We start from the raw sequence: 55,255 nt of genomic DNA, 5'->3' as shown, positions 1-55,255 counted from the left end.
AGAGTGCCGGGGAGACCATGAATGACATCGTGAATGCCGTTACCCGCGTGACGGACATCATGGGTGAAATCGCCTCTGCGTCCGATGAGCAGAGTCGTGGTATCGACCAGGTTGCCCTGGCGGTATCGGAAATGGACCGCGTGACACAGCAAAACGCCGCGCTGGTGCAGGAGTCCGCTGCGGCGGCCGCTGCGCTGGAAGACCAGGCGAGCCGTCTGAAGATGGCCGTCTCGGCGTTTCGTCTCGCTTCACTCGCTGGAAATACGGTCACTGCGCAAGCTACGTACCGCGCGCCAGCCGCCGACACGGCGGTCACCCGCACGCGTGCTGCAACGACCGGACAAGATGAAAACTGGGAAACATTTTGACTGACAATTAAACCGCGGCTGCTTGCCGCTTGATGGGAGCGTGGATGTTAAATCGTATTCGTATCTCTACCACACTGTTTTTGATACTGATCCTTTGCGGTGTGTTGCAGGTTGGCAGTAACGGGTTGTCTTTTTGGGCGTTTCGCGATGGCTATCAGAATTTGCAGGACGTTGAGGCGAGTAATCAGCAGCGCTCCGCACTGGCACAAACGCGTGCCGTGCTGTTGCAGGCAAGCACTGCGCTGAACAAGGCAGGAACCTTAACCGCGCTCAGCTATCCGCCGGATGACATTAAGGCGCTGATGGCAACGGCGCGCGACAGCCTAAAGCAGGCAGACGCACAGTTTAAGGCCTTCACGGCGCAGGCGGCCGACGGCGAGAAAGAGAAAGCGCTGAAGGCGGCCATGAAAAAGAACTTTGAGCAGTGGTACAGCGATCTGGACCACCAGGCGACCTGGCTTGAGAACAACCAGCTTTCGGACTTCATGACCGCTCCGGTCCAGGCGTCTCAGGCGGCGTTTGACGGCAGCTTTGACGCATGGCAGCAGGATATCAATCAGTCTGTTCTGCGCGCCGGTGAAGCAAGCCGCACCAGCTATCACATGTCGGGCGTTATCTTTGCCGTCGTTGTGATTCTGGCGGGGCTGCTGACCGGCGGGGCGCTGCTCTGGGCGCGCAGAATGATTGTGCAGCCGCTGGCGATTATCAGCAGCCACTTCGACAGTATTGCGAAGGGGGATCTGGCGCGTCCGGTGGCGGTGTTTGGCAAAAACGAAATTTCGGCGATCTTTGCCAGCCTGAAGGCCATGCAGGGGTCGCTGCGGGAAACGGTATCCGACGTGCGTCAGGGCAGTTACGCCATGCATACGGGGATCTCAGAGATTGCGGCGGGGAATAACGATCTCTCGTCCCGCACCGAGCAGCAGGCGGCATCGCTGGCGCAGACGGCGGCCAGTATGGAACAACTGACCGCGACGGTAAGCCAGAACGCCGATAACGCGCGCCAGGCGTCTGACCTGTCAAAACAGGCGGCGCTGACGGCGAAGAGAGGGGGCGATCAGGCCTCTCACGTGGCCAGCACCATGCAGGAGATTGCCGCCAGCTCGCAGAAGATCGGCGACATCATCAGCGTGATTGACGGTATTGCGTTTCAGACCAACATCCTGGCGTTGAACGCCGCCGTGGAAGCGGCGCGCGCCGGCGAGCAGGGACGTGGGTTTGCGGTGGTGGCTGGTGAAGTGCGAAACCTGGCGAGCCGCAGCGCCAACGCGGCGAAAGAGATTAAGTCCCTCATTGAAGAGTCGGTCTCTCGCGTCCAGCAGGGGTCTGCCCTGGTGGATACGGCGGCGCATACCATGCACGAGATCGTCACCTCCGTGACGCGGGTTAACGACATCATGGGCGAAATTGCCTCGGCGTCGGACGAACAGCGTCGCGGGATAGAGCAGGTGGCTCAGGCCGTCAGCCAGATGGATCAGGTGACGCAACAGAATGCCTCGTTAGTTGAGGAAGCGGCAGCGGCAACCGATCAGCTGGCCAGCCAGGCGGATCGTCTCACCGGGCTGGTCGCGGTATTTAATGTGAAAGAGCACGTTGAAGCAGTAACAGAAGTCGGGCGGTCACAGGCCGTGCCAGTTGTATCCTGAATGTAATTAAGAAGGCGCTATGACATCACCAATGCCCCCTGGGCAAACGTCATTATTGTTGCAGATGACACAGCGCCTCGCGCTGTCCGACGCGCATTTTCGTCGGATATGTCAGTTAATCTACCAGCGTGCGGGGATCGTGCTTGCGGATCATAAGCGGGACATGGTCTACAACCGACTGGTGCGGCGCTTGCGTACGCTGGGGCTGGATGATTTTGGCCGCTATCTGAGCATGCTCGAAGCGAACCAGAACAGCGCGGAGTGGCAGGCTTTTATTAACTCACTCACGACCAACCTGACGGCCTTTTTCCGCGAAGCTCACCACTTTCCGGTTCTGGCCGAGCATGCGCGCCGTCGCACCGGGGAGTATCGCGTTTGGAGTGCGGCCGCCTCAACGGGCGAAGAGCCGTACTCGCTGGCGATCACCCTTGCAGACACGCTGGGGATGGCGCCGGGACGCTGGAAAGTCTACGCCAGCGATATCGACACCGAGGTGCTGGAGAAAGCGCGCAACGGCGTGTATCGCCAGGACGAGCTGAAAACGCTGTCGCCGCAGCAGCTACAGCGTTACTTCATGCGCGGCACGGGCCCGCATGAAGGCCTGGTTCGCGTACGCCAGGAGCTGGCGAACTGCGTCGAATTCGCGCCCGTTAACCTGCTCGATAAGCAGTACAACGTGCCGGGGCCTTTCGACGCCATTTTTTGCCGTAACGTCATGATCTATTTTGATAAAACGACGCAACAGGACATTCTGCGTCGGTTTGTTCCGTTGCTCAAGCCTGACGGTTTACTGTTTGCCGGGCACTCGGAAAACTTCAGCAACCTCGCGCGTGAGTTTAGCCTGCGTGGGCAAACGGTATATGCGCTGAGTAAGGAAAAAGCATGAGTAAAATCAGGGTATTGTCTGTCGATGATTCAGCGCTGATGCGTCAGATCATGACTGAAATCATCAATAGCCACAGCGACATGGAGATGGTGGCCACTGCGCCGGATCCGCTGGTAGCGCGGGATTTAATTAAAAAATATAACCCCGACGTGCTAACGCTGGATGTCGAGATGCCGCGCATGGATGGCATAGATTTCCTTGAGAAATTGATGCGCCTGCGTCCCATGCCGGTGGTGATGGTCTCCTCCCTGACCGGGAAAGGTTCGGAAATCACTCTGCGCGCGCTGGAGCTGGGGGCGGTGGATTTTGTCACCAAACCGCAGCTCGGCATTCGCGAGGGGATGCTGGCGTACAGCGAGATGATCGCCGAGAAAATTCGCACCGCCTCGCGCGCGAAGCTCGCGGCCCACAAGCCGATGGCCGCGCCGGCAACCCTGAAGGCCGGACCGTTACTCAGCTCGGAAAAACTGCTGGTTATTGGGGCGTCAACCGGAGGAACAGAGGCAATTCGCCATGTACTCCAGCCATTGCCGCTTTCAAGTCCGGGTATTCTGATCACGCAGCATATGCCGCCTGGCTTTACCCGCTCCTTCGCCGAACGTCTGAACAAGCTGTGCCAGATCAGCGTGAAAGAGGCAGAAGACGGCGAGCGCGTGCTGCCGGGACATGCGTATATCGCGCCGGGGGACAAGCATATGGAGCTGGCGCGCAGCGGCGCTAACTATCAAATCAAAATTCATGACGGACCGCCGGTTAACCGGCACCGTCCGTCGGTGGATGTGCTGTTTCATTCGGTGGCGAAACATGCGGGGCGCAACGCCGTTGGGGTGATCCTGACGGGGATGGGCAACGACGGTGCCGCCGGAATGCTTGCAATGCACCAGGCTGGCGCCTGGACGATTGCGCAGAATGAAGCAAGTTGTGTGGTGTTCGGCATGCCGCGCGAGGCCATCAATATGGGTGGCGTGAGCGAAGTGGTCGATCTTAGCCAGGTAAGCCAGCAGATGCTGGCGAAAATCAGTGCCGGACAGGCAATACGTATTTGACTCAGGAGTATTATTTTATGGCGGATAAAGAGCTTAAGTTTTTGGTTGTGGATGACTTTTCCACCATGCGTCGCATTGTGCGCAACCTGCTGAAAGAGCTGGGCTTCAACAACGTTGAAGAAGCAGAAGACGGCGTGGATGCGCTGAACAAACTGCAGGCTGGCGGGTTTGGTTTTGTCATCTCCGACTGGAACATGCCGAATATGGATGGTCTGGAGCTACTGAAAACCATTCGTGCGGACGCGGGCATGGCGTCTATGCCGGTGCTGATGGTCACTGCAGAAGCGAAAAAAGAGAACATCATTGCCGCTGCACAGGCGGGCGCAAGCGGCTACGTGGTGAAGCCATTCACCGCAGCGACCCTGGAAGAGAAGCTCGGTAAGATCTTCGAGAAACTCGGCATGTGAGGTGTTGGTGATGATGCAACCTGCAATGAAACCCGTTGAAGAACACTCGCCGAGCGACATCATCGTCCGCATCGGCAGCCTGACGCGCATGCTGCGTGACAGCCTGCGTGAACTGGGGCTGGATCAGGCCATTGCCGAAGCGGCGGAAGCGATCCCGGACGCCCGCGACCGTCTGGACTACGTTGTGCAGATGACCGCTCAGGCAGCTGAGCGTGCGCTGAATAGCGTTGAAGCCTCACAGCCGCATCAGGATGCGATGGAAAAGGGCGCGAAAGCCCTGACCCAACGCTGGGATGAGTGGTTTGAGAACCCCATCGAGCTGGCGGATGCCCGCGAACTGGTGACCGACACCCGTCAGTTCCTGGGGGATGTGCCGGGCCACACCAGCTTCACCAACGCCCAGCTGCTGGACATTATGATGGCGCAGGATTTCCAGGATCTGACCGGTCAGGTGATCAAGCGCATGATGGATGTGATTCAGGAGATTGAGCGCCAGCTGCTGATGGTGCTGCTGGAGAACATCCCGGAACCGGCTGCCCGTCCAAAACGCGAGAACGAAAGCCTGCTCAATGGCCCACAGCTCGACGCCAGCAAGGCGGGCGTCGTGGCAAGCCAGGATCAGGTGGACGACCTGCTGGACAGCCTCGGCTTCTGATTATCCATTCCGCCTCAGGGGGGTTACGCCGCCTGAGGCGGTTTACGACAAAATCACCGAAAAGAGCCCGAATAAACGGGCTTTTCCCGCCATTGGATTTCCGCTGCGCTGGCATGATACCCGTGACGTAATGGGCTGAGCATGCACTGTGGCAGAAGAGAACGACGACAAAACGGAAGCCCCCACACCCCACCGACTAGAAAAGGCGCGTGAGGAAGGGCAGATCCCCCGATCCCGAGAATTGACCTCCCTGCTGATCCTGATCGTTGGGGTGTGCATTATCTGGTGGGGCGGGGAGTCGCTCGCCCGCAAGCTGGCGGGGATGCTCTCCACCGGCTTACGTTTTGACCACAGCATGGTCAACGACCCGAATCTGATCCTCAGCCAGATTATTCAACTGATAAAAGGGGCCATGGTTGCGCTACTGCCCCTGATTACCGGCGTGGTGCTGGTGGCGCTGGTCTCCCCGGTGATGCTGGGCGGGCTGGTCTTTAGCGGAAAATCGCTGCAACCTAAATTTTCAAAACTGAACCCGCTGCCGGGCATTGCGAAAATGTTCTCTGCGCAGACCGGGGCCGAGCTGCTCAAGGCTATTCTCAAATCGGTGCTGATGGGCAGTTCCGCAGGGTTTTTCCTCTGGTACCACTGGCCCGAAATGATGCGCCTTATCAGCGAGTCGCCCCTCACCGCGATGAGCAATGCGCTGAACCTGGTTGGGCTTTGCGCGCTGCTGGTGGTGCTCAGCATTATTCCGATGGTGGGTTTTGACGTTATCTTCCAGCTCTATTCCCACTTCAAGAAACTGCGAATGTCACGTCAGGACATCCGCGACGAATATAAGCAGATGGAAGGTGACCCGCACGTGAAGGGGCGCATCCGGCAGATGCAGCGTGCCGCTGCCCGTCGCCGCATGATGGAAGATGTGCCGAAGGCGGACGTCATCGTTACCAACCCGACGCACTATTCCGTGGCGCTGCGCTATGACGAAAACAAAATGAGCGCGCCGAAAGTGGTGGCAAAAGGGGCGGGGCTGATTGCATTGCGCATCAGGGAAATTGGTACCGAAAACCGCGTGCCGATCCTGGAAGCGCCTCCGCTGGCGCGAGCCCTTTACCGCCACGCGGATATCGGACAACAGATCCCAGGTCAACTCTACGCCGCGGTGGCGGAAGTGCTGGCCTGGGTATGGCAGTTGAAGCGCTGGCGTCTGGCCGGCGGTCAACGGCCTGTCAAACCTGAGAACCTTCCGGTGCCTGCCGCGCTGGATTTTATGAACGAGAAGGACACTGATGGCTAATCTGGTGGCAATGTTGCGCCTGCCCGGCAACCTGAAATCGACCCAATGGCAGATCCTCGCCGGGCCGATCCTTATCCTGTTAATTCTGTCGATGATGGTACTGCCGCTCCCGGCGTTCATCCTCGATCTGCTTTTCACCTTCAATATTGCGCTGTCCATTATGGTGCTGCTGGTGGCGATGTTCACCCAGCGCACGCTGGAGTTCGCCGCGTTCCCGACCATTCTGCTGTTTACCACCTTGCTGCGGCTGGCGCTGAACGTGGCCTCCACGCGTATCATCCTGATGGAGGGCCACACCGGCGCGGCAGCGGCGGGTAAGGTGGTCGAGGCCTTCGGCCACTTCCTGGTGGGCGGGAACTTCGCTATCGGTATCGTGGTGTTCGTTATCCTCGTGATCATCAACTTTATGGTTATCACCAAAGGTGCAGGGCGTATTGCGGAAGTGGGCGCGCGCTTTGTGCTGGACGGGATGCCGGGCAAGCAGATGGCGATCGACGCCGATCTGAACGCCGGGCTTATCGCCGAAGATGAAGCGAAAAAGCGCCGCGCGGAAGTGACCCAGGAAGCGGACTTCTACGGCTCCATGGACGGTGCGAGTAAGTTTGTGCGCGGGGATGCCATCGCGGGCATCCTGATCATGGTGATTAACGTGGTCGGCGGCCTGCTGGTGGGGGTACTGCAGCACGGGATGGACATGGGCCACGCGGCGGAAAGCTATACGCTGCTGACCATTGGTGACGGTCTGGTCGCACAGATCCCGGCGCTGGTTATCTCCACTGCGGCAGGCGTTATCGTGACCCGCGTCAGTACCGATCAGGACGTTGGCGAGCAGATGGTGGGCCAGCTCTTCAGTAACCCGCGCGTGATGCTGCTGGCGGCTGCGGTGCTCGGGCTGCTCGGCCTGGTGCCGGGGATGCCAAACCTCGTGTTCCTGCTGTTTACGGCGGGGCTGCTGGGGCTGGCCTGGTGGATGCGTGGTCGTGAGACCAGGCCGGCTGCGGATCCGGTTCCGGTGAAAATGCCGGAGAACACCCAGGCCGTAGAAGCGACCTGGAACGACGTTCAACTGGAAGACTCCCTGGGAATGGAAGTGGGGTATCGCCTGATCCCGATGGTGGATTTCCAGCAGGATGGCGAGCTGCTCGGCCGCATCCGCAGCATCCGTAAAAAATTCGCCCAGGACATGGGCTTCCTGCCGCCGGTGGTGCATATCAAGGACAATATGGACCTGCCGCCTGCGCGCTATCGTATTCTGATGAAGGGTGTTGAAATTGGCAGCGGCGATGCTTACCCGGGACGCTGGCTGGCGATTAACCCTGGCACTGCAGCAGGCACGCTGCCGGGCGAGCAGACCGTCGATCCGGCCTTTGGCCTGGCGGCAATCTGGATTGAAAGCGCGCTGAAAGAGCAGGCGCAAATTCAGGGTTATACGGTTGTCGAAGCCAGTACCGTGGTGGCAACCCACCTTAATCATCTGATTGGGCAATTCTCGGCAGAGCTGTTTGGCCGTCAGGAAGCGCAGCAGCTTCTCGATCGCGTGACGCAGGAGATGCCGAAGCTGACGGAAGACCTGGTGCCGGGCGTGCTGACGTTAACTACGCTGCACAAGGTGCTGCAAAACCTGCTTGAGGAAAAAGTGCCGATCCGCGATATGCGTACCATCCTGGAAACCCTTGCCGAGCATGCGCCGCTGCAGAGCGATCCGCACGAGCTGACGGCGGTGGTGCGCGTGGCGCTGGGGCGTGCGATCACCCAGCAGTGGTTCCCGGGGACCGGCGAAGTCCAGGTGATTGGCCTCGATACGCCGCTTGAACGCCTGCTGCTGCAGGCCCTGCAGGGCGGCGGCGGCCTCGAGCCTGGCCTGGCGGATCGCCTGCTGGAGCAAACTCAGGAGGCGCTGGCGCGTCAGGAAATGCTGGGCGCGCCGCCGGTGCTGCTGGTCAACCACGCGCTGCGTCCGCTGCTGTCGCGCTTCCTGCGCCGCAGCCTGAATCAGCTTGTTGTGCTGTCGAATCTGGAGCTGTCGGATAACCGCCATATCCGCATGACGGCAACGATTGGAGGAAAATAATGAAATGGCTATGGATTTTGCTCTTCCCGCTGGCGGCTCAGGCTGCCGGGGAAGGGACCTGGCAGGCAAGCAGCATGGGCGTGACCCTCAGCAACCGGGGTGTCGCCATGTCTTCTAATCCGCTGTCGCCATCTGAAACGGTTTCTGGTCAGATGGGAATGGTGGTGTGGAACTACAGGCTGATTGGCCCAACGCCAGCCGGACTGCGGGTGCGCCTCTGCTCACAGACCCGCTGCACGGAAATCGACGGCGAAAATGGCACAACGCAGGCGTTCAACGGCGTGCCGGCCATTGAACCTTTACGTTTTATCTGGGAAGTGCCGGGCGGAGGACGTTTGATCCCGGCGCTGAAGGTGCAGAGCAATTCTGTCATCGTCAACTACCGCTAGCTGCCTGCCTTTCCACCAGCCATCAGTCAATTCTGATGGCTGTCTCGCAAAATTGACCTCACCTTTTGATGCAACAGAAACGCTGTTTTATAAATTAGTGACACGCGTGACGCGACTCTTTGCATTTTTGCCATTTACCCTGCCCGTGATGGCAGAAACAGAAAGGTATCAGGACGTCGTTGCATTTACTGTAGCCGTGTAAAAACTCCCCGATGAGCCTTACTTGCAGGGAGTCTCCCAAATTTGCTTAGGGTTGACGGCAATGAAAACACGTAAAATTGGACTCGCAAATTATCTTGCTTACGGGGCAGGCGATTTTCTCGGGGCTGGTACGACCGCCCTGACGGCGGCCTGGCTTTTGTATTTTTATACCACCTTCTGTGGACTCACACCGATTGAAGCAACCTTCATCTTTGCCGCTGCGAGGGTGCTGGATGCTGTTGTCAGCCCGTTAATGGGCTTTTTGACGGATAACTTCGGTACGACCTGGGCTGGAAAGCGCTTTGGTCGCCGTAAGTTCTTTATCCTGCTAGGCATTCCGTGCGTGTTCAGCTACTCGTTGATGTGGGTAGGGGACATGAATTTCTGGTACTACCTGCTGACCTATCTGGTGTTTGATATTGTCTACACCATGATTCTGGTGCCTTACGAGACGCTGGTGCCGGAAATGACCGACGACTTCAAACAGAAAACCAAGTTCTCCGGGGCGCGTATTTCTATGGCGCAGATGTCAGCGATTCTGGCCTCCTTCCTGCCGGGGATCCTGCTCACCCACTTCGGTAAAGACAATGCCGTCTCATTCTTTTACGCAAGCCTGGTTTTCTCCGTGCTGTGCGCCCTGATGCTGACCTTTGTCTGGTTCTTTACCTGGGAGCGCCCGCGTGAGGAGTGGTCTGAAGCGGCGCTGCGTGCCGAAGAAGAGAAGAAGAAACTGACGCTGGGGCAAAGCATCAATCGTCTGTTTGTCGAATTAAGCTCTACGCTGCGCATCAAGATTTTCCGCCAGCATCTTGGCATGTACCTCGGCGGCTACATCGCACAGGACGTATTTAACGCAGTCTTCACCTACTACGTGGTGTTTGTGCTGATGCAGGAAGCGTCAATGGCGTCCAACCTGCTGGGCACGATGGCTATCTTCCAGTTCCTCGCCGTGATCGGGATGATCCCGCTGTGTATTCGCTTCGGACCTGCGCCGTCCTACCGCATGGTGGTGGTGCTGTTTGGCCTGGCGTCTCTCTCTTACGCCATGCTCTATTACGCCGGTCTGAGCGACGTCTACGCTCTGCTGTTGCTGATCTCTGCGGTGGCTGGGCTGGGGCGCGGTGGTATTAACTACGTGCCATGGAATACCTATACCTACATTGCTGACGTGGATGAAGCGATCACCGGCCAGCGCCGGGAAGGGATTTTCGCCGGCATCATGACCCTGACCCGTAAGGCGTCACAGGCCGGTGCGGTGATGCTGGTAGGCATCGTGATGCAAATGTCCGGCTTTGTCAGCGGTCAGAAGGTACAGCCTGCGGAAGTGAGCCACACCATTCTGCTGATCCTGAGCGTGGGCACCATCCTGGTGCTGTTCTGCGGTTTCCTCGTTTCCCTGCGCTTCAGGCTTAATTTACAGACCCACCGCACGCTGCGCGAGGAGACCGCGAAAATGCGTGAGTGTGGTCATGCGATGCCGGAGTCAGCGACGCCACACGCCCGCGCCACCGTCGAGATGCTGGCCGGTATGCCTTATGAGTCACTGTGGGGCAATAACAACATCGGTTATCTGAATCGCAATAAGCCAGCTGCATCTTCGCTGAAGGATCGCGCGGTACTCAATTCGACATACAACAGAGGTTAAGATGATGAAAGTTTGGCCTGTCAAACATAGCCCGCTATTGCGTCAGCCAGAGCGCTTTATCGCCCGGGACGAGCTGAAATCGCTGATTCAAAAAGTGACGCACAACCTGGTCAATATCCACGATAAAACGGGTGAATTTTTGCTGCGGCTGGACGACGGGCGCGTGATCGACACCAAAGGCTGGGCCGGATGGGAGTGGACGCACGGCGTCGGCCTGTATGGCATCTGGCAGTATTACTGCCAGACAGGCGACGAAGGGATGCGCAACATTATCGACAGCTGGTTTGCCGACCGCTTTGCGGAAGGCGCCACCACCAAAAACGTCAATACGATGTCGCCGTTCCTGACGCTGGCCTATCGCTACGAAGAGAGCAAAAACCCGGCCTGGCTGCCGTGGCTGGAAAGCTGGGCGGAGTGGGCGATGACTGAAATGCCACGCACCGAACACGGCGGTATGCAGCACATCACGCTGGCGGAAGAGAATCATCAACAGATGTGGGACGACACGCTGATGATGACGGTGCTGCCGCTGGCGAAAATCGGCAGGCTGCTGAATAAGCCGGAGTACGTAGAGGAGGCGATCTATCAGTTCCTGCTCCACGTGCAGAACCTGATGGACCGGGAGACGGGGCTGTGGTTCCACGGCTGGAGCTACGACGGCAATCATAACTTTGCCCGGGCCCGCTGGGCGCGCGGCAACAGCTGGCTCACCATCGTGATCCCCGACTTCCTCGAACTGGTTGATCTGCCTGAAAACAACGCCGTGCGCCGTTATCTGGTGCAGGTGCTGAAGGCGCAGGTCGCCGCGCTGGCAAAATGTCAGGACGAAAGCGGGTTGTGGCATACGCTGCTGGACGATCCGAACTCGTACCTGGAGGCATCCGCCACGGCAGGGTTTGCCTACGGGATCCTGAAAGCGGTGCGGAAGCGCTATGTTGAGCCTGAATATGCTGACGTTGCTGAAAAAGCGATTCGCGGTATCGTGAAAAATATCTCGCCGGAAGGGGAGTTGCTGCAAACGTCGTTCGGTACGGGCATGGGCAGCGATCTTGATTTTTATCGCCAGATCCCGCTGACGTCGATGCCGTATGGCCAGGCGATGGCGATTCTCTGTCTGACAGAGTATTTGCGGAAATACTTCTGATAATAAAAAACCCGGCGTTTGCCGGGTTTCTTTTTTACATACGTTCTACGGTTTCGATACCCAAGGTATCCAGACCCAGCTTCAGGGTCTTCGCCGTCAGCTGAGCCAGCTTCAGGCGGCTGTTACGCACCGATTCATTTTCTGCAGACAGAATAGGGCAGTGCTCGTAGAAGCCGGAGAAAAGACCCGCCAGATCGTACAGGTAAGCACACATCACGTGCGGCGTGCCGTCACGCGCGACAACCGTCAGCGTCTCTTCGAACTGCAGCAGACGCGCCGCCAGCTGTGCTTCACGATCTTCCGTGATGGTCACTGTCGCATTCGCCAGCACGCTTTCATCAATGTTCGCCTTGCGGAACACGGAGAGCACGCGGGTATAGGCGTACTGCATGTACGGCGCTGTGTTGCCTTCAAACGCCAGCATGTTGTCCCAGTCGAAGATGTAGTCGGTGGTGCGGTTCTTGGAAAGATCCGCGTATTTCACCGCACCGATACCCACGGCGTTGGCCAGTTTTTCCAGTTCGTCAGCAGGCATGTCCGGGTTCTTCTCTGCCACCAGGCGACGGGCGCGCTCCAGCGCTTCGTCCAGCAGATCGGAAAGCTTCACGGTACCGCCCGCGCGGGTTTTGAACGGCTTGCCGTCTTTACCCAGCATCATGCCGAACATGTGGTGTTCCAGCGGCACGCAGTCCGGCACGTAACCGGCTTTACGCACGATAGTCCACGCCTGCATCAGGTGCTGGTGCTGACGGGAGTCGATGTAATACAGCACGCGGTCGGCGTGCAGGGTTTCGTAACGGTATTTCGCACACGCGATGTCCGTGGTGGTGTAGAGATAGCCGCCATCCTTTTTCTGGATAATCACGCCCATCGGTTCGCCTTCCTTGTTTTTGTACTCATCAAGGAACACTACCGTTGCGCCTTCGCTCTCCACCGCCAGGTTTTTGGCCTTCAGGTCCGCCACAATGCCTGGCAGCATCGGGTTGTACAGGCTTTCACCCATCACGTCGTCGCGAGTCAGGGTCACGTTCAGACGGTTATAGGTAAGCTGGTTCTGGGACATGGTGATGTCAACCAGCTTGCGCCACATCTCAAGGAAGTATTGATCCCCGCCCTGCAGCTTCACCACGTAGCTGCGTGCGCGCTCGGCAAAGGCTTCGTCTTCGTCATAGTGCTTTTTGGCTTCGCGGTAGAACCCTTCCAGGTCCGCCAGCGCCATTTCACCCGCGTTTTCCTGCTGCTGTTTTTCCAGGTAAGCAATCAGCATGCCGAACTGGGTGCCCCAGTCGCCCACGTGGTTCGCGCGGATCACCTTGTGACCGAGGAACTCAAGGGTGCGTACCGCGGCGTCACCGATGATGGTGGAGCGCAGGTGGCCTACGTGCATCTCCTTCGCCACGTTCGGGGCAGAGTAGTCGACCACCACTGTCTGCGCTTCCGGCTGGGAAACGCCCAGACGGTCAGACTTCAGCGCCGCGTCAACGTGGCTCGCCAGGAACGCAGGCTCAAGGAAAATATTGATAAAGCCCGGACCAGCAATTTCAGTTTTGCTGGCAATGCCGGAAAGATCCAGATGCGTCAGTACCTGCTCAGCGAGCTGTCGCGGCGGCATGCCCAGTTTTTTAGCCACTGCCATCACGCCATTAGCCTGATAGTCGCCAAACTGTACTTTTGCTGACTGACGAACCTGCGGTTCGCAATCCGCAGGTGCGCCTGCGGCAATCAGTGCCTGACTGACTTTTTCGGAGAGAAGAGCCTGAATATTCACCTGGATACCTTACGTTTTTGATGCGGGCTTACAACCGCCCGCGCCAGTTAAAGAATTTAGGGCGGGAGTATACTGCAAATGCCTTCTGGCGTCAGCATTGCGGGGCCCGAAGATTGCTCAGAATCCAGGCTAAGAAAGCGTGCATAACCATGCAGTCATAAAAAGCCGGATTCTGCGGTTGGTCAAAACGGGGCAACGGAGTAAATTAGCGGCTTTGCGACACGAAAAGAGACTGACTTATGGCGAACTGGCAATCCATTGACGAACTGCATGATATTTCCGCAGATTTACCGCGCTTCACAAAGGCGTTCACAGAACTTGCCACCCGTCTTGGTCTGGATATCGTGCCGCTTGCGGCGGATCACATTTCCTTGCGCTGCCACCAGAATGCCACCGCCGAGCGCTGGCGTCGCGGGTTTGAACAGTGCGGCGAGTTGCTCTCTGAGAACATCATCAATGGACGCCCCATTTGTCTGTTCAAACTGCATGAGCCGGTGAACGTGGCGCACTGGCAGTTCACCGTGGTTGAACTGCCGTGGCCGGGCGAGAAACGCTATCCGCACGAAGGCTGGGAGCATATCGAAATCGTCCTGCCGGGTGAGCCGGAAACGTTGAACGCGCGCGCCCTGGCCCTGCTGTCAGACGACGGGTTAAGCAAGCCGGGGATTTTTGTGAAGACGAGTTCACCCAAAGGCGAGCGCGAGCGTCTGCCTAACCCGACGCTGGCCGTGACGGACGGGCAGGTGACCGTGAAATTTCATCCCTGGACCATTGAGCAGATCGTTGCCAGCGAAGCCTGAGAGTTGTGATTCGTCGCTGAGACACGAAACGAGAGGCGTGCCATGATGGCGCGTTAAGCTGATTTTAAGGAGAAGCAGATGGCGCTGCTGGAGATTTGTTGTTACAGCGTGGCGTGTGCCGTAACGGCGCAACAGATGGGAGCTGACCGTATTGAGCTATGCGCCGCCCCGAAAGAAGGGGGGTTAACGCCTTCATACGGCGTGTTGAAGTCTGCCCGCCAGGCCGTCACCATCCCGGTCCACCCGATTATTCGGCCTCGCGGCGGCGATTTTTGTTACACGGCGGGCGAGTTCAGTGCCATGCTTGAAGATATCGCGCTGGTTCGTGACCTGGGCTTCCCGGGGCTGGTTACCGGCCTGCTTGATGAAGATGGTCACGTCGACCTGCCGCGGATGCGTAAGGTGATGGACGCCGCGAAAGGAATGGCCGTCACCTTTCATCGTGCGTTTGATATGTGCAAAGATCCCCTGCAAGCATTTGATACGCTTGCCGAACTTGGCGTGGCGCGCGTTCTGACATCGGGACAGCAGTCTTCGGCGGAAAAAGGTCTGCAATTAATTACGGAACTAAAAGCACATTCCGGTGTTCCAATAATAATGGCGGGTGCGGGAGTCCGTGCCAGCAATCTGGAACGGTTTTTAAACGCCGGGGTGGAAGAGCTTCACAGCTCTGCGGGGAAATGGATACCTTCACCCATGCGTTATCGCAATACAGGGCTGTCAATGTCGACGGATGCTGAAGCGGATGAATATTCTCGCTACGGCGTAGAGGGAGAGTCGGTTGCGGAAATGAAGTCGCTGATTGAGCGTCATCACGTGTAGCAACGTACCGATTTTTACCGCGCATCATGTCGCCCAATATGATGCTTGCTTGTACCAGGCCCCTGCAATTTCAACAGGGGCCTTTTTTTATCCCCTCACCCCACAGGGGAGAGGGGAAAACTACGGCTTGGTCGCAATCAATACCGCACGCATTGGTGCAGGATAGCCTTCAACGGTTTTGCTGTGGTCGGCCGGGTCGAGGAACTGCTCCAGCGATTCGGTGATCATCCAGTCGGTGCGGCGCTGCTCTTCGATAGACGTTACGCAAACATCGGCAATGCGCACATCCACAAATCCGCATTTCTCCAGCCAGTTTTTCAGCGCCAGCGCGGACGGGATGAAGTAAACGTTGCGCATCTGTGCGTAGCGATCGCCCGGCACCAGAACCGCATGCTCATCGCCTTCAATTACCAGCGTTTCCAGCACCAGCTCGCCGCCGCTGACCAGCTGATCTTTGAGCTGCCACAGGTGTTCAAGCGGGGAACGACGATGATACAGCACGCCCATTGAGAAGACGGTATCGAACGCTTTCAGGGCAGGGAGCTGCTCTATGCCCAGCGGCAGCAGGTGCGCGCGCTGGTCGTTGCCGAGCAGTTTTCGCACCGCCTCAAACTGGCACAGGAAGAGCTGCATCGGGTCGATGCCGACCGCCAGATGGGCTCCCGCGCCAATCATGCGCCACATGTGGTAACCGCTGCCGCAGCCTACGTCCAGAATGGTGCGCCCGGTCAGGTCGGAAAGGTGCGGCAGTACGCGATCCCACTTCCAGTCTGAGCGCCACTCGGTATTGATGTTCACGCCGTACAGCGAGAACGGCCCTTTGCGCCACGGCATTAAATTACGCATCAGCGTTTCGATGCGGTTGATCTGCCCGGCAGGGAGCGGCTCTGCGCTTTCCGCCGTCACGCTGTGCAGTAAATCCAGACGATGCGGCGTCAGCTCCGGCAGATACTCCACGGCATTTGACCACTGCTTTAACAGGCCGTGCTGCTGATCGCGCTGCCAGGCGGCAATCTGCGCCGGCAGGGTCTCCAGCCAGTGGGAAAGATGGTTTTTAGCAATCAGCTGATAAAAGTTGCTGAATTCAATCATGCGGCATCCCCGGCTTTTAGCGCCACCAGAGAGCCAAAGTTAAAGCACTGGAACCACAGTTCGCTGTGCTCAAAACCGGCTTTGTGCAGGCGCGCTTTATGGGTTTCCACGGAGTCCGTCAGCATCACGTTTTCCAGCATGCTGCGCTTCTGGCTGATCTCCAGCTCGCTGTAGCCGTTCGCCCGTTTGAAATCGTGGTGCATGTTGAACAGCAGCTCGCCTACTTTGGCATCCTCAAAGCTGAATTTCTCAGAAAGCACCAGCGCGCCGCCGGGATTCAGCCCCTGGTAAATTTTGTCCAGCAGCAGCTGGCGGTCTTCAGGCACCAGGAACTGCAGGGTAAAGTTCAGCACTACCATCGAGGCGTTGTTAATCTCGATCTCGCGGATATCGCCTTCCACCACGTCCACCGGAACGGGCGCTTTGTACGCGTCAATATGGCGACGGCAGCGTTCCACCATGGCCGGGGAGTTATCGACGGCAATGATTCGGCAGCCATCGTGATGAATGTTACGACGTACCGACAGCGTTGCCGCGCCGAGCGAGCAGCCCAGGTCATAGACCTGCGTACCGGGTTGAACGAAGCGCTCAGCCAGCATACCGATCATAGAGATAATATTGGAATAACCGGGAACAGAGCGCTGGATCATATCCGGGAAGACTTCGGCTACCCGTTCATCGAAGGTCCAGTCGCCCAGGCTGGCGATAGGCGCGGAAAAAAGCGTGTCGCGATCTGACATAACGTAAAAATCCGGGAAAAATAAAGTGGCGTATTGTGCGCTAATGGAGGGAGAAAACCAACTCCCACGGCATATACCACAGGTTAGCCAGCACCATCAGCAAAAGCGAACACCAGGTCGCACTCATGCCGGAACGACGCCAGCGGAATAAACGGTGGTGAAAGCCGTAATAATGCATTAACCGGCCGGCAATAAGCATCAGGCCACAAATATGCACCATCCAGGTTTCCGCGCCATTCATCTCCATAAACAGCAGCAGGATGAGAGCAACGGGAATGTATTCCACCGCATTACCGTGAATGCGAATAGCGCTTTGCAGTTCGGAGAAACCGCCGTCGCCGTAAGAGACGCGGTACTGCATCCTGAGGCGCACAACATCAAACGAAAATTTAATCAGCAGTAATGCACCTAACACCGCATACAGCGCGCTGACCATACTAACTCCCTGTTTTTTGGCAGATGGCACTTCACTATGATAGGGGGTGATATCAGAAAAGAGAAGATTGTTGTGGGATGGAAGGGGTGCTGCCCACGGACGGCACCGCGGCCTGCAAGGCCTGCCACAGAGCATCGACCAGTTCGGGCGCCTGAGCAATATCCGGCGTGTGCAAAAAGAGGTACGGCGTGGTGGTGTGCTCCCAGCTCGCGAGTTTTTGCAGCCAGACGGCGAACATCGCCTGATTTTGCTGCATATTGTCGCTGCCGATGAACCTGACCATCGGGTTCTGTGCGGTCACGATGGCGTGGACCGGCACTTTCGGTTTTTTACGCTGAGCATCAACGATGGCCTCGTTATGCGGTACCGCGCTGTGCACCGGACGACTGTCGAGGATCACCCGGTTAACGGAACGATCCAGCAGGCCCCGGTTGAGCGTTTTTTCGGCTTCGCCTTTAGCAAAGAAGTCCTGATGTCGGACTTCCACACCGTAGGTGAATTCGCGGGGCAGGGCATCCAGGAACTGCCACAGGGCGGGCAGATCGCGCGGGCCAAACGTGGCGGGAAGCTGGAGCCAGTATTGTCCAATTCGGTTCGCCAGCGGCGACATGCGCGTGAAAAATTCTTCCGTTAAGTCCCCGCAGTTGCGCAGCGCGGCCTGGTGGGAAATGGTCGCCGGAAACTTAAAGCAGAAACGGAAGTCGTCCGTTGTTTGCTCCCGCCAGCGTTCGACTATCTCGGCTTTGGGCAGCGCATACAGCGTGGTGTTACCCTCGACGCAGTTAAAGTGTCGGGCATACTCTTCAAGGCTGGTAATGCCCAGGCGCACCCATTTCGGGTGCGACCACTGGGGCAGGCCCACGTACATCATAGCGCGCTTAAAATCTCATCCGTGCTGCGCACGCGTCCGATGCGCGGGAAGATATGGGTCATGCTGCCCTGATGCTGTTCGGCGGAAGCCGCGCTGCAGGCATCTTCAGCAATCACCAGATTAAAGCCCAGCTCCCAGGCGTTACGGGCTGTCGATTCCACGCCGATGTTGGTGGATATGCCGCACAGAATAATGGTGTCGATACCGCGGCGGCGAAGCTGCAGCTCAAGGTCGGTCCCGTAGAACGCGCCCCACTGGCGTTTAGTCACTTCGATATCGCTGTCGCGTTTGCCCAGCGACACCGGGTACGTCCACCAGTTTTCCGGCAGGGCATGTGCGGGTGCCTGGGCATCAACGGGCTGTTTTAACGCCTCGGCGAAATCAGCGGACCAGCCGACGCGCACCATGACCACAGGGGCACCGCTGGCGCGGCACTTCTCGGCCAGGCGAGCGGCGCGGCTGACGACTTCGTCCGCTGCGTGTGGGCCACCGGCGAAGGGCAGGATCCCTTCCTGTAAATCAATCACAACAAGCGCGGTTTTGCGGGCATCAAGTGTTAACATCGTCACTCCAGGTAAATTAATCACTTCCGTAACACCTTACGACGTGATGACCTGTTATCGGTCGGATAATTTTGTTAATTTTTGTGAGAATGCGCAATAAGAGTGCAGCAAACGACCGTCTGGCGGTGGTTCGCTCTTATCGTCCGGCGGAATTTCCAGTATAATAGCCGCCTTTTTTCATCCAGTTGTGACATACAGAAAGCTGCGACATAGTAGCCTGCATACCAGGCGACATTTAGCCTGCGGCTAATTAAGGGATATCTCATGCGTACAGAATATTGCGGGCAGCTGCGTCAGTCCCACGTCGGACAGCAGGTCACCCTGTGTGGTTGGGTCAACCGTCGTCGTGATCTTGGTAGCCTTATCTTCATCGATATGCGCGACCGTGAAGGTATCGTTCAGGTGTTCTTCGACCCGGATCGCGCAGATGCGCTGAAGCTGGCCTCTGAGCTGCGTAATGAGTTCTGCATTCAGGTCACCGGCACCGTGCGTGCGCGTGACGAGAAAAACGTTAACGCAGACATGGCGACGGGCGCTATCGAAGTGCTGGCGTCCGACCTGGTTATTATCAACCGCGCCGAAGCGCTGCCGCTGGACTCCAACCACGTCAACACTGAAGAAGCGCGTCTGAAATACCGCTACCTGGATCTGCGTCGTCCGGAAATGGCTCAGCGCCTGAAAACCCGTGCGAAAATCACCAGCCTGGTGCGTCGCTTTATGGATGACCACGGTTTCCTCGATATTGAAACCCCGATGCTGACCAAAGCGACGCCGGAAGGCGCGCGCGATTACCTGGTGCCATCCCGCGTTCATAAAGGCAAATTCTACGCGCTGCCGCAGTCACCGCAGCTGTTCAAACAGCTGCTGATGATGTCCGGCTTCGACCGCTATTATCAAATCGTTAAGTGCTTCCGCGACGAAGACCTGCGCGCTGATCGTCAGCCAGAATTTACCCAGATCGATGTGGAAACCTCCTTCATGACCGCCGAACAGGTGCGTGAAGTGATGGAAGCCCTGGTGCGTAGCCTGTGGAACGACGTGAAGGGCGTTGAGCTGGGCGATTTCCCGATCATGACCTTCGCCGAAGCGGAACGTCGCTACGGCTCCGACAAACCAGACCTGCGTAACCCGATGGAGCTGGTGGACGTAGCAGACCTGGTGAAATCCGTTGAGTTCGCGGTATTCGCGGGACCGGCTAACGATCCGAAAGGCCGCGTGGCTGCCCTGCGCGTACCGGGCGGCGCGGCGCTGAGCCGTAAGCAGATTGATGACTACGGCAACTTTATTAAGATCTACGGCGCGAAAGGTCTGGCCTATATTAAAGTGACCGAGCGTGCGAAAGGTCTGGAAGGGATCACCAGCCCGGTGGCGAAATTCCTGAACGCGGACATCGTGGAAGCGATCCTTGAGCGCACCGGTGCGCAGGACGGCGACATGATCTTCTTCGGCGCAGACAACAAGAAAGTCGTTGCGGATGCGATGGGCGCGCTGCGTCTGAAGCTCGGCAAAGACCTGAACCTGACCGACGAAAGCAAATGGGCGCCACTGTGGGTTATCGACTTCCCGATGTTTGAAGACGACGGTGAAGGCGGCCTGACCGCGATGCACCACCCGTTCACCTCGCCAAAAGAGATGACGGCGGCAGAGCTGAAAGCGGCGCCGGAAGAGGCAGTGGCAAACGCTTATGACATGGTTATCAACGGCTATGAAGTGGGCGGCGGCTCCGTGCGTATTCACAGCGGTGAAATGCAGCAGACCGTGTTCGGCATTCTGGGTATTAACGAGCAGGAACAGCGTGAGAAGTTTGGCTTCCTGCTGGACGCCCTGAAGTACGGCACACCGCCGCACGCGGGTCTGGCCTTCGGTCTCGACCGTCTGACCATGCTGCTGACCGGCACCGATAACATTCGTGACGTTATCGCCTTCCCGAAAACCACTGCCGCAGCGTGTCTGATGACCGAAGCGCCAAGCTTTGCCAACCCGGCAGCGCTGGCCGAGCTGGGCATTGAAGTGGTGAAGAAGGAAGAGAAAAACTGATATGGCATATAAGCTTCCCGTTTCTGTCCTGGTGGTCATTTATGCAGAAGACACGAAGCGGGTGCTGATGTTGCAGCGGCGCGACGATCCTGATTTCTGGCAGTCGGTTACCGGCAGTCTGGAAGAGGGGGAGACCGCGCCGCAGGCCGCCGCGCGTGAAGTAAAGGAAGAGGTCACCATTGACGTTGCTCATGAGCAACTGACCCTGAAGGACTGTCAGCGCACGGTGGAGTTTGAAATTTTTAGCCATTTACGTCATCGCTATGCGCCGGGCATTGAGCGCAACACAGAGTCGTGGTTCTGTCTCGCGCTCCCCCATGAGCGGGAGATCGTGTTTACCGAACACCTGAACTACCGCTGGGTGAACGCGGCGGATGCCGCCGCACTGACCAAGTCGTGGAGCAACCGGCAGGCGATTGAAGAATTTGTAATTAACGCGGCCTGAGAAGGCGCGATTTTTGGAGAACTTTTTATGGCAGGTCATAGTAAGTGGGCCAACACCAAACACCGCAAAGCGGCACAGGATGCCAAGCGCGGTAAGATCTTTACCAAAATCATTCGCGAGCTGGTGACAGCAGCGCGTCTGGGCGGCGGCGACCCGGCTTCTAACCCACGCCTGCGCGCGGCGGTAGATAAAGCGCTGTCTAACAACATGACGCGTGACACCCTGAACCGTGCTATCGCACGCGGCGTGGGCGGTGATGAAGACGCGAACATGGAAACCATCATTTATGAAGGTTACGGCCCTGGCGGTACTGCGGTGATGGTTGAATGCCTGTCTGACAACCGTAACCGTACCGTTGCGGAAGTGCGCCACGCGTTCACCAAAACCGGTGGCAACCTGGGCACTGATGGCTCCGTAGCTTACCTGTTCAGCAAAAAAGGCGTCATCTCTTTCGAGAAAGGCGACGAAGATGCGATCATGGAAGCGGCGCTGGAAGCGGGTGCGGAAGACGTGGTGACCTACGATGATGGTGCCATTGACGTCTACACCGCGTGGGAAGAGATGGGTGCCGTGCGCGATGCGCTGGAAGCGGCGGGCCTGAAAGCGGACAACGCTGAAGTCTCCATGATCCCGTCCACCAAAGCGGATATGGATGCAGAAACCGCACCGAAACTGCTGCGTCTGATCGACATGCTCGAAGACTGCGACGATGTGCAGGAAGTGTACCACAACGGTGAAATCTCTGATGAGGTTGCAGCGACTCTCTGATGAGAGCCTGTAAACCGTTTACGGGAGACGCGTGATGTCGATTATCCTCGGGATTGACCCCGGCTCACGCGTCACCGGGTATGGCGTTATCCGTCAGGTTGGACGCCAGCTAACCTACCTCGGCAGTGGATGCATTCGCACCAAAGTGGACGATCTCCCGTCGCGCCTCAAGCTTATTTATGCGGGCGTATCGGAGATCATCACCCAGTTTCAGCCAGACTATTTCGCCATTGAGCAGGTCTTTATGGCGAAGAACGCGGATTCGGCGCTGAAGCTCGGTCAGGCGCGTGGGGTGGCGATTGTTGCCGCTGTGAACCAGGATCTGCCGGTGTTCGAATACGCCGCGCGTCAGGTTAAGCAGACGGTGGTGGGCATCGGTAGCGCGGAGAAGAGCCAGGTGCAGCACATGGTGCGCACCCTGCTGAAGCTTCCCGCGAACCCGCAGGCCGACGCCGCCGATGCGCTGGCGATTGCAATTACCCACTGCCACGTCAGCCAGAACGCGATGCAAATGAGCGAGTCGCGGCTCAATCTGGCGCGAGGCAGGTTACGATAATCAGAAATCAGGCTGGATAAACATCCAGCCTTTTTTTATTATGTCGGCAGTTAATTTCTCCCAGAACGCAGGAGCGTCACGTGATAGGCAGACTCAGAGGCATCATCATTGAAAAACAACCCCCGTTAGTGCTGCTGGAAGTGGGTGGCGTGGGCTATGAAGTCCATATGCCGATGACCTGCTTCTACGAGCTGCCGGACGCGGGCAAAGAGGCGATTGTCTTTACCCAGTTTGTGGTGCGTGAAGATGCCCAGCTGCTGTACGGCTTTAACAACAAGCAGGAACGCACCCTGTTTCGCGAGCTGATTAAAACCAACGGTGTGGGGCCTAAGCTGGCGCTGGCGATTTTGTCCGGCATGTCCGCTCCGCAGTTTGTGAATGCCGTTGAGCGTGAAGATCCCGCGGCGCTGGTTAAGCTTCCGGGCATTGGTAAGAAAACCGCAGAGCGTCTGATTGTTGAGATGAAAGACCGCTTTAAAGGTCTGCACGGCGATCTGTTCACTCCGGCTGCCGATTTGGTTCTGACTGCTCCGGGTGCGCCTGCCTCTGATGATGACGCCGAGCAGGAAGCGGTTGCCGCGCTGGTGGCGCTGGGCTATAAACCTCAGGAGGCCAGCCGGATGGTGAGTAAAATTGCCAAACCGGACGCCAGCAGTGAAACTCTGATTCGTGAAGCGCTGCGCGCTGCATTGTGAGGTAAAGGATGATTGAAGCAGACCGCCTGGTATCGGCAGGCACCCTTCAGGCAGAAGACGTGGTGGATCGTGCGATCCGTCCGAAGCTGCTTGATGAGTACATCGGCCAGCCGCAGGTACGTTCCCAGATGGAGATTTTCATCCAGGCGGCAAAGCTGCGCGGCGATGCGCTCGATCACCTGCTGATTTTTGGCCCGCCGGGATTAGGGAAAACTACCCTGGCGAATATCGTCGCCAATGAAATGGGCGTCAACCTGCGTACCACCTCCGGCCCGGTGCTGGAGAAAGCGGGCGATCTGGCGGCGATGCTGACCAACCTTGAACCGCATGATGTGCTGTTTATCGATGAGATCCACCGCCTGTCACCGGTGGTGGAGGAAGTGCTCTATCCGGCGATGGAAGATTACCAGCTGGATATCATGATCGGCGAAGGCCCGGCCGCGCGCTCCATCAAAATCGATCTACCGCCGTTTACCCTGATTGGCGCCACGACGCGCGCCGGGTCGTTGACCTCTCCGCTGCGCGACCGCTTTGGCATCGTTCAGCGTCTGGAATTTTATCAGGTGCCCGATCTTCAGCACATTGTGGGGCGCAGCGCGCGCTACATGGGGCTGGATATGAGCGAAGAGGGGGCATATGAAGTGGCGAAGCGTTCCCGCGGTACGCCGCGTATTGCCAACCGCCTGCTGCGCCGCGTGCGTGACTTTGCTGAAGTGAAGCACGATGGTTCGATTTCCGCCGAGATCGCCGCTCAGGCGCTGGATATGCTGAACGTCGATGCTGAAGGCTTTGACTATATGGACCGCAAACTGCTGCTGGCGGTGCTGGACAAGTTCTTCGGTGGCCCGGTCGGGCTGGATAACCTGGCGGCGGCAATTGGCGAAGAGCGTGAGACGATCGAAGATGTGCTGGAGCCGTATCTGATCCAGCAGGGCTTCTTACAGCGTACCCCACGTGGTCGTATGGCGACGGTGCGGGCGTGGAATCATTTCGGTATTACGCCGCCCGCGATGCCGTAAGTAGCGATAAATTGTAGCCCCGGTAAGCGAAGCGCCACCGGGGACATGCTCACTACTGCGCGGTCTTTTTCATCATACTGAAAACAAACAACACCGCCGCACTCAAGACCACCGACGGTCCGGCCGGCGTGTCATAAAACGCCGAAAAGGTTAACCCGCCCGTGACGGCGATCATCCCGATAACCACCGCGATACCGGCCATCTGCTCTGGCGTACGTGCAAACCGACGCGCCGTGGCGGCAGGGATGATCAGCAGCGATGTAATAATCAGCGCGCCGACAAACTTCATCGCCACGCCAATCGTTAACGCCGTCACCAGCATCAGCAGCAGCTTCACGCGCTGCAGCTTCACGCCGTCGACAAACGCCAGATCCGGGCTGACGGTCATTGCCAGTAAATTCCGCCACTGCCACAGCAGAATGCCCAGCACCACGACCACGCCGATCGCGATAGCAATGAGATCTTCGGGCGTTACGGCCAGCAGATCGCCGAACAGGTAGGCCATCAGGTCAACGCGGATATTTGACATCAGGCTAACAACGACCAGACCCAGCGACAGCGCGCTGTGCGCCATGATGCCAAGCAGCGTATCAATCGCGAGGTGAGGGCGCTTCTCCAGCCAGACCAGACCGGCTGCCAGCAGCAGCGTGACCACAATTACCGCGTAAAAGGGATTCACATCCAGCAGCAAACCAAAGGCAACGCCCAGCAGTGACGCATGCGCCAGGGTATCACCGAAGTAAGACATTCTGCGCCACACCACAAACGAGCCGAGTGGGCCTGCGGCGCAGGCAAGCATAACCCCGGCCAGCCAGCCGGGCAGTAACAGTTCAATCATGAGTGTCCATTTCCCCGACGCAGAACGATTCGTCCCTGCAAATCATGGCGGTGATTATGATGATGGCGATAAATGCCAAGCTGTTCAGCGCCGCGAGGGCCGAACATGGAGATAAATTCCGGGTGCATTGAGACCACTTCAGGCGTGCCGGAACAGCAAATGTGATGGTTGAGACACAGCACTTCGTCGGTTTTCGCCATCACCAGATGCAGGTCATGGGAGACCATCAGCACGGCGCAGTTCAGTTCGCGGCGCAGCTGGTCGATCAAATCATAAAGCGCGACCTGACCATTGACGTCCACGCCCTGGGTTGGCTCATCCAGCACCAGCAGCTGCGGGCTGCTCAGCAGCGCACGGGCCAGCAAAACGCGCTGCGTCTCACCGCCGGACAGCTTCTGCAACGGCGCGTCGATAAGGTGGCCCGCCTGCACGCGCTTCAGCGCCGGGAGAATATCGGCTTTTCGCGTGCCCGGACGCAGACGCAGAAAACGATTTACCGTCAGCGGCAGGGTGGCGTCCAGATGTAATTTTTGCGGCACATAGCCGATCCGCAATTTTTCCTCGCGCGTGATTACACCTTCATCCGGTGTAACCAGACCCAGCACCACGCGCACCAGAGTGGATTTACCTGCGCCATTGGGGCCGAGCAGCGTCAGAATTTTTCCGGGCTTGAGATCCAGCGATACGTCAGAGAGGACGCGGCGCTGGCCAAAGGAGACCGAAATATTGTCGAGAGAAACCAGAGTCGTCATGTCAATTTAAGCTTGAAGAAGTCAACGAATGTTATAATATCACATTCCACGCATTCACTACGATGATTAGTCGCATTATGTTACATAAAAATACGCTTCTTTTCGCAGCATTATCCGCTGCCCTTTGGGGAACAACCGCACAAGATGTTAACGCCGCCGTTGTTGCTTCGCTTAAACCGCTTGGATTCATCGCGTCGGCCATTGCCGATGGGGTAACGGAAACACAGGTTCTGCTCCCTGACGGGGCCTCAGAGCATGACTATTCTCTGCGCCCGTCTGATGTAAAACGCTTACAAAACGCAGACTTAGTTGTCTGGATTGGTCCGGAGATGGAAGCATTCATGCAGAAAACCGCCAAACAGATTGCTGATGAAAAACAGGTCGCGATTGCCGGGCTTTCCGGCGTGAAACCGTTGCTCATGAAAGGGGCGGATGATGACGGTGACGAACATGACCATCACGCTGAAGAGGGTGAAAAAGGTGATGGAGATCACCATCACGGCGAGTACAACATGCATCTCTGGCTATCCCCAGAGATAGCGCGGCTTTCAGCGGTTGCAATCCATGACAAATTAGTGGAACTTATGCCGCAAAGTCGAGCCAAACTAGACGCCAACCTGAAGGATTTTGAGGCACAATTAGCCGCAACCGATAAGCAGGTAGGTAATGAGCTCGCACCGTTGAAAGGAAAAGGGTATTTCGTTTTTCATGACGCCTACGGCTACTACGAAAAACACTACGGCCTGACCCCGCTTGGGCACTTTACCGTCAACCCTGAAATTCAACCTGGTGCGCAGCGTTTACATGAAATCAGAACACAGTTGGTTGAGCAGAAAGCGACATGCGTTTTTGCTGAGCCACAGTTCAGGCCAGCGGTCGTAGAAGCCGTGGCCAGGGGAACATCCGTGCGCATGGGAACCCTTGACCCGCTAGGTACGAATATCCAGTTGAGCAAAGCGAGCTATTCGCAGTTCCTCAGCCAACTGGCGAACCAGTATGCGAGCTGCCTGAAAGGAGATTAACGAGGAAGTGAATACGTGCAACAGATAGCCCGCTCTGTCGCCCTGGCATTTAACAATCTGCCTCGACCCCACCGCGTTATGCTGGGGTCGCTTACAGTTCTCACCTTAGCGGTCGCCGTCTGGCGGCCCTATGTTTACCACCCGAGTTCTGCCCCTATCATTAAAACCATCGAGCTTGAAAAGAGCGAGATCCGCTCTTTGCTGCCTGAAGCCAGCGAGCCTATCGACCAGGCTGCTCAGGAAGATGAAGCTATCCCTCAGGATGAACTGGACGATAAAACCGAGAACGAAGCGGGGATCCACGAATACGTTGTCTCTACCGGTGACACGCTGAGCAGCGTGCTCAACCAGTACGGTATCGACATGGGCAATATCAGCCAGCTGGCCGCTGCGGATAAAGACCTGCGTAACCTGAAAATCGGGCAACAGCTCTCCTGGACATTAACGGCGGATGGCGATCTTCAGCGTTTGACCTGGGAAATGTCCCGCCGCGAAACCCGCACCTATGACCGCACTGCAAACGGTTTCAAAATGACCAGTGAAATGCAGAAAGGCGACTGGGTTAACAGCGTGATGAAAGGTACCGTGGGCGGAAGCTTTGTTTCCAGCGCCCGTGATGCGGGCCTGACCAGCGGTGAAATCAGCGCGGTGATCAAAGCCATGCAGTGGCAGATGGATTTCCGTAAGCTGAAGAAAGGCGATGAGTTTTCCGTCCTGATGTCCCGCGAAATGCTGGACGGCAAGCGCGAGCAGAGCCAGCTGCTGGGGGTGCGTCTGCGCTCCGAGGGAAAAGATTACTACGCCATTCGCGCTGAAGACGGCAAGTTCTATGACCGTAGCGGTACGGGCCTTGCGAAAGGCTTCCTGCGTTTCCCGACGGCGAAACAGTTCCGCGTCTCCTCTAACTTTAACCCGCGTCGTCTGAACCCGGTTACCGGGCGCGTTGCGCCTCACCGCGGGGTAGACTTCGCGATGCCGCAGGGCACGCCGGTGCTGTCCGTTGGCGATGGCGAAGTGGTGATGGCAAAACGCAGCGGTGCAGCGGGCTATTACGTGGCTATCCGTCACGGTCGTACCTATACCACCCGCTATATGCACCTGCGTAAGCTGCTGGTCAAACCGGGGCAGAAAGTGAAACGCGGTGACCGTATCGCGCTCTCCGGCAACACCGGACGCTCTACTGGCCCGCATCTGCACTATGAAGTGTGGATCAACCAGCAGGCCGTGAACCCACTGACGGCCAAACTGCCGCGCACCGAAGGCCTGACAGGTAAAGATCGTTCCGATTACCTGGCGCAGGCGAGAGAGGTGATACCGCAGCTGAGCTTAAACTAAGCTCTCTGTTTTGTGAAAAAAGCCGGTGTCAGCATGCGCCGGCTTTTTCTTTTGTGCGTGGGCGACTGCCTCGCTACACTATCTGAATAATTTTTTGCGTCACCAGACCCTGGAACCAGCATGGAAACAAAAAAAAATAATATTGAATACATTCCTGAGTTTGAAAAATCCTTTCGACACCCGCGCAACTGGGGCGCCTGGCTGGGGGTTTACACCTTTGCGGGCATCGCTATGCTGCCTGCCACGCTGCGCGATCCCGTACTGGGAAAAATTGGCCGTCTGGCCGGACGCTTAGGTAAAAGCGCGCGTCGTCGTGCGCAGATCAACCTCTATTACTGTTTTCCTGAAAAAAGCGATGCCGAGCGCGAGGCCATCATCGACGCGATGTATACCACCGCACCGCAGGCCATGGCGATGATGGCGGAGCTGGCGCTGAAAGGACCGGAAAATATCATCGACCGCGTTGACTGGAAAGGGCTGGAAATCATCGACGAAATGCGTCGCAATGATGAGAAGGTCATTTTCCTCGTTCCGCACGGCTGGGGCGTGGATATCCCGGCAATGCTGATGGCTTCCCAGGGGCAGAAAATGGCGGCGATGTTCCATAACCAGGGCAATAAAATCTACGATTTTGTCTGGAATACGGTACGTCGTCGTTTTGGCGGACGTTTGCATGCGCGTAACGACGGCATCAAGCCGTTTATTCAGTCGGTACGTCAGGGGTACTGGGGCTACTATCTGCCGGACCAGGACCACGGACCCGAGCACAGCGAGTTTGTCGACTTCTTTGCGACCTATAAAGCCACGCTCCCCGCGATTGGGCGTCTGATGAAGGTCTGCCGTGCCCGCGTGATCCCGCTCTTTCCGGTTTACGACGGTAAAACGCATCGTCTGAGCATTGAAGTCCGTCCGCCGATGGACGACCTGCTGACCGCGGACGATCGCACCATCGCGCGCCGCATGAACGAAGAGGTGGAGCTGCTGGTGGGGCCGCATACCGAACAGTACACGTGGATACTGAAGCTGCTGAAAACGCGGAAGCCGGGAGAGACGGAGCCCTATAAGCGTAAAGAGCTTTACCCGAAGAATTAGAAAACCTTCACCTTGCCCCTCTCCCCTTAGGGGAGAGGGGAGCGGATCTTACTCTACGGTCAGTACGCGCGTGGTATTGGTTGAGCCGATGGTGCTCATCACGTCACCCTGCGTCACGATGACGATATCACCAGACACCAGGTAACCTTTATCGCGCAGCAGGTTTACGGCATCGTGCGCCGCGGCTACGCCGTCATTGGTGCTGTCGAAGTGTACCGGGGTAACACCGCGGTACAGCGCCGTCAGGTTCAGCGTACGCTCGTGGCGTGACATGGCGAAAATCGGCAGGCCGGAGCTGATGCGAGAGGTCATCAGCGCGGTGCGGCCAGATTCGGTCATGGTGATGATCGCCGTAACGCCTTTCAGATGGTTGGCCGCATACATGGCGGACATCGCAATCGCTTCTTCCACATTGTCGAACTGGATATCCAGGCGGTGCTTGGAGACGTTAATGCTTGGGATCTTCTCCGCGCCCAGGCAGACGCGCGCCATTGCGGCCACGGTTTCTGCCGGATACTGGCCCGCCGCAGTTTCCGCTGACAGCATCACTGCATCGGTACCGTCCAGCACGGCGTTAGCGACGTCCATGACTTCCGCACGGGTTGGCATTGGGTTGGTGATCATGGATTCCATCATCTGGGTGGCAGTGATCACCGCGCGGTTCAGCTGACGTGCGCGACGAATCAGCGCTTTCTGGATACCGACCAGTTCAGGGTCGCCGATTTCCACGCCCAGATCGCCACGGGCAACCATCACCACGTCAGAGGCGAGGATCACATCGTCCATCGCATCCTGATCGCACACGGCTTCCGCGCGTTCAACCTTAGCGACGATTTTGGCATCACAGCCTGCGTCACGGGCCAGACGGCGCGCATAGTTCAGATCTTCGCCACAGCGTGGGAAGGAGACTGCCAGGTAGTCAACACCGATCTGGGCCGCCGTTACGATATCCGCTTTGTCTTTGTCGGTCAGGGCTTCCGCAGAGAGGCCGCCGCCCAGTTTGTTGATGCCTTTATTGTTGGAGAGCGGGCCGCCGACGGTGACTTCAGTGAACACTTTCATCCCCTGAACTTCCAGCACCTTCAGCTGGACGCGACCGTCGTCGAGCAGCAGGATATCGCCAGGGACCACATCAGCCGGCAGGCCTTTATAGTCGATCCCGACTTTCTCTTTATCGCCCTCGCCTTTGCCGAGGTTGGCATCCAGCAGGAATTTGTCGCCGATATTGAGGAAAACTTTACCTTCTTTAAAGGTTGATACACGAATTTTTGGACCCTGCAGGTCGCCGAGGATAGCGACGTGGCGGCCCAGCTTAGCGGCGATCTCACGCACTTTATCGGCACGCAATTTATGGTCTTCTGGCGTACCGTGAGAGAAGTTCATACGTACCACGTTGGCGCCAGCGGCGATAATCTTTTCGAGGTTATTATCGCGATCGGTGGCCGGGCCTAAGGTGGTGACGATCTTGGTTCTGCGAAGCCTTCTGGACATGTAATACTCCGTTGACTGAAACAACTTTGGTGTTGCGTGAACATTGAATCGACCTTCATCTACCGCAAGGCAGCAAAGAGGGGGCCGAATGCCGAAAATCGTTACATCTAATTATGGGTTACGTCTTCGTTATCTACTTTCAGGGAACATCGCTCTTTATAAGCAATTCTTTATCAAAACGCGATTCCTTCAGCGCTTCCTTGACTCGCTTCAAGTTATCTCGGAATTTTGCGCCCCGGCGTAAGGTAAATCCGGTCGCCAGCACGTCGATTACCGTGAGTTGCGCCAGACGGGACACCATTGGCATATACATGTCGGTATCCTCAGGCACGTCCAGGGTAATGGCGAGAGTCGCCTCCCGCGCCAATGGCGTGCCGGCGGTGGTGAGGGCGATTACCATGGCATCGTTTTCACGGGCCAGCTGCGCCAGCTCAACCTGGCTTTTGGTGCGGCCAGTGTGCGAAATCAGTACCACGACGTCATCCTCACTGCAATTCATACAGCTCATGCGTTGCAGCACAATGTCATCGGAATAAATAACCGGCACGTTAAAGCGGAAGAATTTATTCATGGCGTCGTGCGCCACGGCGGCTGACGAGCCAAGACCGAAGAATGCAATGCGTTTGGCCTGGGTGAGTAAATCCACCGCGCGGTTTACTGAACTCATATCCAGACTTTGACGAACGTGATCGAGCGTGGCCATGGCTGACTCAAATATTTTTGCCGTATAGGCATCTACGCTGTCGTCTTCATCCACATTACGATTAACATAGGGGGTGCCGTTTGCCAGACTTTGTGCCAGATGCAGTTTAAAATCAGGAAAGCCGCGCGTTTCCAGGCTGCGGCAGAAGCGGTTGACCGTCGGTTCACTGACGCCCGCTTCCTGAGCCAGAGCGGCGATGCTTGAATGAATCGCCTGAGCGGGCGCGGCCAGAATGACTTCAGCCACTTTTCGCTCGGATTTGCTAAGGTGTTCCAGTTGATACTGGATTTTTTCAAGCATGTTCATTGTTAACAAGGCGCTCATGGGGGTGGAAACGATTTCACTCATTGATGAAATCTTGATTCGATTAGCCGATATTACCCCTGTGGCTTCCCTAAAGGGTAACAGTCGACAAGATAATGTTGTTGTTTTTTTTCATTACTTGATCGATGTCGGGTTTTGCTATGACCCTGTTGCGCAAATTATCGACGGCTGTTGCGTCATTACGTCGCCATAATCGGCTGAATGGCGAAAAATCGCCGTATCGCACGAGACGATAAGCGCTAATGGTTTCGGGAATGACGTAAAAGCAGTACAGTGCATTGTAATAAAATTACAACGATACCTGGCAGAAGCACCAGGTGATCCAACTGAGGAGAATGACATGGCGGTAACGCAAACAGCCCAGGCATGTGACCTGGTCATTTTCGGCGCGAAAGGCGATCTTGCACGCCGAAAATTGCTGCCTTCCCTGTATCAACTGGAGAAAGCGGGCCAAATTCATCCGGATACGCGTATCCTGGGGGTTGGGCGCGCCGACTGGGACAAGGACGCTTATACCAAAGTTGTCCGCGAGGCGCTCGAAACTTTCATGAAGGAAAAAATTGATGAAAGTTTGTGGGATACCCTCAGCGGTCGTCTCGATTTCTGCAACCTGGACGTTAATGACGTCAGCGCGTTTTCCCGCCTGGGTGCCATGCTGGATCAGAAAAACCGTGTCACCATTAACTATTTCGCCATGCCGCCAAGCACCTTTGGTGCCATCTGCAAAGGTTTGGGCGAAGCCAAACTGAACGCCAAGCCGGCGCGCGTGGTGATGGAAAAGCCGCTGGGGACGTCGCTGGCTACCTCGCGTGAAATTAACGACCAGGTGGGCGAGTTCTTTGAAGAGTGCCAGGTCTACCGTATCGACCACTATCTCGGTAAAGAGACGGTACTGAACCTGCTGGCGCTGCGTTTCGCTAACTCCCTGTTTGTGAACAACTGGGACAACCGTACCATTGACCATGTGGAAATTACCGTGGCGGAAGAGGTAGGGATTGAAGGTCGCTGGGGTTACTTTGACCAGGCCGGCCAGATGCGCGACATGATCCAGAACCACCTGCTGCAAATTCTGTGCATGATTGCCATGTCTCCACCGTCTGACCTGACGGCTGACAGCATCCGCGATGCCAAAGTGAAAGTGCTGAAGTCGCTGCGCCGCATCGACCGCTCCAACGTGCGCGAGAAAACCGTTCGCGGCCAGTACACCGCCGGGTTTGCGCAAGGTAAAAAAGTGCCAGGCTACCTGGAAGAAGAGGGCGCGAACAAGTCCAGCAATACCGAGACGTTTGTGGCCATCCGCGTGGATATCGACGACTGGCGCTGGGCGGGCGTGCCGTTCTACCTGCGTACCGGTAAGCGTCTGCCGACGAAGTGCTCCGAAGTAGTCGTCTACTTTAAGAACCCGGAACTGAACCTGTTCAAAGAGTCCTGGCAGGAGCTGCCGCAGAACAAGCTGACTATCCGTCTGCAGCCGGACGAAGGGGTGGATATCCAGATCCTCAACAAAGTGCCGGGCCTGGATCATAAGCACAACCTGCAGACCACCAAGCTGGATCTGAGCTACTCCGAAACCTTCAACCAGACGCACCTTGCGGATGCTTACGAGCGTCTGCTGCTGGAAACCATGCGCGGTATCCAGGCGCTGTTCGTGCGTCGCGACGAAGTGGAAGAGGCGTGGAAATGGGTCGATTCCATCACCGAAGCCTGGGCTGCCGATCAGGATGCGCCAAAACCGTATCAGGCGGGTACCTGGGGGCCAGTGGCGTCGGTGGCGATGATCACCCGCGATGGCCGCTCCTGGAACGAGTTTGAGTAGGATATTCCGCTAGCCCGAAAGTGTTATTTTACCGGTAACATGATCTAACACAGCTAGTGGCACAATTTTTATACTTTTAAGCTCCGCGTGGATTCACCCGCGGGGCTTTTTTTATTACACTGCCGGAAGTGATTTTGCCCCTGAGCTCCGGACAGCAAGCGTTTCAGCGTTGTTAACAACCGCCAGCGACTTTGTAAACTCCCGAGCCCGGACAGATAAATTAAAGGAGCTTTTATGAATCCTGTATTGTTACGCGTAACACAACGCATTATCGAGCGCTCGAAAGAGACCCGTTCGGCCTACCTCGCCCGCATTGAACAGGCGAAAAGCAACACCGTTCACCGCTCCCAGCTGGCCTGCGGTAACCTGGCCCACGGCTTCGCCGCCTGCCAGCCCGATGACAAAGCCTCCCTGAAAAGCATGTTGCGTAACAATATCGCTATTATCACGTCCTATAACGATATGCTCTCCGCGCATCAGCCGTATGAGGTCTATCCCAACATCATTCGTAAAGCGCTGCACAGCGTGAACGCGGTCGGGCAGGTGGCTGGGGCCGTCCCGGCCATGTGCGACGGCGTGACGCAGGGGCAGGATGGTATGGAGCTGTCGCTGCTGAGCCGCGAAGTGATTGCGATGTCTGCGGCTGTGGGCCTGTCACACAACATGTTTGATGGCGCGCTGTATCTCGGCGTGTGCGACAAAATCGTCCCGGGACTGGTGATGGCGGCGCTGTCGTTTGGTCATCTGCCTGCGATTTTCGTGCCGTCCGGCCCGATGGCCAGCGGTCTGCCGAATAAAGAAAAAGTGCGTATCCGCCAGCTGTATGCGGAAGGCAAAGCCGATCGTCAGGCGCTGCTGGAAGCCGAAGCCGCGTCCTACCATGCGCCGGGCACCTGTACGTTCTACGGCACGGCCAACACCAACCAGATGGTGGTGGAGTTTATGGGGATGCAGCTTCCGGGCTCGTCCTTCATCCAGCCGGACGCGCCGCTGCGCCAGGCGCTGACCGAGGCCGCGGCCCGTCAGGTGACGCGCCTGACAGGAAACGGCAATGAATGGATGCCGATGGGCAAAATGGTCGACGAAAAAGTGATCGTCAACGGTATCGTCGCCCTGCTGGCGACCGGCGGTTCAACTAACCACACCATGCACCTGGTGGCCATGGCGCGCGCGGCGGGTATCCTGATTAACTGGGATGACTTCTCCGACATCTCCTCCGTGGTACCGCTGATGGCGCGTCTGTACCCGAACGGTCCGGCGGACATCAACCACTTCCAGGCTGCGGGCGGCGTGCCGCTGCTGATGCGCGAGCTGCTGAAAGGCGGTCTGCTGCATGAAGACGTGAACACCGTAGCCGGATTTGGTCTGCAGCGCTACACCCAGGAGCCGTGGCTGAACAACGGCGAGCTGGACTGGCGCGACGGGGCAACCGCGTCTCTTGATCCGCAGGTGATTGCCACTATCGACAAACCGTTCTCCCACCACGGCGGTACCAAAGTGCTGAGCGGCAACCTTGGCCGCGCGGTGATGAAAACCTCTGCCGTGCCGGAAGAGAACCAGGTTATCGAGGCCCCGGCGGTAGTGTTTGAAAGCCAGCACGACGTGTTGCCTGCCTTCGACGCCGGTCTGCTGGATAAAGACTGCGTGGTGGTCGTGCGTCATCAGGGGCCAAAAGCGAACGGCATGCCAGAATTACATAAACTTATGCCACCACTTGGTGTATTATTGGACCGCCGTTTCAAAATTGCGTTAGTGACCGATGGCCGCCTGTCAGGCGCATCCGGCAAAGTGCCTTCCGCCATCCACGTCACGCCTGAAGCCTACGACGGCGGCTTGCTGGCGAAAGTGCGCGACGGCGACATGATCCGCGTGAACGGCCAGACTGGCGAGTTAACCCTGCTGGTGGATGACGCGGAGCTGGCGGCACGTCAGCCTCATATTCCTGACCTGAGCGCATCGCGCGTGGGGACCGGACGCGAAATGTTCAGCGCGCTGCGTGAGAAGCTCTCCGGTGCGGAGCAGGGCGCAACCTGTATTACGTTTTAAGACGACTTGATTTTAACGATCTGGCGAGAGAGAACTCTGATGAAAAACTGGAAAACAAGTGCAGAAGCAATCCTGACCACTGGCCCTGTCGTGCCGGTTATCGTGGTAAACAAGCTGGAGCACGCTGTGCCAATGGCGAAAGCGCTGGTTGCGGGCGGCGTTCGCGTTTTGGAAGTGACCCTGCGTACCGCCTGCGCGATGGATGCCATCCGCGCCATCGCTAAAGAAGTGCCGGACGCCATCATCGGTGCGGGTACCGTTCTCAACGCGCAGCAGCTGGCGGAAGTGACCGAAGCCGGCGCACAGTTTGCCATCAGCCCGGGCCTGACCGAGCCGCTGCTGAAGGCCGCGACCGAAGGCACCATTCCCTTGATCCCGGGCATCAGCACCGTTTCTGAACTGATGCTGGGCATGGACTACGGTCTGAAAGAGTTCAAATTCTTCCCCGCGGAAGCGAACGGCGGCACCAAAGCGCTGCAGGCGATTGCCGGTCCTTTCTCTCAGGTACGCTTCTGCCCGACGGGCGGTATCTCCCCGGCTAACTACCGCGACTACCTGGCGCTGAAAAGCGTGCTGTGCATCGGAGGCTCATGGCTGGTTCCGGCGGATGCGCTGGAAGCGGGTGACTGGGATCGCATCACGAAACTGGCTCGTGAAGCGGTTGAAGGCGCGAAGCAGTAAGCCATATGCAGCATGAAAAACGGGCCTTTCGGCCCGTTTTTTTTATCCTGCTACCTGAACGTTCGCAGCCGCCGCTTTTGCTCTTGCTACGGCCTCGTCAACGTTACCCCCGGTGGCTAACGCCACGCCCAGACGACGCGTACCGTCGATCTCCGGCTTGCCGAACAGACGGACCTGCAGGCCTGCGCCCACCGCGCCTTCGACGTTATCAAACGTCACATTCTGGCTGGTCAACTTCGGAAGGATCACCGCCGACGCCGCCGGGCCGTACTGGCGGATGCCGCCAACCGGCAGGCCGAGGAAGGCTCGCACGTGCAGGGCGAACTCCGAGAGATCCTGCGAAATGAGCGTGACCATACCGGTGTCGTGCGGGCGAGGGGAGACTTCGCTGAAGATCACTTCGTCACCGCAGACGAACAGCTCCACGCCGAACAGGCCATAACCGCCCAAGGCCAGAACGGTTTTACGGGCAATCTCCCGGGCACGCTCCAGCGCCAGGTCGCTCATCTGCTGCGGCTGCCAGGATTCACGATAATCGCCATCTTCCTGGCGGTGGCCAATCGGGTCGCAGAAATGGACGCCGTCCACGGCACTGACGGTGAGCAGAGTGATTTCGAAATCAAACTTCACCACGCCTTCGACGATCACGCGACCGGCACCGGCACGGCCACCCTGTTGCGCATAATCCCACGCGCTGTCCAGCGCGCTGCTGTCGCGAATAAAGCTCTGACCTTTCCCGGAAGAGCTCATCACCGGCTTAATGATGCACGGGTAGCCAATCTCTTCAACGGCCTGCAGGAATGCGGCTTTGTCACCCGCAAAACGGTAGCTAGAGGTAGGCAGCCCTAGCTCCTCCGCCGCCAGGCGGCGAATGCCTTCACGGTTCATGGTCAGCTTTGCCGCTTTGGCGCAGGGCACCACGCGCTGGCCTTCCTGCTCAAGGGCGATCAGCGTATCGGTTGCGATAGCTTCAATTTCCGGCACGACAAAATCCGGTTTCGCCCGTGCAATGAGCGTACGCAGGGCATCACCGTCCAGCATGTTAATCACATAAGAACGATGGGCGACGTGCATGGCGGGCGCGTCGGCGTAGCGGTCTACGGCAATCACCTCCACCCCTAAACGCTGACACTCAATGGCGACTTCTTTACCCAGTTCGCCCGATCCCAACAACATTACGCGCGTCGCCGCAGGTCGCAGCGCGGTTCCTAAACGAGTCATAACATTCCCCCTGAAAAAGATGCGCGCAGTATAAACGAAAACGTTTGCGTCTGTCTTGCGCACGGCAAAAGGGCAGACCAGAAATTTGCGCTTCTTTAGGCTTGATGGACATTTCCTGACGCCTGCTCGCTTACGCTGGAGAACATGTTAACCGTTAAGCGAGGGAAACCATGTCAGGCTGGTTAAATCAACTGCAATCCATGTTAGGGCAGAAAACGTCTGGTTCCGGCGAACAGGGGCTGAGCAAACTGCTGGTACCGGGGGCGCTCGGTGGTCTGGCAGGGCTGCTGGTTGCCAATAAATCCTCACGCAAGCTGCTGGCGAAGTACGGTACCGGCGCGCTGCTGGCCGGGGGCGGCGCTATCGCCGGCACCGTGCTGTGGAACAAATATAAGGACAGGGTGCGAGCGGCGCACCGCGATGAACCTCACTATGGGGAGCATACTTCTCCGCTGGATCTGCGCACGGAGCGGCTCATCCTGGCGCTGGTGTTTGCCGCCAAAAGCGACGGGCATATTGATGATAATGAAAGAGCGGCTATCGAACAGCAGCTACGCGAGGCGGGTGTTGAAGAACAGGGCAGAACGCTGGTGGCGCAGGCCATTGATCAGCCGCTCGATCCGCAGCGTCTGGCACTGAGCGTGAAAAATGAGGAAGAGGCGCTGGAACTCTATTTTCTCAGCTGTGCTGCCATAGATATCGATCACTTTATGGAGCGTAGCTACCTTAACGCCCTCGGCGACGCGCTGAAGATCCCTCAGGACGTGCGCGAGGGGATAGAAAAAGATATCGGGGAACAAAAACAGGCGCTACAGGGCTAACTCGCGCCCCCGGGGTCATGTTTCGCTTGCATCATGCGCGGGTTTTGCCAACCTTATAGGGTGTAAAACTTAAAAGAATGATGACATGCCACCGAAAGCCCGACGTACTCCTTATGCGATCGTCACGCATGGCGATACGCGCATAGACAACTACTACTGGCTGCGGGACGATTCGCGTTCCCGGCCAGAGGTGCTCGACTACCTGCACGAGGAAAACGACTATGGCCGCAGGGTCATGGCCAGCCAGCAGGCGCTGCAGGACCAGCTGCTGAACGAAATGGTGCAGCGTATTCCCCAGCGCGACATCTCCGCGCCCTGGACCAAAAACGGCTATCGCTATCGCCATATCTATGAGCCGGGCAACGAGTATCCCATCTATCAACGACAGTCGGTATTAAGCGCCGAGTGGGATGAATGGGACATTCTGCTGGATGCGAACCAGCGCGCCGCCCACAGCGAGTTTTATACCCTGGGTGGTATGTCCATCTCCCCTGACAACACCATCATGGCACTGGCGGAGGATTATCTCTCCCGGCGCCAGTACGGCCTGCGTTTTCGCAATCTGGAAACCGGCAACTGGTATCCGGAAATGCTGGAAAACGTCTCCCCGGATTTTGTCTGGGCGAACGATTCCGAGACGGTCTACTACGTTAAAAAGCACGCCTCTACGCTGCTGCCTTATCAGGTGTGGCGCCATACCGTAGGCACGGACTCAGCCGATGACGAGCTGGTCTATGAAGAGAAAGACGAAACATTTTATGTCAGCCTGCATAAAACCTCCTCGCGCCACTATGTGATTATCTTCCTCGCCAGCGCCACCACCTCGGAAGTGCTGCTCCTGGATGCCGAACTGCCTGACGCCCAGCCGCTCTGTTTCCTGCCGCGCCGCAAGGACCACGAGTACAGCCTGGATCACTTCCAGCACAGCTTTTATCTGCGTTCGAATCGTGAAGGCAAGAACTTTGGTCTGTACAAAACCAAGGTGCGCGACGAGCGCAAGTGGGAGGTGCTCATTCCCGCGCGGGATCAGGTGATGCTGGAAGGGTTCACGCTGTTTACCGACTGGCTGGTGGTGGAGGAGCGCCAGCGGGGGCTGACCAGTATCCGGCAGATCAACCGTAAAACGCGTGAGGTGATAGGGATTGCGTTCGACGATCCGGCCTACGTCACGTGGATCGGCTTTAACCCGGAACCTGAATCGTCCCGGCTGCGCTACGGCTACTCGTCGATGACTACGCCGGATACGCTCTTTGAGCTGGATATGGATACCGGACAGCGCCAGGTACTTAAGCAAACCGAAGTGAAGGGCTTTGATTCCGACAATTACCGCAGCGAACACCTGTGGGTCACCGCGCGCGATGGCGTGGAAGTGCCTGTTTCGCTCGTTTATCATAAGGCGCTTTTCCAGAAGGGTAAAAATCCGATCCTGGTCTACGGCTACGGCTCCTATGGCTCCAGCATGGATGCCGACTTCAGCAGCAGCAGATTAAGCCTGCTCGACCGCGGCTTTGTTTTCGCCATTGCCCATATTCGCGGCGGCGGCGAGCTGGGGCAGCACTGGTATGAAGACGGGAAATTCCTGAAAAAGAAAAACACCTTCAACGACTATCTCGACGTCTGCGATGCGCTGATTGAGCAAGGCTATGGCGATCCTCAGCTTTGCTTCGGCATGGGCGGCAGCGCGGGGGGGATGCTGATGGGGGCGGTCATCAATCAGCGGCCCGATCGCTTTAAGGGCATTGTTGCGCAGGTCCCGTTTGTCGATGTGGTTACCACTATGCTCGATGAGTCCATCCCTTTGACGACCGGGGAGTTTGAGGAGTGGGGCAACCCGCAGGATGAAACCTATTATCGCTATATGAAAGAGTACAGCCCGTATGACAACGTGGAAGCGAAAGCGTACCCGCACATGCTGGTGACGACCGGTTTGCACGATTCACAGGTGCAATACTGGGAACCGGCAAAATGGGTAGCAAAGCTGCGGGAGCTGAAAACCGATGACAACCTGCTGCTGCTCTGTACCGATATGGACTCCGGGCACGGGGGGAAATCGGGTCGATTCAAATCCTACGAAGGGGTGGCCCTGGAGTATGCCTTTTTGATAGGCCTGGCGCAGGATACGTTGCCAGGCCGTGTGCAGCGTTAAGCTTCGCCCAGATAGTGTTTCAGGGTTAAGCGCAGCTCCGGGCTCATTTTGTCGAGGTTGTTATACAGCCAGCGCAGATAGCCCGGATCTTTATCCGCAATATCCGATACCGCTCTCCCGCGGTATTTGCCGAAGGTGAACGTCGTCAGCAGCGCAGGGCGTCCGGTGATCGTTGCCATATCATCCGGCGTCCAGCCCGATGTGTTCATAATATCTATGAGCAGCGCAGCGGTGATATAGCAGTCATACAGGGCGCGGTGATGGTGCAGCCCTTCAGGGGTTCTGACGCTGAGCTTGCGGGATTTATACAGCGCCATATTGCTGTACTTGATCCCTGGCCAGAGGCGACGCGCCAGCTTCATGGTACAAATCCACTCCCCGGGCATTTCGGGGAGTACCCGACGGTCAAAGCTGGCGTTGTGGGCAACGTACCATGGGCTGCCGTAGTAGTGCGGGATAACGTCTTCTATCCAGGGTTTATCCGCCACCATTGATTCTGTAATGCGATGGATAGCCATGGCCTGTGGGCTAATAGGACGATCGGGGCGCACCAGATGGCTCATCGGGTTGACGATTTTTCCATCAACCACGTCGACCGAGGCCACTTCCACAATTCCGCCCTGAAGATCGCAAGTTTCGGTATCAATGACGCGCAGCATGAAAATCTCCTGAGCTTAAAACGCTTAGCCTAAAGGAATGATATCGCCTTGCCAACCCTGTCCGTTGCGCGTGCCGGTCAACAGGAGCTCACCCTTATCTGCCCGAACGATCAGCTGGCCTTTTTCATCCCATAACGCGCTGCCCGCGCCGGCATTTGCCATTAACACCGCGATGGCATACCTGTGCGCAAAGCGCTGCAGGGTATTGATGGACTGTCGCCAGCGGTAATCCCTCACCGACTGGCAACTGGTGAAGAGTGTTGCCTGCGGATCAAGATTCGGTGAATCGCTTTGCCCATCTATAATCGTGAGTTGTTTATCACCCGGCACCAGGCTGGCGCCGCTCCCCTGAGGGTAACGCAGAATACGATCGCGGGAGGGGATAAACAGCGCAAGGCCTTTCTGGCGCTGACCGTTTCGTTCAACGGGAAGCCCTGCAATGAGGGTAATGCGGTAAAAATGCGCGGCATCAAGCAATGGCTGTAGTCGATCGTCTTCGGGCGGAAGCGGTAATGCCGTCGCGCCCGGGCCGGTTAATGAGAGTTCCGGGAAAACCAGCAAATCGCACTGATGATGTGCTGCTTCGGCAATAAAGTGGAGATGGTGCGCAATATGGTCATCTACGCTGTGATGCTGCCCGCCATACTGGGCTGCCGCAATATTCCAATGTGACATCGTGACTTCCTTATACACAGAGTCGCAGGGATTAAAGAGTACACCTAATTTAATCAGGGTTTTCTTATCCTGCCAGATTCCGCGTAAGGAAGTGTAACGAGTCGTTAAGCTTATTTAACTTTCGGCTCGTACGGCAAGCGGGAGAGGTTGACCGAGGCGAGACGGTGGGCAATTAACCTTTCGCGAAACCAGTCACGAAGATGGGCGGGCTGTTCTCGCTCCACCACTTCAGCCACGACGGGCATGTTGTAACGCTCTTTAAAGGCGACGCCAGCGGCAGCGAGATCGACATTCACTTTATCCATCTCGTCCTGAGGAAGGGCGGCCAGATTGATCTTCATTACCTTCTCCTTATTTTGCGGCGGCAACGTTACCGCGATTGCGCGACGATGACAAGCAGAGCGGGATGATCCTCGACTCGTTTATTATACAGCGTTATTCTTTAGCATACAGACATAACAAAAAGGAATGATTGTGATGGGTTTATCCGCTTCCCGCGCGGTATGCGCACTGGTTTTTTTGGCCTCAACGGTAATCTCACCCTCCGTGCTGGCGCATGCGCATCTTGAGCAGCAGAGCCCGGCAGCGGACAGCCAGGTGGCGTCACCGCAGGTGCTGACGCTGAATTTCTCCGAAGGTATCGAGCCCGGATTTAGCGGCGTCGTGGTGACGGATGCGCAAAAGCAGGTGATCAAAACCGGTACCGCCACGCGAGACGAAAAGAACAAAGCACAGCTGACCGTTCCGCTGGAACAGACGCTGGCGCCGGGGGCTTACCGGGTGGACTGGCACGTGGTTTCCGTCGACGGCCATAAAACCAAAGGCAGCTATCGCTTCAGCGTGAAATAGCATGCTGGGACTGTTATACGTAGGATTGCGCTTTATCCATTTTGCGGCGCTAATGCTCGTTTTTGGCAACGCGCTTTACAGCGTCTGGTTTGCGCCTTCCGGGCTGCACCGCCTGATGGCCCGGCGTTTCCAGCTCCAGCAGAGAGTGGCGTCCATCGTCAGCCTGACCGCTGCGATCCTGATGTTTATGCTTCAGGGCGGCTTAATGGGCAACGGCTGGGGCGATGTGTTTAACCCGCAAATCTGGTACAGCGTGCTGGGAACGCGGTTTGGTGGCGTCTGGTTGTGGCAAATTATCCTCGCTGCCATCACCGTTGTCATCGCGTGGCTCGCGCCGCTGAAAGGCTCGCGCCTGCTGCTGCTCGCCATGGGCCAGCTTATCCTGCTGGCAGGGGTAGGGCACGCGGCGATGAGCGACGGCCCGATGGGGGCGATACAGCGACTCAATCATGCTGTTCACCTGCTGTGTGCCGCAACCTGGGTGGGTGGATTGCTGCCGCTGCTGTTTTGCATGCGTCTGGCGAAAGGACGCTGGCAGAACGCGGCCATCTATACCATGATGCGTTTCTCGCGCGTGGGGCATTATGCCGTCGCAGGCGTGCTGCTTACCGGCGTAGTGAATGCGCTGTTGATTCTGGGCTTCCATATTCCCTGGCAGGCTGGCTACGTGCAGTTTTTGTTGTTCAAATGTGCTCTCGTGGCGTTGATGGTGGCAATTGCGCTGGCAAATCGGTATTTTCTGGTGCCACGGTTCCGTCCGGATTCCGGGCGCGAACAACAGATGTTTATCAGGATGACACAGGCAGAGGTGGTGCTGGGCGCGCTGGTTCTGGCAACGGTCAGTCTGTTTGCTACCTGGGAACCCTTCTGACAAGGTTAACTATTAAATGAAAAAGACAGTACTTTCTCTCTTATTGCTGGCCTGGGCGGGAAGCGCTCTGGCGGCACCGCAGGTAATCACCGTAAGCCGCTTTGAAGTGGGCAAAGACAAATGGGCCTTTAATCGCGAAGAGGTGATGCTGACCTGCCGTCCGGGCCATGCGCTGTATGCGATCAACCCGAGCACGCTGGTCCAGTACCCGCTCAACGATACCGCTGAGCAGCAGGTCGCCAGCGGCAAGAGCAGCGGTCAGCCAGTCAGCGTGATTCAGATTGATGACCCGGCCAACCCGGGGCAGAAGATGAGCCTGGCACCGTTTATCGAGCGCGCTGACAAGCTCTGCTGACGTTCAGGTTTCCAATAAAAAAACCGCAGATGCTCGCCAAAGCACTGCGGTTTTTCACTTTTAATGATGCTCTGACGCTTTTTTTCAGGCCACTTTTGCTGTGGACTGGAAAACCTGGCGTCGTCATCTATTCTTAAAAGGCAAGGCGACTTAGCCTGCATTAATGCCAACTTTTAGCGCACGGCTCTCTCCCAAGAGCCATTTCCCTGGACCGAATACAGGAATCGTATTCGGTCTCTTTTTATCTATTTGTTTCTCAAAGGTTTTTTCGGTCTTAACACGAAATCCCCCGAAAATTACTCGAATATTCCATATCCTGTCTAAACCATAACATACTCTGCACCGCGTGCGTCCAGGTATTTTTTGGTCATTGTTAAATTTTTGTGGCCGAGTAAACGTTGAGCAAATTCTTCTCCGCGCTCCTTTTCGTAGAGCCTGCTCGCCAGACTCCTGATCTCATGGAAAGGCGGTGGGTTAGGACCGAATTTTAACCCGGTCGAATCCCTTATCTCTGCGAAAGCCTGGGTGAGTCCGTCAGGAGTTAGCGGCCCCGGCTTTCTCCCCCCGCGGCGAACCGGCGAGTAAAGCAGGAAGTCGGAAGGGTTATTCACCCGGCATCGATCAATGACATCCTGCAACACAAGCCCGGCGACGTCCAGCCTCAAATCAAGGGGGAGCGCCAGTTTGTGACCTGTTTTCTCCTGAGTAACGAAAAGCCTCCCGTCTTTAATGTCACTGAACCTGAACAGTGAGATATCCTCCCGCCGCTGGCCGGTGGACAGCGCCAGATCGCATGCGTTAGGCGCCCAGTCAGAATGAGTTAACGCGGCCTGGCGGATGACGGTAAATTGTTCGAGTAACAGGCGCTCTCGCTTAACTTTCGGCGTCGGCGTTCGCGTCGGCTCGGCCGGGTTCCTGTCGACATGACCTTCAACGATCGCCTCCCTGAAGATGTCCATTAAGACAGAACGCAGCCCGGAAGCCATGCTCTTTTTATCGCAGAGAATGTACGATTCAAGAAATGAGGCGATGTCCTTTGTCGTGACGGAAGCGAGGGGAATTTTGCCGAACTCTTCCTTTATGGTGGCGATCTGGTTTCGCCTGACCTTCATCGTGTTTGGTTTCAGCTCGCGCCGCTCGAGAATTACCTCGTAACGCTCCAGCCATACAGCCACTGTGAAAGTGGGCACGTCTTTTATGCGATCCAGTAGAGTAGAGGGAAGGTAATTCTGGTCGATGTAGTTGTTGGCCTCAATGGCCTGGGCAACAGCGTCCTTGCGATCAATCCGGCCAAGAGAAATCTCCTGCCCGGTCACCGGATTGCGCCAGCTGTAAAGTCTGTCTCTTTTACGATAGGTCAGGTTACGGGGCAGGTTAGCGTCGTAACGTACTGGCCTTTTCGCCATGAGTCAGTCTCTCCAGTAAGGTACCGCCAGACGGCAGTTTGGTGTGTTTCGGTTTAGCGCGCAGATTCTTCTTGCGCGGATCCACGTAGATAGCGTCAGGCTGAACCTTATATTCCTTTCCGTGCAGCTCAGGCGCGGGATAAATTCGCCCCTCCCGCGTCCATCGTCGCAGAGTAGAAAGGGATGGGGGAGTCGTGTAGACCTCAGCAGCCCATTCCTGCAAGTTGAGAAGCTTAGCCATGAGAACTCCTTAGCCGCCAGGCATTATAAGCGAGGCCGCGTTGACGTGTTGATTAATCGAAATCAGGTAAAAATAAGCCCGACGCGGGGCCGGGCAAAAGGGAAAACGGAGCAGTGCTTTCGCACCCAATAGCCAGTTCATAACTGGCAATCAATTGCGTCAAAGTAAAAAACACGATAAGTCGTTAAAACTATTAGGGCTTTCACAGTTATGTTCGCTGTCGTCATTACATAATTTGTAATATCAGCAGTTTGGAACTAGTAGCCACTTCCAGAATCTGTCAGCGCTTTACCGGCGACCATACTTAGTCTGGAATTGAAAGCGTTTTGTGATGTCTAGCGATCTTTATAAAGATCCTGTTCATGCCTCCATCAATTAATCTGGCTACCAGATAAGTGGGTATGATAATATTGTGGAAAGGATAATTGATTTTGTGATAAAGGGAGGATGGTAATGAAAAAATACCTTGCTGACTTTTTTTTATGCATATGTTTCTACATACTTGTATTTGTTCTGGTTCTTGCAAGCTCAAACCTTAATTTAAAGGAAAGTCTAATATTGATTGCATATTGTACATTAAGCAGTTTGTTTTTCCCTTTCGTTGCGAATTTTTTTCGTGGGTTTAAAAAGGGTGAGATTCCTCTTCAGTATTGGAATAACGGTGTTTTCACATTGTGCTTAGTTTTGTCATTACCTTTGGGGCTCTTTTTGGTGTTATATAAAATGAGCAAGAGATAAATTATCTCTTGCTCTACGTATTTAAAGGCTAAGGATGAATTTATTTAAATCCTCAAGCGCTTTATCTGTAATCAAAGCAGCTGTTATAGCGAGGATTGCCGAAAACCCTATAATTCCGATTGGAGTTGTTGCTATTACGGCATATGCAGTAACAACTAATAAAGATGCAATTTTTGTTGCTGCAATCTTTTCACCAGAAATGATCGCATCGTTCCAGTTTCCTGTTCGAAAACCTTTTACGATCCCATTCACAAAAGCTCCCCAAGCTATTGCTTCGCCAACTACACCGAACATTTTACTCATTTTCTGTAACTGTGCAGCCATAGTGGCTTTGTCTAATGACTCTAGGGCTTTTGCAATTGCGTTTCGGTCAGCCACGCTGAATTTTTTGTTAAGGTTACCTTTGTATTTATCATATGCAGCTATCGCTTCTGATGCATTTCGTAATTTTTTACCTTTTGCCATTGCCTCTAGCGCTTTAGCCTCCTTTGTTAGTTTATCCCCAAATTTTTCTGTTAATGCTTTATAAAAATCGGAAGCTATGCTGATAGCATTAGTTGGAAAAGAACTGAACAAATCCTGTGCGCTTTGTGAAGCTTTTTGCTTTCTCTCAGGATCTGATTTAGCAAAATCAAGCTCCGGGAACATTTCTCCTGGTGTCTTATTATTTGTTTTTGCCACCGCTACCTTGAGATTTTCAGCTTTTGTGTATGGACGATCAGCTATTTTAGTAGTTGAGATTACTGTTCCTTGCTCGTTTAATTTGACCGCGTATCTAAAGCCTTCAACATATACATCAAAAGTTCTAATGTTCGGGGGCAATGTTTTCCAAGATGTTTCAGCTTCTTTTTTTGCCTTGGCCTGTCGTTCTGGTTCTCCTTTAGAGAAATCAAGTTCTGGATATAAATCACTTGGTTTTTTATTCTGTGATTTTGCTACTGCAACTTTCAAATTTTCAGCTTTTGTATATGGGCGGGGTGCTGTTTGCGTAACTGAAGTAGCTTTACCGAATTGATCTAACTTCACTTTATATTTGAATTGATCAACTGTCGTATCGAATTCGTCCGGTAATTTGCTCCAATCCCCTGGTTTGATACTCCATCCTCCTGGAACAACAGAATCGTTTGAACCTGTTGATCCGCTACTATTGCTTCCTTTGCCCGCAGAGGTTAATACACCTGAAAATCCGCCCACGGTGTTAGAAGTTCGACTGCCAGTTTCAGAAGAAACAGTATTATTCTGTCCCTGTATATTCGCTGTATAACCCCCAGAACCGTCACTTTTAATATTTGAGACTTGCGATGCTGTAATTTGTGTTCCACCGTAACTATTAAATTGAGAAGCAATATCGGCAGGTGAAGGTGCTCGCATACCTCCACTACTGCCTCCAATACTACCGGAGCTGTCTCCACCGCTGTGAACACCATCTGACCAACTTCCACCGAAACCAGTCCAAGCCATATTTATATCCCTTATAAGTTTGTGGTTAAATCAATTAAAAACTATAGCAACTGTATTTTTTAGTCAAGCCTGTTTATTTCTCTCCTTGTGCTTATGAAGTATGTTTATATCTAAAATGTGATGGTGGTTGTTGATATCTTATTTCGAAAATATGAGGTATTTTAAATTAAAAGCTGTCCAAAGGTGTTGCTGCCGAATATATATCTAATCATATTGAGATTAGCGTATTCTAAGACTGCCGAATATAATTGTAGTCGCGGAATTATCGGAGAACATTCAAATAGTATGCTCCCCTACTGGTTCTGTACATCAACTAAACATGTTAATACTAGACATAATTACTGCTAACGGAACTGTCGGTTAATACGGTTGAATGTGAACGCCAGCAATAAAAAAGGCCGCGACAGCGACCTGGTGATTAGTGCCTTGATACTGGCGTTTTCTGTGTCTGGCGTCATGCGGCCTCCCGACGGGCGAGAAGTTTCGCCCCGAAAGCCATCAGCTCGTCCCGGTCCACAGTTGCGAAGTGGCAGTGTGTGCGCGGGTACGGTCGCCAGATGATGAGCATTGAGCCCTTGTTGTTTCCGCTGACGGGCTTACCGGTGATCGGGTTGATAAATGCCAGCCGCCCGGCGGTGATGAATCGAACCTCGCTGGCGGTCTGGATAGCTTCCCTGAACCATCCAACCGAAGTATCTGCCGGCACCAGCATGACCGTGCCGATCTGATTGGAGCTCTCGGCAGCGGCCTTCTTAACGAAAGGCGTGATGTCGCTGTATGGCGGGTTCAGCCAGACATAGCCGGGAATGCTCAGGTAATCAGCCCATGGCGTTTCCAGCGTGTTCTGCTCAGCGGTGATGAACCTCCGGCACAGTGCGTTATACGGCGCCGCAGCGGCATCCAACTGGAAGCAGAACTCAGCATCAAGGGAAGCGAAAAGGGCTGGTGGAGTACGCCATAGGTCGCGCTGATCCGCTGGTGTTTTTGTTTCGTATACGTAATCCATCTTCGCCTCACTATGAATTTTTGAGGATGGAGAATGCTGTTGCTGCCACTCGAGGAACCTGTCCATTGCCAAGGGCTTTAATTCTGTCCACCCTATGGGCCAGCCCATGAACCACTCGACCCATTCCGGGTTCAGCTGTCCATCTTGGTGTGGCTGCGACCCATCCGGCAACGGACGCATCTTTATCGCACTCGGCAAGTCTGGAGTTCTGCGAAGCCGTTCGCTTGGACAGTCGCCGCGGATCGTGGCCTTCGCTGTAGGCCACAATCCACATCCTGTCTCTTTCATGGGGCGCTCCGCAGTTGGATGCTGAAAGACGAAACCACTCGCAGCCATACCCCATCTCGGCAAGGTCACCGATGACCACGGCAAGACCTTTTCCCCTGAGTCGCGGCGAATTTTCCACGCAGACGAATGCAGGTCGTACTTCACTGACGATTCTCGCCATTTCTGTCCACAGTCCGGAACGACGTCCGTTGATGCCGGCGCCATTACCATTTGCGCTAATGTCCTGGCAGGGAAACCCGCCAGAAACGACGTCAACAATTCCTCGCCATGGCTTTCCGTCAAAACTGCACACGTCAGACCAAATCGGGAAAGGTTTGAGGATTCCATCATTTTGTCGTTGCGCGAGAACTTGTGCGGCGTAGGCATCACGTTCAACTGCGCATACTGTCCGCCAGCCAAGGAGGATACCTCCGAGTATTCCTCCGCCAGCGCCTGCGAAAAGAGCCAGCTCATTCATGCCACCTCCTGCCTTTCCCGATATTCCTCAGCGAGCCGCTTCGCCTTTAATGGATTGCTGATTACTTCACCCCATGGCATTAGCCAGCTGTTACCAATGTAGGGGAGGCGCAGTGTGCCAACCCTGATGTCGTCGTGAGCGTGAGTCATAGGATGGACTCCATTTCGTCGATGTAGAGGCCCTGAGCTATCAGGCGGCGACGGCGGGCGGCACGTTCAATGCATTCCTGCCGTCTACCTTCTTGCGATTGCTCTATGGCGCGCCGGGTGAACAGGCGCGATTTACCTTGCGGCGTTACGACCTTTGGTTTCGTTACCAGGTCGAATTTCCGGTCGCAGATTCCGTCCTCGTTGAGCCATTTTTCCGACTCAACGATCTGCGCTATTTGCCCGGTGCCGCGGGTAATGCCATTGGCGACCCGGTTGAACTCGATGAGCGTTACGCCAAACTTCTCAGCGATTTCGCTACCGGTTACCGGGCGGCCGCGCGTTTGAATCATCCAGATAACGCGTTCACGGAGGCCGGAAAATTGCCCGGTTCGCCCGGGCCTGCGGTAAAAGGGTGTGCGTTTCATGCTGCACGCTCTGTGATTTTCAGAATTTCCGATTCCAGATCTGCAAGGAAGCTCTTAACCTCAGACTCGATTTCGCGCGCCAGCTCTTCATCGAAATGAATTCGCTTCTTGAAATAGGCGAGGTCAGGCGGCAGGCGATCATCGAAACTAACGAAATCACACCATTTCCGCCCGGTGCACATCATCTGCGCATGCATTTGCAGCATGTACTGGCGCTTTGGCTCGCCAGTTTTCAGCGTTTCAAGATGGGTCCAGGTGTTGGGGCATTTGATTTCGATAAGCCCGTCGTCGTTGACAAGTCCGTCCGGGCTGGCTGCGAATCCGGGTATGGTTGGGTGATTGATGAGTCCAACTTCAGTGATTTCCGCATCGAACTCATTCAGCGCGTACATTTCGCGTGCCACTGGCTCAAGTTCAGTGCCGCGCATCATCGCGGCATTCGAAAACCCTTCCTCCAGCTTCCCGGTCAGCCGTTGGCAAATCAGCTCGGCCATGTAGTTCTGGCGGCTGGTGGAGTAGCCCGACTTAGTCAGGGCCATGACATCAGCCAGGCGACTGGCTGTGACCTTGCCGCAACGCGCAGCAAACCATTCAGGGGTGCGTTGCTCCATCATTCAGCCTCCGTCTCTGCGACATTGACAGGTTCGGCGTTGTCGACAGCAAGACTTATGTCATACATGCGTCGCTTCTCAACTGCGCCGATCACCTGCTTCTCTTCAGCGCTCAGCGCCACCCAGAACTCCTGGTACTTAACGGTTCCAAGGCGCGCGGCAGACTCGCCTTTTGCGATCAGGTCCGGACGACGGCTATCTGATTCATGGCCTGCATGAACCTCTGCCGTTGTTCCTTCAATCACTCGCTCGGCCTCGTCCTGGTCGAAGATGCCAGCGAAACCAAAGGCCAGACGCGCGCACTGGATCAGCGTCTTGTGGCGAAGCATGCGGGTAGGGTGGGACTGCCATGGCTGAGTGTTGCGTTTGCACTCGCCCATGTACTCGGTGACGATTGTCGGGTGCTTGCGGTCTTTGCGGTAAATCTTGCAGGTGCACGCGCCTTCCTCTTTGTCGTAAGAGAACTCCATGCCGTCAAACTGAGGATGTTCGTTGATAATGCGAGCCCATCCATCAACGCCGACGACCGGGACAATCCCGCCTTTATCTGGGAATGCGTAAATCTCTTTTGTCCATGGGTTCAGGCCGTACTGGTTGGCGACGATCAACAGGGCTGTAAACTGCTCGTCCGTGACGTTGCCACCTTTGAACGCTGTATTCTTCAGCGTATTCATCAGGTCTGTACCGGCATCCATGCCGAGGCGTGCGGCCAGTTTCCCGGCCATGGTGGAAAGTGCAGTACTCATTGTTAAATCCCTCAAAAATTAAAACGGGCAGCCGGTACGGTGTTCCCAGTCGTATTCCGCCTGGGCGTAAGCAACTGCCGAAATGAAATCGTTGTAGGCCTCGCCAGCTTTATCGCTGCGAAGTCCTTCGTATGGGCTGGAGTCAATCGGTACGGAGAAGTGGAAGAGGCCGGACGGCTCTTTTGGCATCATGTCGATGATTTTCTGCGCCCGGTCGTCGATCCACTTCTCTTTTTCGTCGGTGAGCTGTTGCTCAACCCACCGCTGATCTTCGATGCGGTCGTAAGTGAGGTATGCGTTCATTTCTGAACTCCTGAAATTTGGATGTGCAAAGCCCGGTATAAATTGGCTACCAAAGCGCGTGAATTTGATGATTTATTGCTGATTGGCTAAATTCATGACTCCACCATTAAAGAGGTTGCGAGCATGGAATTTATTGCTTTCAGTGAAGGGGACGTGGTTGCTATATCAGGTGATAATGATGAATGGCTTGTGGAGCAATTCGATCCTGATTCTCCCGATACTGACGTTACTATCTTTAACATGCGGACTGGCGACTATATTGCTCAGAATTACAAGGATATGCGGCGAAGGATAGTCAGGGTAATCAGGCATCAGGAATAATTACTGCGTCGAAACCTGACGTCCGCGATACCACGGCATGCCAGCAGCTCTTTTCATCTCCTCATTGGCTTCCATCCATTTGGCGCCATTGCGCTGCGCTTTGGCGTCACGAGCTTTCTGCTGCGCAAGCCGCAGCAACTGATGATTGATAGTCATACCTTCACCTCAACCTGTTTCAGGAGGCCAGCGATATGCATCTGCCAGCGGTTAAGCACCAGCTTTTCACGCGGTGCCGATACCGCCGTCAGCTGCCACTCGTTATCGTTGAGCTTTTTGGCGGTGTACTGCTTACCGTTGTGGGTTACTGTCATGATGCCTCCCGGGCGCGGAGCATGGCGTCAGCCATCTCGTAAGAGATTTCAGCTACTGACTGAGCATAAATATCCATGCGTTCCACTGGGTTCTCTGGCTTCGACGCTAACAAAGCCGGCTGCATAGCCTTCGCCGCGAAGTAATCACGCAGCGTCATGCCTTGGCTGTCGACTATCTGGTTTTCTTTTTCACCCTTATGGACCCCTGAGTAAGGGAACGCTGGACCGCCTGTTTTGTTGCTCATAAATCCTCTTGGCCTTATCGCGGCGAACGGAACGGTAATACAAGACTTCTGCGCTAATGGGCGGTGGATGGCCGCCGGTTGTCATAAATGGGCAGACTCGAAAATCTGCCTATGTATGACCGATACAAAACCCGCCGTAGCGGGTCATGACACCTTCTGTAGTGCTGATGTGCGTGGGTAGTAAAACTTCGGTTTCGCCGTCGACCCTTCCCTCGGATCAACTTTTACGGTGTAACGGGTTTGTTTTTTGTATTCCCACACTTCCGTAATCACACCAGTTTTCGTCTTCCAGCTGCCCGCGGCCTGGCTTGACCACGTAACAACATCTCCTTTCTTAAACTCCATCGCCTTACCCTCTGTCGTTACCCGCTGATGCGGGAGAAATGTTTTGGTGGTGAGCACAGCCGGGCGACTAATTCCGGTCGCGTACTCATTGCCAAGCTCCTCCGCCGAGAAGGTTTGCTTCTGCACTCACCCCAAAACATTCCAGTTACGCACCATTGCCGCTCTCCCTGAGCCCGCCGGGCGTCCGACGCATGGTTTACTGTCGCGCCGTTCGACTGACCGAATCTCAACTTCGCAGCTGGCTAACTTCGCTCAGCTGTCGATGTTTCGTTTCGATGGAGTGAATATACAAAACGTATTTATATAGCACAATACAAAACGTATACAAAAATGTCGAACTCCAGTTAACAATATGTATTTTAATGATATTTATTTTTGTAAACGCCGGTGATATGCTGCAAATAACATCATTAGGTGGGACTCAATGGAAACCAAAGAGTGGGTTGACGGCCTTCGGTGGCTTAGTGATCGAGCAGATTGTTGATCTGCACTTCCAGCTCTAGGAAAAATCAAAGAGCATTATAGTCAGCCAGACGCCGGCGATAATCTAAGAGGGCCTTTCAGTTATGCGAGCGGCATGTGGCCTTGGCTGAACAGGCTTTCCCTGAGTTTAAAGCAAAGCATATAAAGCAGGTTGAAGAGTACGAAGCTTTAATCGGTAGCAAATCCTCAGTTGATTTTTAAGCATCGACGCACCACGGGTACCGACAGTTGATAGCGATCATGAAGGAAAGGAAGCAGTTAGAAAGAGTAGCTCAACTGGAGACTAAGATGCATAAGGCGGGGTGGAAATTTAGGGCCCGCTTGTCGTATAATTGTCATAAAAAACCGGCACGCGGCCGGTTTTGTTTACAACTCTCGCTTGGCTGTAATTTTTATTGGATCATTCTTCTGAGCTGACGGCACCTGCAAAGGGCTGAGTCCAGCTTTGGAACAAAGCGAAGTAACATGCTCTTTCCAATACGGCCAAGCCGCATTGTTAATTATGTCATCAGCGCTAAACTTTTCTATCTCTTCGATTGTTACAACTGAGTCTGAGTCAAAAACAACATCGTGCTGAGCTTCGATTTCGAACAGAACTTTAGATGTTTCTGGATCTTGCCCTGCTTCAGTTGCTCTTATCGAACATTGCAGCCTGAAAAGACATGCGCATCGACTTATCTTAGTTAGCTCTTCGTCTTCATATTTTTCAGCAACTTGTACGCTAACAATACGGTTATTCGATTGAAGGGTTAGATCCATGCCCTCTAACATAAAAATGTTTGTGTCAGCATCAAAAGTGAGAGAAGACTTTCTCAACAGTACGTCTTTTACTTCTCTTAAAATCATAATTTACTACCTAAGGCAATCGTTTTAGTCATATGCCAAGTATTATGCTGAGTTGGTTCAGACACATAATTCTGGATGATGACTTTTACCGAATCTTCAGCAGGACTTTTCGCGTATTTAAGGTGACCAGTTTTTGAAACAAGATAAGTCTTGATCGTTTCTAACTCGGTAGTGCGATTGGTATACTCTACGGTGGTTACGGCTGGACAACCTTTACGCAGAAACTCAAAAGCAGCGGGAACCGAGTAAGCCGTTCTTAAAAGCTTATCCAGCGCAAATGATTGCGTTACGTCACCATTTTCATATTTGGTAAACGCGTTTTTGCCCCCACCAAAAATGATTGCTGCTTCAGATTGGGTAAGATGTAAATCCTCTCTGATTGCCTTTATCTGACCGCCTGTAAGCAATCCATCAGCTTCTCGATAAAAATCAGTCATCTGGCGTTTGTTAAATTTTGCCTGCTGAACTGTCAGGGTTTCTGAGCCACATGATTCGCAAACAGATGCATGGAACGGGACCTCTTTTTTAAAACCCTCAAACTCCCTGAGGATCTTGGTTTTCGTTTCATGCAACCCTTCATCCCCGCATATTGGGCAGAGTGAATAACGTTTCATGATTTGTCCTTAGTTTTCAGTTGATTCATGCAATGAAATGACTGCTACCGTGTTTCCAGAGTCTAAAAGGCATACTTTTACGTATAACATAACTGTGCACTCGCAACGTTCGTGGGGTATGTACAATTGCGCAGGCACTACATAAGCATCACATGCAAATAGCCCTTTCGGAGCGTTGCCATTGCACCACTGTGA

61 protein-coding genes (1 of these 61 cut by a window edge) are annotated in these 55,255 nt (G+C 55.4%); 31 read left to right on the top strand and 30 right to left on the bottom strand.

Annotated elements, in window-relative coordinates; translation table 11 throughout:
- The 11 genes from tar to HBA26_RS14655 all read left to right on the top strand — a co-directional run.
- A protein-coding gene (tar, locus tag HBA26_RS14705; protein WP_047367823.1) for a methyl-accepting chemotaxis protein II crosses the window boundary here: on the top strand, positions 1–368 show its 3' end. It extends 1,300 nt beyond the left edge of the window; 368 of the gene's 1,668 nt are visible here — the last part of the coding sequence; the start codon falls outside the window, past its left edge; the stop codon is at positions 366–368.
- A gap of 44 nt (positions 369–412) precedes the next feature.
- A complete protein-coding gene (tap, locus tag HBA26_RS14700) occupies positions 413–2,014 on the top strand; it encodes a methyl-accepting chemotaxis protein IV (protein WP_041909430.1) in 1,602 nt (533 codons plus the stop codon).
- Between the two features lie 19 nt (positions 2,015–2,033).
- Positions 2,034–2,900: a protein-glutamate O-methyltransferase CheR gene (cheR, locus tag HBA26_RS14695; protein ID WP_014884342.1), complete on the top strand. Its 867-nt coding sequence runs from the start codon at positions 2,034–2,036 to the stop codon at positions 2,898–2,900.
- On the top strand, positions 2,897–3,946 hold the full coding sequence (locus HBA26_RS14690; RefSeq protein ID WP_014884341.1) for a chemotaxis response regulator protein-glutamate methylesterase: 1,050 nt from the start codon (positions 2,897–2,899) through the stop codon (positions 3,944–3,946). The genes cheR and HBA26_RS14690 overlap by 4 nt, the downstream gene beginning before the upstream one ends.
- A 17-nt stretch (positions 3,947–3,963) precedes the next feature.
- Entirely contained in the window at positions 3,964–4,353 is a 390-nt protein-coding gene (cheY, locus tag HBA26_RS14685; protein WP_008500431.1) for a chemotaxis response regulator CheY, read from the top strand.
- Positions 4,354–4,363: 10 nt separating this feature from the next.
- A complete protein-coding gene (gene cheZ / locus HBA26_RS14680; protein WP_028013643.1) occupies positions 4,364–5,008 on the top strand; it encodes a protein phosphatase CheZ in 645 nt (214 codons plus the stop codon).
- Between the two features lie 148 nt (positions 5,009–5,156).
- Complete coding sequence (flhB, locus tag HBA26_RS14675; RefSeq protein ID WP_041909432.1) at positions 5,157–6,305, top strand: flagellar biosynthesis protein FlhB; 1,149 nt, start codon at positions 5,157–5,159, stop codon at positions 6,303–6,305.
- Positions 6,298–8,376, top strand: coding sequence for a flagellar biosynthesis protein FlhA (gene flhA, locus HBA26_RS14670; RefSeq protein WP_028013641.1), 2,079 nt, complete (start codon positions 6,298–6,300; stop codon positions 8,374–8,376). The genes flhB and flhA overlap by 8 nt, the downstream gene beginning before the upstream one ends.
- A complete protein-coding gene (locus HBA26_RS14665) occupies positions 8,373–8,765 on the top strand; it encodes a flagellar protein FlhE (protein WP_028013640.1) in 393 nt (130 codons plus the stop codon). Before flhA ends, HBA26_RS14665 begins: the two co-directional genes overlap by 4 nt.
- 262 nt (positions 8,766–9,027) lie before the next feature.
- On the top strand, positions 9,028–10,611 hold the full coding sequence (locus HBA26_RS14660) for an MFS transporter (RefSeq protein ID WP_126345763.1): 1,584 nt from the start codon (positions 9,028–9,030) through the stop codon (positions 10,609–10,611).
- Between the two features lie 4 nt (positions 10,612–10,615).
- Positions 10,616–11,755 carry a glycoside hydrolase family 105 protein gene (locus HBA26_RS14655; RefSeq protein WP_059353992.1) on the top strand — a complete coding sequence of 380 codons (1,140 nt, stop codon included), beginning with the start codon at positions 10,616–10,618 and terminating at the stop codon, positions 11,753–11,755.
- Positions 11,756–11,789: 34 nt separating this feature from the next.
- Here the strand turns inward: HBA26_RS14655 and argS are convergent, their stop codons facing one another.
- Positions 11,790–13,523 (bottom strand): arginine--tRNA ligase, encoded by a 1,734-nt coding sequence (gene argS, locus HBA26_RS14650; protein WP_028013635.1) that lies wholly within the window; start codon positions 13,521–13,523, stop codon positions 11,790–11,792.
- Positions 13,524–13,762: 239 nt separating this feature from the next.
- Between argS and HBA26_RS14645 the strand changes: the two genes are divergently transcribed.
- Both HBA26_RS14645 and cutC read left to right on the top strand, forming a co-directional pair.
- Entirely contained in the window at positions 13,763–14,323 is a 561-nt protein-coding gene (locus HBA26_RS14645; RefSeq protein ID WP_045631220.1) for a VOC family protein, read from the top strand.
- A gap of 78 nt (positions 14,324–14,401) precedes the next feature.
- A complete protein-coding gene (gene cutC, locus HBA26_RS14640; protein WP_028013633.1) occupies positions 14,402–15,145 on the top strand; it encodes a copper homeostasis protein CutC in 744 nt (247 codons plus the stop codon).
- 120 nt (positions 15,146–15,265) lie between these two features.
- On the opposite strand, the gene cmoB is transcribed toward cutC, so the two are convergent.
- Genes cmoB through HBA26_RS14615 form a run of 5 tightly spaced genes read right to left on the bottom strand, consistent with a single transcriptional unit; the run spans position 15,266 to position 18,847 of the window.
- On the bottom strand, positions 15,266–16,237 hold the full coding sequence (gene cmoB / locus HBA26_RS14635; protein WP_028013632.1) for a tRNA 5-methoxyuridine(34)/uridine 5-oxyacetic acid(34) synthase CmoB: 972 nt from the start codon (positions 16,235–16,237) through the stop codon (positions 15,266–15,268).
- Complete coding sequence (cmoA, locus tag HBA26_RS14630) at positions 16,234–16,977, bottom strand: carboxy-S-adenosyl-L-methionine synthase CmoA (RefSeq protein ID WP_045260318.1); 744 nt, start codon at positions 16,975–16,977, stop codon at positions 16,234–16,236. Before cmoA ends, cmoB begins: the two co-directional genes overlap by 4 nt.
- Positions 16,978–17,017: 40 nt before the next feature.
- Positions 17,018–17,413 (bottom strand): MAPEG family protein, encoded by a 396-nt coding sequence (locus HBA26_RS14625; RefSeq protein WP_028013630.1) that lies wholly within the window; start codon positions 17,411–17,413, stop codon positions 17,018–17,020.
- Between the two features lie 52 nt (positions 17,414–17,465).
- Complete coding sequence (locus HBA26_RS14620) at positions 17,466–18,284, bottom strand: DUF72 domain-containing protein (RefSeq protein WP_126345761.1); 819 nt, start codon at positions 18,282–18,284, stop codon at positions 17,466–17,468.
- Positions 18,281–18,847, bottom strand: coding sequence for a hydrolase (locus HBA26_RS14615; RefSeq protein ID WP_047367817.1), 567 nt, complete (start codon positions 18,845–18,847; stop codon positions 18,281–18,283). The genes HBA26_RS14620 and HBA26_RS14615 overlap by 4 nt, the downstream gene beginning before the upstream one ends.
- A 264-nt stretch (positions 18,848–19,111) precedes the next feature.
- Here HBA26_RS14615 and aspS point away from each other — a divergent pair, with 264 nt between their 5' ends.
- The 6 genes from aspS (at position 19,112) to ruvB (ending at position 24,367) form a co-directional block, all read left to right on the top strand.
- Entirely contained in the window at positions 19,112–20,884 is a 1,773-nt protein-coding gene (aspS, locus tag HBA26_RS14610; RefSeq protein WP_028013627.1) for an aspartate--tRNA ligase, read from the top strand.
- 1 nt (position 20,885) lies between these two features.
- Positions 20,886–21,329: a dihydroneopterin triphosphate diphosphatase gene (gene nudB / locus HBA26_RS14605; RefSeq protein ID WP_059353978.1), complete on the top strand. Its 444-nt coding sequence runs from the start codon at positions 20,886–20,888 to the stop codon at positions 21,327–21,329.
- Between the two features lie 27 nt (positions 21,330–21,356).
- Positions 21,357–22,097: a YebC/PmpR family DNA-binding transcriptional regulator gene (locus HBA26_RS14600; RefSeq protein ID WP_003859747.1), complete on the top strand. Its 741-nt coding sequence runs from the start codon at positions 21,357–21,359 to the stop codon at positions 22,095–22,097.
- Between the two features lie 34 nt (positions 22,098–22,131).
- Entirely contained in the window at positions 22,132–22,653 is a 522-nt protein-coding gene (gene ruvC, locus HBA26_RS14595; RefSeq protein ID WP_003859749.1) for a crossover junction endodeoxyribonuclease RuvC, read from the top strand.
- An 80-nt stretch (positions 22,654–22,733) separates the two neighbouring features.
- Entirely contained in the window at positions 22,734–23,348 is a 615-nt protein-coding gene (ruvA, locus tag HBA26_RS14590; RefSeq protein WP_028013624.1) for a Holliday junction branch migration protein RuvA, read from the top strand.
- A gap of 8 nt (positions 23,349–23,356) precedes the next feature.
- Positions 23,357–24,367, top strand: a complete 1,011-nt coding sequence (gene ruvB / locus HBA26_RS14585; protein ID WP_028013623.1) for a Holliday junction branch migration DNA helicase RuvB — start codon at positions 23,357–23,359, stop codon at positions 24,365–24,367.
- A gap of 52 nt (positions 24,368–24,419) precedes the next feature.
- On the opposite strand, the gene znuB is transcribed toward ruvB, so the two are convergent.
- Entirely contained in the window at positions 24,420–25,205 is a 786-nt protein-coding gene (znuB, locus tag HBA26_RS14580; protein ID WP_028013622.1) for a zinc ABC transporter permease subunit ZnuB, read from the bottom strand.
- Positions 25,202–25,957, bottom strand: a complete 756-nt coding sequence (gene znuC, locus HBA26_RS14575; RefSeq protein WP_028013621.1) for a zinc ABC transporter ATP-binding protein ZnuC — start codon at positions 25,955–25,957, stop codon at positions 25,202–25,204. The genes znuB and znuC overlap by 4 nt, the downstream gene beginning before the upstream one ends.
- A gap of 77 nt (positions 25,958–26,034) precedes the next feature.
- On the opposite strand from znuC, the gene znuA reads away from it, so the two are divergent.
- The 3 genes from znuA to lpxM all read left to right on the top strand — a co-directional run bounded on the left by znuA (position 26,035) and on the right by lpxM (position 29,406).
- Positions 26,035–26,979, top strand: coding sequence for a zinc ABC transporter substrate-binding protein ZnuA (gene znuA / locus HBA26_RS14570; protein ID WP_126345760.1), 945 nt, complete (start codon positions 26,035–26,037; stop codon positions 26,977–26,979).
- Positions 26,980–26,994: 15 nt separating this feature from the next.
- Positions 26,995–28,314, top strand: coding sequence for a murein DD-endopeptidase MepM (gene mepM / locus HBA26_RS14565; protein WP_028013619.1), 1,320 nt, complete (start codon positions 26,995–26,997; stop codon positions 28,312–28,314).
- A 120-nt stretch (positions 28,315–28,434) separates the two neighbouring features.
- The gene (gene lpxM / locus HBA26_RS14560) at positions 28,435–29,406 is read left to right on the top strand and encodes a lauroyl-Kdo(2)-lipid IV(A) myristoyltransferase (RefSeq protein ID WP_126345759.1); all 972 of its coding nucleotides are present in this window, start codon (positions 28,435–28,437) and stop codon (positions 29,404–29,406) included.
- Between the two features lie 48 nt (positions 29,407–29,454).
- Here lpxM and pyk read toward each other — a convergent pair whose 3' ends face one another.
- On the bottom strand, positions 29,455–30,897 hold the full coding sequence (gene pyk, locus HBA26_RS14555) for a pyruvate kinase (RefSeq protein WP_028013616.1): 1,443 nt from the start codon (positions 30,895–30,897) through the stop codon (positions 29,455–29,457).
- Between the two features lie 139 nt (positions 30,898–31,036).
- Positions 31,037–31,906 carry a MurR/RpiR family transcriptional regulator gene (locus HBA26_RS14550; RefSeq protein WP_028013615.1) on the bottom strand — a complete coding sequence of 290 codons (870 nt, stop codon included), beginning with the start codon at positions 31,904–31,906 and terminating at the stop codon, positions 31,037–31,039.
- A gap of 358 nt (positions 31,907–32,264) precedes the next feature.
- Here HBA26_RS14550 and zwf point away from each other — a divergent pair, with 358 nt between their 5' ends.
- From zwf to kdgA, 3 genes are all read left to right on the top strand, one after another.
- Complete coding sequence (gene zwf / locus HBA26_RS14545; protein WP_028013613.1) at positions 32,265–33,740, top strand: glucose-6-phosphate dehydrogenase; 1,476 nt, start codon at positions 32,265–32,267, stop codon at positions 33,738–33,740.
- Between the two features lie 234 nt (positions 33,741–33,974).
- On the top strand, positions 33,975–35,786 hold the full coding sequence (gene edd / locus HBA26_RS14540; protein WP_126345758.1) for a phosphogluconate dehydratase: 1,812 nt from the start codon (positions 33,975–33,977) through the stop codon (positions 35,784–35,786).
- Positions 35,787–35,825: 39 nt separating this feature from the next.
- A complete protein-coding gene (kdgA, locus tag HBA26_RS14535; RefSeq protein WP_014884307.1) occupies positions 35,826–36,467 on the top strand; it encodes a bifunctional 4-hydroxy-2-oxoglutarate aldolase/2-dehydro-3-deoxy-phosphogluconate aldolase in 642 nt (213 codons plus the stop codon).
- Between the two features lie 42 nt (positions 36,468–36,509).
- On the opposite strand, the gene purT is transcribed toward kdgA, so the two are convergent.
- Positions 36,510–37,688 (bottom strand): formate-dependent phosphoribosylglycinamide formyltransferase, encoded by a 1,179-nt coding sequence (gene purT, locus HBA26_RS14530; protein ID WP_126345757.1) that lies wholly within the window; start codon positions 37,686–37,688, stop codon positions 36,510–36,512.
- Between the two features lie 170 nt (positions 37,689–37,858).
- On the opposite strand from purT, the gene HBA26_RS14525 reads away from it, so the two are divergent.
- Together HBA26_RS14525 and ptrB are read left to right on the top strand one after the other, a co-directional pair.
- Positions 37,859–38,509 (top strand): tellurite resistance TerB family protein, encoded by a 651-nt coding sequence (locus HBA26_RS14525; protein ID WP_126345756.1) that lies wholly within the window; start codon positions 37,859–37,861, stop codon positions 38,507–38,509.
- An 85-nt stretch (positions 38,510–38,594) separates the two neighbouring features.
- Complete coding sequence (gene ptrB, locus HBA26_RS14520) at positions 38,595–40,655, top strand: oligopeptidase B (protein WP_126345755.1); 2,061 nt, start codon at positions 38,595–38,597, stop codon at positions 40,653–40,655.
- Here ptrB and exoX read toward each other — a convergent pair.
- From exoX to HBA26_RS14505, 3 genes are all read right to left on the bottom strand, one after another.
- The gene (exoX, locus tag HBA26_RS14515) at positions 40,652–41,314 is read right to left on the bottom strand and encodes an exodeoxyribonuclease X (RefSeq protein WP_025756911.1); all 663 of its coding nucleotides are present in this window, start codon (positions 41,312–41,314) and stop codon (positions 40,652–40,654) included. The genes ptrB and exoX overlap by 4 nt on opposite strands.
- Before the next feature lie 24 nt (positions 41,315–41,338).
- The gene (locus tag HBA26_RS14510; protein ID WP_049138839.1) at positions 41,339–41,989 is read right to left on the bottom strand and encodes a nitrilase-related carbon-nitrogen hydrolase; all 651 of its coding nucleotides are present in this window, start codon (positions 41,987–41,989) and stop codon (positions 41,339–41,341) included.
- Positions 41,990–42,099: 110 nt separating this feature from the next.
- Positions 42,100–42,330, bottom strand: a complete 231-nt coding sequence (locus HBA26_RS14505) for a DNA polymerase III subunit theta (protein WP_008500465.1) — start codon at positions 42,328–42,330, stop codon at positions 42,100–42,102.
- Between the two features lie 136 nt (positions 42,331–42,466).
- On the opposite strand from HBA26_RS14505, the gene yobA reads away from it, so the two are divergent.
- From yobA to HBA26_RS14490, 3 genes are read left to right on the top strand one after another with little or no spacing between them, the layout of a single operon-like run.
- Positions 42,467–42,838, top strand: coding sequence for a CopC domain-containing protein YobA (yobA, locus tag HBA26_RS14500; protein ID WP_045260311.1), 372 nt, complete (start codon positions 42,467–42,469; stop codon positions 42,836–42,838).
- Position 42,839: 1 nt separating this feature from the next.
- Positions 42,840–43,709 carry a copper homeostasis membrane protein CopD gene (gene copD, locus HBA26_RS14495; RefSeq protein WP_126345754.1) on the top strand — a complete coding sequence of 290 codons (870 nt, stop codon included), beginning with the start codon at positions 42,840–42,842 and terminating at the stop codon, positions 43,707–43,709.
- Between the two features lie 16 nt (positions 43,710–43,725).
- Positions 43,726–44,064 (top strand): YebY family protein, encoded by a 339-nt coding sequence (locus tag HBA26_RS14490; protein ID WP_063155606.1) that lies wholly within the window; start codon positions 43,726–43,728, stop codon positions 44,062–44,064.
- A gap of 320 nt (positions 44,065–44,384) precedes the next feature.
- On the opposite strand, the gene HBA26_RS14485 is transcribed toward HBA26_RS14490, so the two are convergent.
- The 10 genes from HBA26_RS14485 to gamL form a co-directional block, all read right to left on the bottom strand.
- Entirely contained in the window at positions 44,385–45,470 is a 1,086-nt protein-coding gene (locus HBA26_RS14485) for a tyrosine-type recombinase/integrase (RefSeq protein ID WP_166720939.1), read from the bottom strand.
- Positions 45,439–45,711: an excisionase gene (locus HBA26_RS14480; RefSeq protein WP_023300430.1), complete on the bottom strand. Its 273-nt coding sequence runs from the start codon at positions 45,709–45,711 to the stop codon at positions 45,439–45,441. The genes HBA26_RS14485 and HBA26_RS14480 overlap by 32 nt, the downstream gene beginning before the upstream one ends.
- A gap of 759 nt (positions 45,712–46,470) precedes the next feature.
- Complete coding sequence (locus HBA26_RS14475; protein ID WP_166720938.1) at positions 46,471–47,910, bottom strand: colicin-like pore-forming protein; 1,440 nt, start codon at positions 47,908–47,910, stop codon at positions 46,471–46,473.
- Between the two features lie 454 nt (positions 47,911–48,364).
- Positions 48,365–48,916 (bottom strand): phage N-6-adenine-methyltransferase, encoded by a 552-nt coding sequence (locus tag HBA26_RS14470; RefSeq protein ID WP_058106391.1) that lies wholly within the window; start codon positions 48,914–48,916, stop codon positions 48,365–48,367.
- A gap of 10 nt (positions 48,917–48,926) precedes the next feature.
- Entirely contained in the window at positions 48,927–49,661 is a 735-nt protein-coding gene (locus HBA26_RS14465) for a DNA cytosine methyltransferase (RefSeq protein WP_076732565.1), read from the bottom strand.
- Entirely contained in the window at positions 49,658–49,810 is a 153-nt protein-coding gene (locus HBA26_RS14460; RefSeq protein ID WP_166720937.1) for a DUF1317 family protein, read from the bottom strand. Before HBA26_RS14460 ends, HBA26_RS14465 begins: the two co-directional genes overlap by 4 nt.
- Positions 49,807–50,235, bottom strand: coding sequence for a regulator (locus tag HBA26_RS14455; protein ID WP_166720936.1), 429 nt, complete (start codon positions 50,233–50,235; stop codon positions 49,807–49,809). The genes HBA26_RS14460 and HBA26_RS14455 overlap by 4 nt, the downstream gene beginning before the upstream one ends.
- Positions 50,232–50,849 (bottom strand): lambda exonuclease family protein, encoded by a 618-nt coding sequence (locus HBA26_RS14450; protein WP_166720935.1) that lies wholly within the window; start codon positions 50,847–50,849, stop codon positions 50,232–50,234. The genes HBA26_RS14455 and HBA26_RS14450 overlap by 4 nt, the downstream gene beginning before the upstream one ends.
- Complete coding sequence (gene bet / locus HBA26_RS14445) at positions 50,846–51,592, bottom strand: phage recombination protein Bet (protein WP_166720934.1); 747 nt, start codon at positions 51,590–51,592, stop codon at positions 50,846–50,848. The genes HBA26_RS14450 and bet overlap by 4 nt, the downstream gene beginning before the upstream one ends.
- Before the next feature lie 18 nt (positions 51,593–51,610).
- On the bottom strand, positions 51,611–51,895 hold the full coding sequence (gene gamL, locus HBA26_RS14440) for a host nuclease inhibitor GamL (protein ID WP_166720933.1): 285 nt from the start codon (positions 51,893–51,895) through the stop codon (positions 51,611–51,613).
- Between the two features lie 123 nt (positions 51,896–52,018).
- On the opposite strand from gamL, the gene HBA26_RS14435 reads away from it, so the two are divergent.
- Complete coding sequence (locus HBA26_RS14435) at positions 52,019–52,216, top strand: hypothetical protein (protein ID WP_116339138.1); 198 nt, start codon at positions 52,019–52,021, stop codon at positions 52,214–52,216.
- Here the strand turns inward: HBA26_RS14435 and HBA26_RS14430 are convergent, their stop codons facing one another.
- The 6 genes from HBA26_RS14430 to HBA26_RS14405 form a co-directional block, all read right to left on the bottom strand.
- On the bottom strand, positions 52,217–52,372 hold the full coding sequence (locus HBA26_RS14430; RefSeq protein ID WP_063216521.1) for a host cell division inhibitory peptide Kil: 156 nt from the start codon (positions 52,370–52,372) through the stop codon (positions 52,217–52,219). It abuts the gene before it with no gap.
- Positions 52,369–52,527 carry a hypothetical protein gene (locus HBA26_RS14425; protein WP_162874937.1) on the bottom strand — a complete coding sequence of 53 codons (159 nt, stop codon included), beginning with the start codon at positions 52,525–52,527 and terminating at the stop codon, positions 52,369–52,371. Before HBA26_RS14425 ends, HBA26_RS14430 begins: the two co-directional genes overlap by 4 nt.
- Positions 52,524–52,772, bottom strand: a complete 249-nt coding sequence (locus HBA26_RS14420) for a hypothetical protein (RefSeq protein WP_166720929.1) — start codon at positions 52,770–52,772, stop codon at positions 52,524–52,526. Before HBA26_RS14420 ends, HBA26_RS14425 begins: the two co-directional genes overlap by 4 nt.
- Before the next feature lie 144 nt (positions 52,773–52,916).
- The gene (locus HBA26_RS14415; protein ID WP_166720932.1) at positions 52,917–53,243 is read right to left on the bottom strand and encodes a hypothetical protein; all 327 of its coding nucleotides are present in this window, start codon (positions 53,241–53,243) and stop codon (positions 52,917–52,919) included.
- A gap of 723 nt (positions 53,244–53,966) precedes the next feature.
- Positions 53,967–54,446: a hypothetical protein gene (locus HBA26_RS14410; protein WP_166720931.1), complete on the bottom strand. Its 480-nt coding sequence runs from the start codon at positions 54,444–54,446 to the stop codon at positions 53,967–53,969.
- Positions 54,443–55,060 (bottom strand): type II toxin-antitoxin system MqsA family antitoxin, encoded by a 618-nt coding sequence (locus tag HBA26_RS14405; protein ID WP_166720930.1) that lies wholly within the window; start codon positions 55,058–55,060, stop codon positions 54,443–54,445. Before HBA26_RS14405 ends, HBA26_RS14410 begins: the two co-directional genes overlap by 4 nt.
- Positions 55,061–55,255: the final 195 nt, after the last annotated feature.

This window comes from Enterobacter sp. 725m/11 (genome assembly GCF_011683705.1).
In the GTDB taxonomy this organism is placed as follows: Bacteria; Pseudomonadota; Gammaproteobacteria; order Enterobacterales; family Enterobacteriaceae; genus Enterobacter; species Enterobacter bugandensis.
This window is presented reverse-complemented; position numbering and strand designations above follow the sequence as displayed.

What these genes read in the sequence shown, in the direction of transcription:
- cheY (WP_008500431.1), top strand. Translation starts at nt 3,964, where the DNA reads ATGGCGGATAAAGAGCTTAAGTTTTTGGTTGTGGATGACTTTTCCACC.
- HBA26_RS14470 (WP_058106391.1), bottom strand. Translation starts at nt 48,916, where the DNA reads ATGGATTACGTATACGAAACAAAAACACCAGCGGATCAGCGCGACCTA.
- HBA26_RS14460 (WP_166720937.1), bottom strand. Translation starts at nt 49,810, where the DNA reads ATGACTCACGCTCACGACGACATCAGGGTTGGCACACTGCGCCTCCCC.
- HBA26_RS14525 (WP_126345756.1), top strand. Translation starts at nt 37,859, where the DNA reads ATGTCAGGCTGGTTAAATCAACTGCAATCCATGTTAGGGCAGAAAACG.
- bet (WP_166720934.1), bottom strand. Translation starts at nt 51,592, where the DNA reads ATGAGTACTGCACTTTCCACCATGGCCGGGAAACTGGCCGCACGCCTC.
- HBA26_RS14600 (WP_003859747.1), top strand. Translation starts at nt 21,357, where the DNA reads ATGGCAGGTCATAGTAAGTGGGCCAACACCAAACACCGCAAAGCGGCA.
- lpxM (WP_126345759.1), top strand. Translation starts at nt 28,435, where the DNA reads ATGGAAACAAAAAAAAATAATATTGAATACATTCCTGAGTTTGAAAAA.
- HBA26_RS14505 (WP_008500465.1), bottom strand. Translation starts at nt 42,330, where the DNA reads ATGAAGATCAATCTGGCCGCCCTTCCTCAGGACGAGATGGATAAAGTG.
- znuB (WP_028013622.1), bottom strand. Translation starts at nt 25,205, where the DNA reads ATGATTGAACTGTTACTGCCCGGCTGGCTGGCCGGGGTTATGCTTGCC.
- cutC (WP_028013633.1), top strand. Translation starts at nt 14,402, where the DNA reads ATGGCGCTGCTGGAGATTTGTTGTTACAGCGTGGCGTGTGCCGTAACG.
- gamL (WP_166720933.1), bottom strand. Translation starts at nt 51,895, where the DNA reads ATGAACGCATACCTCACTTACGACCGCATCGAAGATCAGCGGTGGGTT.
- HBA26_RS14480 (WP_023300430.1), bottom strand. Translation starts at nt 45,711, where the DNA reads ATGGCTAAGCTTCTCAACTTGCAGGAATGGGCTGCTGAGGTCTACACG.
- HBA26_RS14625 (WP_028013630.1), bottom strand. Translation starts at nt 17,413, where the DNA reads ATGGTCAGCGCGCTGTATGCGGTGTTAGGTGCATTACTGCTGATTAAA.
- HBA26_RS14405 (WP_166720930.1), bottom strand. Translation starts at nt 55,060, where the DNA reads ATGAAACGTTATTCACTCTGCCCAATATGCGGGGATGAAGGGTTGCAT.
- HBA26_RS14485 (WP_166720939.1), bottom strand. Translation starts at nt 45,470, where the DNA reads ATGGCGAAAAGGCCAGTACGTTACGACGCTAACCTGCCCCGTAACCTG.
- HBA26_RS14490 (WP_063155606.1), top strand. Translation starts at nt 43,726, where the DNA reads ATGAAAAAGACAGTACTTTCTCTCTTATTGCTGGCCTGGGCGGGAAGC.
- cmoA (WP_045260318.1), bottom strand. Translation starts at nt 16,977, where the DNA reads ATGTCAGATCGCGACACGCTTTTTTCCGCGCCTATCGCCAGCCTGGGC.
- HBA26_RS14465 (WP_076732565.1), bottom strand. Translation starts at nt 49,661, where the DNA reads ATGAATGAGCTGGCTCTTTTCGCAGGCGCTGGCGGAGGAATACTCGGA.
- ptrB (WP_126345755.1), top strand. Translation starts at nt 38,595, where the DNA reads ATGCCACCGAAAGCCCGACGTACTCCTTATGCGATCGTCACGCATGGC.
- purT (WP_126345757.1), bottom strand. Translation starts at nt 37,688, where the DNA reads ATGACTCGTTTAGGAACCGCGCTGCGACCTGCGGCGACGCGCGTAATG.
- cheZ (WP_028013643.1), top strand. Translation starts at nt 4,364, where the DNA reads ATGATGCAACCTGCAATGAAACCCGTTGAAGAACACTCGCCGAGCGAC.
- copD (WP_126345754.1), top strand. Translation starts at nt 42,840, where the DNA reads ATGCTGGGACTGTTATACGTAGGATTGCGCTTTATCCATTTTGCGGCG.
- tap (WP_041909430.1), top strand. Translation starts at nt 413, where the DNA reads ATGTTAAATCGTATTCGTATCTCTACCACACTGTTTTTGATACTGATC.
- cmoB (WP_028013632.1), bottom strand. Translation starts at nt 16,237, where the DNA reads ATGATTGAATTCAGCAACTTTTATCAGCTGATTGCTAAAAACCATCTT.
- exoX (WP_025756911.1), bottom strand. Translation starts at nt 41,314, where the DNA reads ATGCTGCGCGTCATTGATACCGAAACTTGCGATCTTCAGGGCGGAATT.
- HBA26_RS14420 (WP_166720929.1), bottom strand. Translation starts at nt 52,772, where the DNA reads ATGAGCAACAAAACAGGCGGTCCAGCGTTCCCTTACTCAGGGGTCCAT.
- HBA26_RS14615 (WP_047367817.1), bottom strand. Translation starts at nt 18,847, where the DNA reads ATGTTAACACTTGATGCCCGCAAAACCGCGCTTGTTGTGATTGATTTA.
- HBA26_RS14410 (WP_166720931.1), bottom strand. Translation starts at nt 54,446, where the DNA reads ATGATTTTAAGAGAAGTAAAAGACGTACTGTTGAGAAAGTCTTCTCTC.
- aspS (WP_028013627.1), top strand. Translation starts at nt 19,112, where the DNA reads ATGCGTACAGAATATTGCGGGCAGCTGCGTCAGTCCCACGTCGGACAG.
- znuA (WP_126345760.1), top strand. Translation starts at nt 26,035, where the DNA reads ATGTTACATAAAAATACGCTTCTTTTCGCAGCATTATCCGCTGCCCTT.
- edd (WP_126345758.1), top strand. Translation starts at nt 33,975, where the DNA reads ATGAATCCTGTATTGTTACGCGTAACACAACGCATTATCGAGCGCTCG.
- HBA26_RS14475 (WP_166720938.1), bottom strand. Translation starts at nt 47,910, where the DNA reads ATGGCTTGGACTGGTTTCGGTGGAAGTTGGTCAGATGGTGTTCACAGC.
- HBA26_RS14645 (WP_045631220.1), top strand. Translation starts at nt 13,763, where the DNA reads ATGGCGAACTGGCAATCCATTGACGAACTGCATGATATTTCCGCAGAT.
- HBA26_RS14425 (WP_162874937.1), bottom strand. Translation starts at nt 52,527, where the DNA reads ATGACAGTAACCCACAACGGTAAGCAGTACACCGCCAAAAAGCTCAAC.
- pyk (WP_028013616.1), bottom strand. Translation starts at nt 30,897, where the DNA reads ATGTCCAGAAGGCTTCGCAGAACCAAGATCGTCACCACCTTAGGCCCG.
- HBA26_RS14455 (WP_166720936.1), bottom strand. Translation starts at nt 50,235, where the DNA reads ATGAAACGCACACCCTTTTACCGCAGGCCCGGGCGAACCGGGCAATTT.
- HBA26_RS14620 (WP_126345761.1), bottom strand. Translation starts at nt 18,284, where the DNA reads ATGATGTACGTGGGCCTGCCCCAGTGGTCGCACCCGAAATGGGTGCGC.
- ruvC (WP_003859749.1), top strand. Translation starts at nt 22,132, where the DNA reads ATGTCGATTATCCTCGGGATTGACCCCGGCTCACGCGTCACCGGGTAT.
- HBA26_RS14655 (WP_059353992.1), top strand. Translation starts at nt 10,616, where the DNA reads ATGAAAGTTTGGCCTGTCAAACATAGCCCGCTATTGCGTCAGCCAGAG.
- HBA26_RS14690 (WP_014884341.1), top strand. Translation starts at nt 2,897, where the DNA reads ATGAGTAAAATCAGGGTATTGTCTGTCGATGATTCAGCGCTGATGCGT.
- znuC (WP_028013621.1), bottom strand. Translation starts at nt 25,957, where the DNA reads ATGACGACTCTGGTTTCTCTCGACAATATTTCGGTCTCCTTTGGCCAG.
- nudB (WP_059353978.1), top strand. Translation starts at nt 20,886, where the DNA reads ATGGCATATAAGCTTCCCGTTTCTGTCCTGGTGGTCATTTATGCAGAA.
- HBA26_RS14510 (WP_049138839.1), bottom strand. Translation starts at nt 41,989, where the DNA reads ATGTCACATTGGAATATTGCGGCAGCCCAGTATGGCGGGCAGCATCAC.
- HBA26_RS14550 (WP_028013615.1), bottom strand. Translation starts at nt 31,906, where the DNA reads ATGAACATGCTTGAAAAAATCCAGTATCAACTGGAACACCTTAGCAAA.
- flhA (WP_028013641.1), top strand. Translation starts at nt 6,298, where the DNA reads ATGGCTAATCTGGTGGCAATGTTGCGCCTGCCCGGCAACCTGAAATCG.
- HBA26_RS14660 (WP_126345763.1), top strand. Translation starts at nt 9,028, where the DNA reads ATGAAAACACGTAAAATTGGACTCGCAAATTATCTTGCTTACGGGGCA.
- HBA26_RS14430 (WP_063216521.1), bottom strand. Translation starts at nt 52,372, where the DNA reads ATGACTATCAATCATCAGTTGCTGCGGCTTGCGCAGCAGAAAGCTCGT.
- cheR (WP_014884342.1), top strand. Translation starts at nt 2,034, where the DNA reads ATGACATCACCAATGCCCCCTGGGCAAACGTCATTATTGTTGCAGATG.
- ruvB (WP_028013623.1), top strand. Translation starts at nt 23,357, where the DNA reads ATGATTGAAGCAGACCGCCTGGTATCGGCAGGCACCCTTCAGGCAGAA.
- yobA (WP_045260311.1), top strand. Translation starts at nt 42,467, where the DNA reads ATGGGTTTATCCGCTTCCCGCGCGGTATGCGCACTGGTTTTTTTGGCC.
- zwf (WP_028013613.1), top strand. Translation starts at nt 32,265, where the DNA reads ATGGCGGTAACGCAAACAGCCCAGGCATGTGACCTGGTCATTTTCGGC.
- HBA26_RS14435 (WP_116339138.1), top strand. Translation starts at nt 52,019, where the DNA reads ATGGAATTTATTGCTTTCAGTGAAGGGGACGTGGTTGCTATATCAGGT.
- HBA26_RS14450 (WP_166720935.1), bottom strand. Translation starts at nt 50,849, where the DNA reads ATGATGGAGCAACGCACCCCTGAATGGTTTGCTGCGCGTTGCGGCAAG.
- kdgA (WP_014884307.1), top strand. Translation starts at nt 35,826, where the DNA reads ATGAAAAACTGGAAAACAAGTGCAGAAGCAATCCTGACCACTGGCCCT.